68 protein-coding genes (2 of these 68 cut by a window edge) are annotated in these 57,128 nt (G+C 32.1%); 47 read left to right on the top strand and 21 right to left on the bottom strand.

The window, feature by feature from the left end; all coding sequences use genetic code 11:
* The 4 genes from MHH94_RS11990 to MHH94_RS11975 all read left to right on the top strand — a co-directional run.
* A protein-coding gene (locus MHH94_RS11990; protein ID WP_048541810.1) for a hypothetical protein crosses the window boundary here: on the top strand, window positions 1-112 show its 3' portion. The gene continues 98 nt to the left of window position 1, outside the view; 112 of the gene's 210 nt are visible here — the last part of the coding sequence; the start codon falls outside the window, past its left edge; the stop codon is at window positions 110-112.
* Between the two features lie 181 nt (window positions 113-293).
* Window positions 294-1,508, top strand: coding sequence for a NupC/NupG family nucleoside CNT transporter (locus MHH94_RS11985; protein ID WP_025905003.1), 1,215 nt, complete (start codon window positions 294-296; stop codon window positions 1,506-1,508).
* Between the two features lie 87 nt (window positions 1,509-1,595).
* On the top strand, window positions 1,596-2,081 hold the full coding sequence (locus tag MHH94_RS11980) for a DUF1648 domain-containing protein (protein ID WP_078355471.1): 486 nt from the start codon (window positions 1,596-1,598) through the stop codon (window positions 2,079-2,081).
* 10 nt (window positions 2,082-2,091) lie between these two features.
* Entirely contained in the window at window positions 2,092-2,661 is a 570-nt protein-coding gene (locus MHH94_RS11975) for a DNA-3-methyladenine glycosylase I (protein ID WP_049319661.1), read from the top strand.
* Window positions 2,662-2,706: 45 nt separating this feature from the next.
* Here MHH94_RS11975 and MHH94_RS11970 read toward each other — a convergent pair whose 3' ends face one another.
* Window positions 2,707-3,147 carry a MarR family winged helix-turn-helix transcriptional regulator gene (locus MHH94_RS11970; protein ID WP_049319662.1) on the bottom strand — a complete coding sequence of 147 codons (441 nt, stop codon included), beginning with the start codon at window positions 3,145-3,147 and terminating at the stop codon, window positions 2,707-2,709.
* 229 nt (window positions 3,148-3,376) lie between these two features.
* Here MHH94_RS11970 and MHH94_RS11965 point away from each other — a divergent pair, with 229 nt between their 5' ends.
* Entirely contained in the window at window positions 3,377-4,135 is a 759-nt protein-coding gene (locus MHH94_RS11965; protein WP_048541818.1) for a threonine/serine exporter family protein, read from the top strand.
* Window positions 4,136-4,145: 10 nt separating this feature from the next.
* Window positions 4,146-4,607 (top strand): threonine/serine exporter family protein, encoded by a 462-nt coding sequence (locus MHH94_RS11960; protein ID WP_078355474.1) that lies wholly within the window; start codon window positions 4,146-4,148, stop codon window positions 4,605-4,607.
* A gap of 52 nt (window positions 4,608-4,659) precedes the next feature.
* On the opposite strand, the gene MHH94_RS11955 is transcribed toward MHH94_RS11960, so the two are convergent.
* Complete coding sequence (locus MHH94_RS11955; protein ID WP_025905009.1) at window positions 4,660-5,103, bottom strand: YtoQ family protein; 444 nt, start codon at window positions 5,101-5,103, stop codon at window positions 4,660-4,662.
* 106 nt (window positions 5,104-5,209) lie between these two features.
* On the opposite strand from MHH94_RS11955, the gene MHH94_RS11950 reads away from it, so the two are divergent.
* Complete coding sequence (locus tag MHH94_RS11950; protein ID WP_048541823.1) at window positions 5,210-5,728, top strand: GNAT family N-acetyltransferase; 519 nt, start codon at window positions 5,210-5,212, stop codon at window positions 5,726-5,728.
* 177 nt (window positions 5,729-5,905) lie between these two features.
* Here MHH94_RS11950 and MHH94_RS11945 read toward each other — a convergent pair whose 3' ends face one another.
* On the bottom strand, window positions 5,906-6,394 hold the full coding sequence (locus tag MHH94_RS11945; RefSeq protein ID WP_232156638.1) for an ABC transporter permease: 489 nt from the start codon (window positions 6,392-6,394) through the stop codon (window positions 5,906-5,908).
* Window positions 6,395-6,726: 332 nt separating this feature from the next.
* On the opposite strand from MHH94_RS11945, the gene MHH94_RS11940 reads away from it, so the two are divergent.
* Complete coding sequence (locus MHH94_RS11940) at window positions 6,727-6,936, top strand: hypothetical protein (protein WP_078355477.1); 210 nt, start codon at window positions 6,727-6,729, stop codon at window positions 6,934-6,936.
* A 100-nt stretch (window positions 6,937-7,036) separates the two neighbouring features.
* Window positions 7,037-7,444 (top strand): GNAT family N-acetyltransferase, encoded by a 408-nt coding sequence (locus MHH94_RS11935; RefSeq protein ID WP_058591674.1) that lies wholly within the window; start codon window positions 7,037-7,039, stop codon window positions 7,442-7,444.
* Window positions 7,445-7,609: 165 nt separating this feature from the next.
* Here the strand turns inward: MHH94_RS11935 and MHH94_RS11930 are convergent, their stop codons facing one another.
* On the bottom strand, window positions 7,610-7,696 hold the full coding sequence (locus tag MHH94_RS11930; RefSeq protein WP_107603069.1) for a type I toxin-antitoxin system Fst family toxin: 87 nt from the start codon (window positions 7,694-7,696) through the stop codon (window positions 7,610-7,612).
* A 163-nt stretch (window positions 7,697-7,859) separates the two neighbouring features.
* Here MHH94_RS11930 and MHH94_RS11925 point away from each other — a divergent pair, with 163 nt between their 5' ends.
* A complete protein-coding gene (locus MHH94_RS11925) occupies window positions 7,860-8,231 on the top strand; it encodes a hypothetical protein (protein WP_058591673.1) in 372 nt (123 codons plus the stop codon).
* A 157-nt stretch (window positions 8,232-8,388) separates the two neighbouring features.
* On the opposite strand, the gene MHH94_RS11920 is transcribed toward MHH94_RS11925, so the two are convergent.
* The gene (locus tag MHH94_RS11920; RefSeq protein ID WP_107603061.1) at window positions 8,389-8,484 is read right to left on the bottom strand and encodes a type I toxin-antitoxin system Fst family toxin; all 96 of its coding nucleotides are present in this window, start codon (window positions 8,482-8,484) and stop codon (window positions 8,389-8,391) included.
* A gap of 295 nt (window positions 8,485-8,779) precedes the next feature.
* Between MHH94_RS11920 and MHH94_RS11915 the strand changes: the two genes are divergently transcribed.
* Window positions 8,780-9,364 (top strand): AAA family ATPase, encoded by a 585-nt coding sequence (locus MHH94_RS11915; protein ID WP_078355478.1) that lies wholly within the window; start codon window positions 8,780-8,782, stop codon window positions 9,362-9,364.
* Window positions 9,365-9,425: 61 nt separating this feature from the next.
* Here the strand turns inward: MHH94_RS11915 and MHH94_RS11910 are convergent, their stop codons facing one another.
* Window positions 9,426-10,649, bottom strand: a complete 1,224-nt coding sequence (locus MHH94_RS11910; RefSeq protein ID WP_058591671.1) for an Nramp family divalent metal transporter — start codon at window positions 10,647-10,649, stop codon at window positions 9,426-9,428.
* Window positions 10,650-10,677: 28 nt separating this feature from the next.
* On the bottom strand, window positions 10,678-11,619 hold the full coding sequence (locus MHH94_RS11905) for an agmatinase family protein (protein ID WP_058591670.1): 942 nt from the start codon (window positions 11,617-11,619) through the stop codon (window positions 10,678-10,680).
* A gap of 236 nt (window positions 11,620-11,855) precedes the next feature.
* Between MHH94_RS11905 and MHH94_RS11900 the strand changes: the two genes are divergently transcribed.
* A complete protein-coding gene (locus MHH94_RS11900; protein ID WP_106417421.1) occupies window positions 11,856-13,289 on the top strand; it encodes a sucrose-specific PTS transporter subunit IIBC in 1,434 nt (477 codons plus the stop codon).
* A gap of 63 nt (window positions 13,290-13,352) precedes the next feature.
* Window positions 13,353-13,682: a hypothetical protein gene (locus MHH94_RS11895; protein ID WP_048541837.1), complete on the top strand. Its 330-nt coding sequence runs from the start codon at window positions 13,353-13,355 to the stop codon at window positions 13,680-13,682.
* An 81-nt stretch (window positions 13,683-13,763) separates the two neighbouring features.
* Here MHH94_RS11895 and MHH94_RS11890 read toward each other — a convergent pair whose 3' ends face one another.
* Together MHH94_RS11890 and MHH94_RS11885 are read right to left on the bottom strand one after the other, a co-directional pair.
* The gene (locus MHH94_RS11890) at window positions 13,764-14,321 is read right to left on the bottom strand and encodes a TetR/AcrR family transcriptional regulator (protein WP_058591667.1); all 558 of its coding nucleotides are present in this window, start codon (window positions 14,319-14,321) and stop codon (window positions 13,764-13,766) included.
* Window positions 14,322-14,765: 444 nt separating this feature from the next.
* A complete protein-coding gene (locus tag MHH94_RS11885; RefSeq protein ID WP_078355480.1) occupies window positions 14,766-15,665 on the bottom strand; it encodes an ABC transporter substrate-binding protein in 900 nt (299 codons plus the stop codon).
* A 135-nt stretch (window positions 15,666-15,800) separates the two neighbouring features.
* Here MHH94_RS11885 and MHH94_RS11880 point away from each other — a divergent pair, with 135 nt between their 5' ends.
* Window positions 15,801-16,700, top strand: coding sequence for a DNA-3-methyladenine glycosylase family protein (locus MHH94_RS11880; protein ID WP_058591665.1), 900 nt, complete (start codon window positions 15,801-15,803; stop codon window positions 16,698-16,700).
* Window positions 16,701-16,755: 55 nt separating this feature from the next.
* Here MHH94_RS11880 and MHH94_RS11875 read toward each other — a convergent pair whose 3' ends face one another.
* Window positions 16,756-17,175: an OsmC family protein gene (locus MHH94_RS11875; protein ID WP_048541845.1), complete on the bottom strand. Its 420-nt coding sequence runs from the start codon at window positions 17,173-17,175 to the stop codon at window positions 16,756-16,758.
* A 181-nt stretch (window positions 17,176-17,356) separates the two neighbouring features.
* Here MHH94_RS11875 and MHH94_RS11870 point away from each other — a divergent pair, with 181 nt between their 5' ends.
* Window positions 17,357-18,409, top strand: coding sequence for an ABC transporter permease (locus MHH94_RS11870; RefSeq protein WP_340841224.1), 1,053 nt, complete (start codon window positions 17,357-17,359; stop codon window positions 18,407-18,409).
* Between the two features lie 2 nt (window positions 18,410-18,411).
* Entirely contained in the window at window positions 18,412-19,089 is a 678-nt protein-coding gene (locus MHH94_RS11865) for an ABC transporter ATP-binding protein (protein WP_048541848.1), read from the top strand.
* A gap of 53 nt (window positions 19,090-19,142) precedes the next feature.
* Here MHH94_RS11865 and nfsA read toward each other — a convergent pair whose 3' ends face one another.
* Together nfsA and MHH94_RS11855 are read right to left on the bottom strand one after the other, a co-directional pair.
* Window positions 19,143-19,898: an oxygen-insensitive NADPH nitroreductase gene (gene nfsA / locus MHH94_RS11860; RefSeq protein ID WP_106417419.1), complete on the bottom strand. Its 756-nt coding sequence runs from the start codon at window positions 19,896-19,898 to the stop codon at window positions 19,143-19,145.
* A gap of 142 nt (window positions 19,899-20,040) precedes the next feature.
* On the bottom strand, window positions 20,041-21,324 hold the full coding sequence (locus MHH94_RS11855; RefSeq protein WP_340841221.1) for a homocysteine synthase: 1,284 nt from the start codon (window positions 21,322-21,324) through the stop codon (window positions 20,041-20,043).
* A 189-nt stretch (window positions 21,325-21,513) separates the two neighbouring features.
* Between MHH94_RS11855 and MHH94_RS11850 the strand changes: the two genes are divergently transcribed.
* The 6 genes from MHH94_RS11850 (at window position 21,514) to MHH94_RS11825 (ending at window position 25,727) form a co-directional block, all read left to right on the top strand.
* Window positions 21,514-22,257, top strand: coding sequence for an amino acid ABC transporter ATP-binding protein (locus MHH94_RS11850; protein ID WP_119648933.1), 744 nt, complete (start codon window positions 21,514-21,516; stop codon window positions 22,255-22,257).
* Window positions 22,258-22,267: 10 nt separating this feature from the next.
* On the top strand, window positions 22,268-23,095 hold the full coding sequence (locus MHH94_RS11845) for a transporter substrate-binding domain-containing protein (protein ID WP_078355484.1): 828 nt from the start codon (window positions 22,268-22,270) through the stop codon (window positions 23,093-23,095).
* An 11-nt stretch (window positions 23,096-23,106) separates the two neighbouring features.
* On the top strand, window positions 23,107-23,802 hold the full coding sequence (locus MHH94_RS11840; RefSeq protein ID WP_058591661.1) for an amino acid ABC transporter permease: 696 nt from the start codon (window positions 23,107-23,109) through the stop codon (window positions 23,800-23,802).
* 5 nt (window positions 23,803-23,807) lie between these two features.
* On the top strand, window positions 23,808-24,512 hold the full coding sequence (locus MHH94_RS11835) for an amino acid ABC transporter permease (protein ID WP_232156628.1): 705 nt from the start codon (window positions 23,808-23,810) through the stop codon (window positions 24,510-24,512).
* Between the two features lie 114 nt (window positions 24,513-24,626).
* Entirely contained in the window at window positions 24,627-25,154 is a 528-nt protein-coding gene (locus tag MHH94_RS11830) for a GNAT family N-acetyltransferase (protein WP_078355485.1), read from the top strand.
* 30 nt (window positions 25,155-25,184) lie between these two features.
* Window positions 25,185-25,727, top strand: coding sequence for a hypothetical protein (locus MHH94_RS11825; RefSeq protein ID WP_119648935.1), 543 nt, complete (start codon window positions 25,185-25,187; stop codon window positions 25,725-25,727).
* A 202-nt stretch (window positions 25,728-25,929) separates the two neighbouring features.
* Here the strand turns inward: MHH94_RS11825 and MHH94_RS11820 are convergent, their stop codons facing one another.
* Window positions 25,930-26,613 carry a DUF1129 family protein gene (locus tag MHH94_RS11820; RefSeq protein WP_025904720.1) on the bottom strand — a complete coding sequence of 228 codons (684 nt, stop codon included), beginning with the start codon at window positions 26,611-26,613 and terminating at the stop codon, window positions 25,930-25,932.
* A 143-nt stretch (window positions 26,614-26,756) separates the two neighbouring features.
* Between MHH94_RS11820 and MHH94_RS11815 the strand changes: the two genes are divergently transcribed.
* The 10 genes from MHH94_RS11815 (at window position 26,757) to MHH94_RS11770 (ending at window position 36,224) form a co-directional block, all read left to right on the top strand.
* Entirely contained in the window at window positions 26,757-27,509 is a 753-nt protein-coding gene (locus MHH94_RS11815; RefSeq protein ID WP_065380982.1) for a sulfite exporter TauE/SafE family protein, read from the top strand.
* An 11-nt stretch (window positions 27,510-27,520) separates the two neighbouring features.
* Window positions 27,521-27,958, top strand: coding sequence for a GNAT family N-acetyltransferase (locus tag MHH94_RS11810; protein ID WP_078355488.1), 438 nt, complete (start codon window positions 27,521-27,523; stop codon window positions 27,956-27,958).
* An 18-nt stretch (window positions 27,959-27,976) separates the two neighbouring features.
* Window positions 27,977-30,019 carry a cation:proton antiporter gene (locus MHH94_RS11805; protein WP_058591656.1) on the top strand — a complete coding sequence of 681 codons (2,043 nt, stop codon included), beginning with the start codon at window positions 27,977-27,979 and terminating at the stop codon, window positions 30,017-30,019.
* A gap of 70 nt (window positions 30,020-30,089) precedes the next feature.
* Entirely contained in the window at window positions 30,090-30,941 is an 852-nt protein-coding gene (locus MHH94_RS11800) for an SA0632 family lipoprotein (protein WP_107603058.1), read from the top strand.
* 68 nt (window positions 30,942-31,009) lie between these two features.
* Entirely contained in the window at window positions 31,010-31,303 is a 294-nt protein-coding gene (locus tag MHH94_RS11795) for a hypothetical protein (RefSeq protein WP_049319685.1), read from the top strand.
* Between the two features lie 86 nt (window positions 31,304-31,389).
* On the top strand, window positions 31,390-32,961 hold the full coding sequence (locus MHH94_RS11790) for a Gldg family protein (RefSeq protein WP_106417416.1): 1,572 nt from the start codon (window positions 31,390-31,392) through the stop codon (window positions 32,959-32,961).
* Between the two features lie 318 nt (window positions 32,962-33,279).
* Window positions 33,280-34,800, top strand: a complete 1,521-nt coding sequence (gene exaC, locus MHH94_RS11785) for an acetaldehyde dehydrogenase ExaC (protein WP_232179404.1) — start codon at window positions 33,280-33,282, stop codon at window positions 34,798-34,800.
* A complete protein-coding gene (locus tag MHH94_RS11780) occupies window positions 34,801-35,133 on the top strand; it encodes a DUF779 domain-containing protein (RefSeq protein ID WP_025904728.1) in 333 nt (110 codons plus the stop codon).
* Window positions 35,134-35,201: 68 nt separating this feature from the next.
* On the top strand, window positions 35,202-35,741 hold the full coding sequence (locus tag MHH94_RS11775; protein WP_058591652.1) for a GNAT family N-acetyltransferase: 540 nt from the start codon (window positions 35,202-35,204) through the stop codon (window positions 35,739-35,741).
* Window positions 35,742-35,753: 12 nt separating this feature from the next.
* Entirely contained in the window at window positions 35,754-36,224 is a 471-nt protein-coding gene (locus MHH94_RS11770) for a DUF523 domain-containing protein (RefSeq protein ID WP_078355491.1), read from the top strand.
* Here the strand turns inward: MHH94_RS11770 and MHH94_RS11765 are convergent.
* Window positions 36,199-36,768 (bottom strand): LOG family protein, encoded by a 570-nt coding sequence (locus MHH94_RS11765; RefSeq protein ID WP_058591650.1) that lies wholly within the window; start codon window positions 36,766-36,768, stop codon window positions 36,199-36,201. The two genes, MHH94_RS11770 and MHH94_RS11765, sit on opposite strands and share 26 nt — an antisense overlap.
* A 75-nt stretch (window positions 36,769-36,843) precedes the next feature.
* Between MHH94_RS11765 and MHH94_RS11760 the strand changes: the two genes are divergently transcribed.
* A complete protein-coding gene (locus MHH94_RS11760; RefSeq protein ID WP_078355492.1) occupies window positions 36,844-37,095 on the top strand; it encodes a hypothetical protein in 252 nt (83 codons plus the stop codon).
* 18 nt (window positions 37,096-37,113) lie between these two features.
* On the opposite strand, the gene MHH94_RS11755 is transcribed toward MHH94_RS11760, so the two are convergent.
* From MHH94_RS11755 to MHH94_RS11745, 3 genes are all read right to left on the bottom strand, one after another.
* On the bottom strand, window positions 37,114-37,569 hold the full coding sequence (locus MHH94_RS11755; protein ID WP_058591766.1) for a YaiI/YqxD family protein: 456 nt from the start codon (window positions 37,567-37,569) through the stop codon (window positions 37,114-37,116).
* Window positions 37,569-38,405, bottom strand: a complete 837-nt coding sequence (locus MHH94_RS11750; protein ID WP_243893252.1) for a hypothetical protein — start codon at window positions 38,403-38,405, stop codon at window positions 37,569-37,571. Before MHH94_RS11750 ends, MHH94_RS11755 begins: the two co-directional genes overlap by 1 nt.
* A gap of 84 nt (window positions 38,406-38,489) precedes the next feature.
* Window positions 38,490-39,335: an undecaprenyl-diphosphate phosphatase gene (locus MHH94_RS11745; RefSeq protein WP_058591649.1), complete on the bottom strand. Its 846-nt coding sequence runs from the start codon at window positions 39,333-39,335 to the stop codon at window positions 38,490-38,492.
* A 160-nt stretch (window positions 39,336-39,495) separates the two neighbouring features.
* On the opposite strand from MHH94_RS11745, the gene MHH94_RS11740 reads away from it, so the two are divergent.
* Window positions 39,496-41,109, top strand: a complete 1,614-nt coding sequence (locus tag MHH94_RS11740) for an ABC transporter ATP-binding protein/permease (RefSeq protein ID WP_078355966.1) — start codon at window positions 39,496-39,498, stop codon at window positions 41,107-41,109.
* Entirely contained in the window at window positions 41,106-42,773 is a 1,668-nt protein-coding gene (gene cydC / locus MHH94_RS11735; RefSeq protein WP_119648946.1) for a thiol reductant ABC exporter subunit CydC, read from the top strand. Before MHH94_RS11740 ends, cydC begins: the two co-directional genes overlap by 4 nt.
* Window positions 42,774-42,868: 95 nt before the next feature.
* Here the strand turns inward: cydC and MHH94_RS11730 are convergent, their stop codons facing one another.
* Window positions 42,869-43,315: a MarR family winged helix-turn-helix transcriptional regulator gene (locus MHH94_RS11730; RefSeq protein ID WP_025904738.1), complete on the bottom strand. Its 447-nt coding sequence runs from the start codon at window positions 43,313-43,315 to the stop codon at window positions 42,869-42,871.
* Between the two features lie 203 nt (window positions 43,316-43,518).
* Between MHH94_RS11730 and MHH94_RS11725 the strand changes: the two genes are divergently transcribed.
* The gene (locus MHH94_RS11725; protein ID WP_078355495.1) at window positions 43,519-44,448 is read left to right on the top strand and encodes a CobW family GTP-binding protein; all 930 of its coding nucleotides are present in this window, start codon (window positions 43,519-43,521) and stop codon (window positions 44,446-44,448) included.
* An 11-nt stretch (window positions 44,449-44,459) separates the two neighbouring features.
* The gene (locus MHH94_RS11720) at window positions 44,460-45,368 is read left to right on the top strand and encodes an aldo/keto reductase (RefSeq protein WP_340841202.1); all 909 of its coding nucleotides are present in this window, start codon (window positions 44,460-44,462) and stop codon (window positions 45,366-45,368) included.
* Window positions 45,369-45,437: 69 nt separating this feature from the next.
* Here the strand turns inward: MHH94_RS11720 and MHH94_RS11715 are convergent, their stop codons facing one another.
* Window positions 45,438-46,631 (bottom strand): M20 metallopeptidase family protein, encoded by a 1,194-nt coding sequence (locus MHH94_RS11715; protein WP_058591646.1) that lies wholly within the window; start codon window positions 46,629-46,631, stop codon window positions 45,438-45,440.
* 173 nt (window positions 46,632-46,804) lie between these two features.
* Between MHH94_RS11715 and MHH94_RS11710 the strand changes: the two genes are divergently transcribed.
* The 9 genes from MHH94_RS11710 (at window position 46,805) to MHH94_RS11670 (ending at window position 55,930) form a co-directional block, all read left to right on the top strand.
* Window positions 46,805-47,566, top strand: coding sequence for a DeoR/GlpR family DNA-binding transcription regulator (locus MHH94_RS11710; RefSeq protein WP_048539968.1), 762 nt, complete (start codon window positions 46,805-46,807; stop codon window positions 47,564-47,566).
* Window positions 47,563-48,474 (top strand): 1-phosphofructokinase, encoded by a 912-nt coding sequence (gene pfkB, locus MHH94_RS11705; RefSeq protein WP_058591645.1) that lies wholly within the window; start codon window positions 47,563-47,565, stop codon window positions 48,472-48,474. Before MHH94_RS11710 ends, pfkB begins: the two co-directional genes overlap by 4 nt.
* Window positions 48,475-48,492: 18 nt before the next feature.
* A complete protein-coding gene (locus tag MHH94_RS11700) occupies window positions 48,493-50,424 on the top strand; it encodes a PTS fructose transporter subunit IIABC (RefSeq protein ID WP_058591644.1) in 1,932 nt (643 codons plus the stop codon).
* Between the two features lie 198 nt (window positions 50,425-50,622).
* Window positions 50,623-51,411 (top strand): alpha/beta fold hydrolase, encoded by a 789-nt coding sequence (locus MHH94_RS11695; RefSeq protein WP_340841199.1) that lies wholly within the window; start codon window positions 50,623-50,625, stop codon window positions 51,409-51,411.
* A gap of 234 nt (window positions 51,412-51,645) precedes the next feature.
* On the top strand, window positions 51,646-52,992 hold the full coding sequence (locus MHH94_RS11690) for a hemolysin family protein (RefSeq protein ID WP_048539964.1): 1,347 nt from the start codon (window positions 51,646-51,648) through the stop codon (window positions 52,990-52,992).
* Between the two features lie 3 nt (window positions 52,993-52,995).
* Window positions 52,996-53,310 (top strand): DUF3817 domain-containing protein, encoded by a 315-nt coding sequence (locus MHH94_RS11685; RefSeq protein ID WP_078355498.1) that lies wholly within the window; start codon window positions 52,996-52,998, stop codon window positions 53,308-53,310.
* Between the two features lie 248 nt (window positions 53,311-53,558).
* Window positions 53,559-54,281, top strand: a complete 723-nt coding sequence (locus MHH94_RS11680; RefSeq protein WP_058591642.1) for a pseudouridine synthase — start codon at window positions 53,559-53,561, stop codon at window positions 54,279-54,281.
* A 13-nt stretch (window positions 54,282-54,294) separates the two neighbouring features.
* A complete protein-coding gene (locus MHH94_RS11675; protein ID WP_078355499.1) occupies window positions 54,295-55,122 on the top strand; it encodes an aldo/keto reductase in 828 nt (275 codons plus the stop codon).
* Window positions 55,123-55,207: 85 nt separating this feature from the next.
* On the top strand, window positions 55,208-55,930 hold the full coding sequence (locus MHH94_RS11670; protein ID WP_058591640.1) for a YwiC-like family protein: 723 nt from the start codon (window positions 55,208-55,210) through the stop codon (window positions 55,928-55,930).
* A 55-nt stretch (window positions 55,931-55,985) separates the two neighbouring features.
* Here MHH94_RS11670 and MHH94_RS11665 read toward each other — a convergent pair whose 3' ends face one another.
* On the bottom strand, window positions 55,986-56,234 hold the full coding sequence (locus tag MHH94_RS11665; protein ID WP_025904751.1) for a GlsB/YeaQ/YmgE family stress response membrane protein: 249 nt from the start codon (window positions 56,232-56,234) through the stop codon (window positions 55,986-55,988).
* Window positions 56,235-56,285: 51 nt separating this feature from the next.
* Complete coding sequence (locus MHH94_RS11660; RefSeq protein ID WP_058591638.1) at window positions 56,286-56,927, bottom strand: hypothetical protein; 642 nt, start codon at window positions 56,925-56,927, stop codon at window positions 56,286-56,288.
* Between the two features lie 185 nt (window positions 56,928-57,112).
* Between MHH94_RS11660 and MHH94_RS11655 the strand changes: the two genes are divergently transcribed.
* Window positions 57,113-57,128, top strand: partial view of a PadR family transcriptional regulator gene (locus MHH94_RS11655; protein WP_025904753.1) — the start only. 323 nt of this gene lie beyond the right edge of the window; the window shows 16 of its 339 coding nt (coding positions 1-16); the start codon lies at window positions 57,113-57,115; its stop codon lies beyond the right edge, outside the window.

The raw sequence follows: 57,128 nt of genomic DNA, 5'->3' as shown, positions 1-57,128 counted from the left end.
ATTAACAGTTTATGCTTTAATCATGGTACTGGTTTCTGGTTATATCGTATATTTAGCTATCAGTATGAAATGCGATCAATCTATTAATCAATTTGATCAATATTCTAAATAATTAAATTTAACGAGTAAAAATGTATATGATTGAAACTTCAACGAATAAGCCTTGATGGTTTATTCGTTTTTTTATTTATATAAAAATCGTAAATAGTATGTAAAAATGTAGTAACATACTTTTAAGTTGCATGTTATAATAATGATGCTTTTAATTAAACGAAAAGGGTGGACAATAAACAATGTTTTTAATCATCAACATAATTGGTTTGTTGGTATTCATTGGTGTCGCTTTTCTTTTTTCTAGAGACAAAAAGAATGTTGATTGGAAATCAGTCTTAATACTAATTGTCATTAACTTAGTATTAGCATGGTTCTTCACACAATTTTCTTTCGGAGCGAGATTCGTTAAAGGTGCGGCTGATGGCGTATCATGGCTTTTAGAATCTGCTTTTTCGGGAATTGGATTTGCATTTGGTAGCTTTACAGCACCAGGGCCAGGGAAAATGGATATGGCAGTTTCAGCGTTACTACCAATTTTACTAGTTGTACCAGTATTCGATATTTTAATGTATTTAGGTATTTTACCAAAATTTATTTCAATGTTAGGTTGGGTTATTTCAAAAGTAACAAGACAACCTAAATTTGAGTCATTCTTCTCAATTGAAATGATGTTCTTAGGAAATACGGAAGCTTTAGCAGTTTCATCTAAACAATTAACATCTATGAATAAAGTCAGAGTACTTACGCTTGCAATGATGTCTATGAGTTCTGTATCAGGGGCAATTGTTGGTGCGTATGTCACGATGATACCAGGAGAATATGTATTAACGGCAATACCATTAAACATCATTAACGCGATTATTGTAACAACAATTTTAAATCCGTTTGATTTAGACCCAGAAGATGATGTTGTGGCTGAGATAGACGAAGGGGAAAAACAGCCATTCTTCTCATTTTTAGGTGATTCAGTCATCAATGCAGGTAAACTTGTATTAATCATTATCGCATTTGTTATCGCATTTGTTGCGATTGCGGACTTGATTAATAAATTACTAGGTATTATGGATCCAATTCCATATTTACCAAACATAAGATTAGAGTATATCCTCGGTATCTTTATGTTCCCATTCGCAATTTTACTTGGTATGCCAGTTGGGGAAGCATGGGTAGTTGCTCAACAAATGGCACTTAAGATAGTAACAAATGAGTTTGTTGTTATGAGCACGATTAGTAAAGAAATAAGTGAATATTCAACACATAGAGCAGCAGTAATTAGTACATTCTTAGTATCATTTGCTAATTTCTCTACTATTGGTATGATAATAGGTACTTTGAAAGGTATCGTTAAAGAAGATGTATCTAATTTCGTATCTAAATACGTACCAATGATGTTGTTATCAGGTATTTTAGTATCGCTGTTAACAGCAGCATTCGTTGGATTATTTGCTTGGTAAGTTCAATAAACACTTTTAAAGTTTAAACTTAAAAGCAACAAGCACATTTAATGTACTTGTTGCTTTTTTTATAAAGGGGGATATATCATGCTCAAAAAAGTATTAGATATATCGAGTATTGTTTTGTGGTTAATTTCTATTATATTAATTATGATTAACTTTGCCGATTTACCTGACAAAATACCGAGTCATTATAATTTTGCAGGAAATGCAGATGCATGGTCGACTAAGACTTTTATATTCTTTATGCCTGTATTAGGATTATTGATATGGCTTATACTTCATTATTTAGTCAGTAATCCAAAGATAGATAAATACATACATGTTCCATCACTTTATGATCAACCAAATAAAGCCCAAATAGAAAATGCTAAATTATTAATTTACTTTATCAAATTCGAAATGATGGCATTATTTACATTTCTCGTCATTAAAGACTTATATACAGCGCTTGGTATGCCTTTTAAGTTGGGTGTATGGGAAACAATCATTATATTAAGTGTGATAGGCATAACGATTATCATATTTATGGCTCGAAATTATATGTTAGATAAAAATGAAAATACGAAATGAGTGGAAATATATGTCAGAATGTACTTGGCCAAATAGTGATTTAATGAAAAAATATCACGAAAATGAATGGTGTAGAATTAATAAAAATGATGATTACATCTTTGAGATGCTATCATTAGAAGGTGCACAAGCTGGTCTTTCTTGGGAAACGGTCATTCAAAAGCGAGAAGCATATCAAGTAGCTTTTAAACAATTTAAAATTGATCAATGTGCAGTGTTAACAGATGAAGCATTAGAACACATTAAAATTGAATATAATGTTATTAAACATATAGGTAAGATAAAGTCCGTAAAAAGTAATGCATTATTAGTTCAAGAAATACAACAAACATATGGCAGTTTTGCAGATTTTCTTTGGTCATATGTAGATGGTGAGCCAATTATAAATGAATGGCATGACATGTCAGAAGTGCCGGCAGAAACAGATCTTTCTATTAAATTAAGCAAAGACTTAAAGAAATTAGGTTTTAAATTTGTTGGTCCTAAAATCATGTATTCTTTCTTACAAAGTATCGGTATAATAGATGACCATCTCATCACTTGTCCATATCATAGTTATAATAGAAATAAAAAGGGCTGAGACAATGTTTAAACCTTGTCCCAGCCTCTTTATGTTATTTCAAAATTATGCATCTTTGTCATTATTAAGATTTGTTTGAATAAATGTTTCAACTGAATCACGTAATTCGTTAAAATGATCAGTATCCATGTTTAAATCTTGGAATGTTTGATAGATATCTTCTAAGATTTGGCCTTGCGTTTCGATACCCAATTCAGTTAAAGAAACACGTAAATTTCTCTCATCATTAATCGCTCTTTCGCGATTAACGAATCCTTTTTCTTCAAGTTTCTTTAAAAGTGGTGTTAAAGTCCCAGAATCTAAGTATAGTCTGTCGCCTAAAGTTTTAATATTGATTACTTCGTTTTTATCTATAGCTACAAGAACGATATAACCTGTATAAGTTAGATTATATTTCTTCAATATTGGTGTATATTTTTTTATAAGCTCTTTTGACGCAACATATAACATGAATCCAAGTTGTTTGTTGATTGGTGGTATATCCATTTTATTATCCTCCTTACGTCAAAATTAAGCCTATTATGAAATGAAAACAAAGTCAAGTTATTTACGAAATGTTCATAAAATAGAAAAAATTATCGCACTCAATACAGTTTTATAAAATCTCAGTTTTCGCATTTATATAAAATTGAATTTTATAGAAATAAAAGTCCGATTGTAATGTTATTTTTGATACTCTATTATATATATAAAGATAAAGTGAGGTGTGTAGTATATGAATCAACAACGCTATCCTAAATCTATAGTTCAAGAAATTGTGATGAATGCTGGTTTAGTATTGTTAGAAGCGGGTTCGGAGGCTTTTCGAGTTGAAGATACAATGTATAGAATGGCTAAACGATTAGGGTATCCGAATAATCAATGTTATGTCAGTTCAACAATTATAAATTTCGCTTTAGATATTGACGACAATATTAGAGTATATAGAGTCAGTAAAAGAGATACGAATTTAGGTAATATTCATCGCGTGAATAACATTTCTAGAATGTTAGATAAAGGGCAAATATCAGCTGAAGAGGCATTGAAGCGTATTCGTACTATACATAAATCCCCATTACCATACTCGTTACCGTTTAAAATGATTGCTGCAGGTTTTATTTCAATTTTCTTCCTATATTTATTTAGTGGACATAAAGAAGATATCATCGCCACATTTATTGGAGGTGCAATAGGTTATTCTATAGTAGAAATTCTACATTCATGGACACGTGTTAAATTTATAGCAGAAATTATTGCCGCGAGTGTCATCGCATTAATCGCCATTTATAATCAAATGTTATTTGGAGGAGATGCGTTAAATATTGCGATTATATCTGCAGTTATGCCGATCGTTCCAGGTGTGCTCATAACAAATGCGATTCAAGATTTATTTTTAGGTCAATTATTAGTGGGTATATCTAAAGGATTAGAAGCAACCTTTACTTCTATTGCCATTGGTGTCGGTGTAGGTATCGTGTTGTTAATATTCTCATAAGAGGTGAATTATGATTATAACGATAATATTAAACATTGTATTTAGTTTTGGTACGGCTTTCTTATTTGCTTTATTATTTAATTCACCTAAATATTTATTAACCCCTGCTGGTATAGTTGGTGCCATCGGGTGGGTTGCTTTTCAAACGGGTATGATGGTTAATGGTTCTGACGTACAATCTTCATTTATAGGCGGTTTGTTTATAGGTGTGGCAGGGCATATGATGAGTAGAAAATTCTTCTCGCCAGTTATTCTCTTTATTATTCCTGGTATCATACCACTTGTACCAGGTGGCACAGCCTATGAAGCGATTAAAAATTTAGTATTAAATGATTATCATGAAGCATTAATTACGATGATAAAAGTTGCACTTATCTCAAGTTCAATAGCACTTGGGTTACTCATAGCAGATTTATTATCGAAAGTTTACTATAAATATAAGAAACATCGACAATTAAATAAAGTTAAATAAAAAGGTTATCACGCATGTATTTGTAAATAATAAGCGTCATAACCTTTTATTTTTATTCGTAAATATATTTAAGTACTTCTAATGCTTGATCCACTGTCTCAACAGTTACATTAGCTTTGTTAGATAACTCTTTAAGCGGGTGAATTAAGTCAGTTGGTCGTATAAGTATTAACGGCTTGTTTAAAGCAATCGCCGTTGAAGCATCCATTGCTGTATTCCATTGTTTATATTTTTCACCAAATAAAGCAATGACAACATCAGCTTTATTCATTAATACTTGTGTACGAAAATTATTAATATCAGAAGCGGCATTATCTTTATAATAATTATTAGGTTGTTCACCTAAAATAGATTCGCCAATATTATCAGAACGATCATGGTTGGTTTGTGGACCAACAAACGTTAGTGGTAAATTATGTTGTTCAGCCTTCTGAGTGATTTCTTCTCTCCAATTATCATGAATTTGTCCTGCTAAATAAATCGTTAAATTTGTCATACGAATATTCACTCCTTTTTTATTAGTTTAACATATTTAAAACAATCGTTTTCTTTGATATGATTAGAAAAATATTAATAAAATAGTATGGAAGAAGGCTCTCAATATGCATACAATCGAAATAACAGCTATTCAAGAAAATGAAATAGAAGCTTTATCAACAATATGTAGAACGACTTTTAAAGATACATTTGTAGACGACATGCCACAAGAAGATATGAATCAATATTTTGAAGAAGCATACAATCATGAAACACTTTTAAGTGAATTGCAAAATAAAGAATCATGGTACTTCTTTGCCAAAATCAATCAAGAAATCGCAGGATACATGAAACTCAACATTGGATCAGCACAAACAGAACCAATGGGAGATGACTATCTAGAAGTACAACGTTTATACATGTATAAACAATTTCAGTCAAAAGGAATCGGCAGTGAACTCATGAAAAAAGCCTTTGAAATTGCTAAAGAACAACAAAAATCAAAACTGTGGCTAGGCGTATGGGAACATAATCACCAAGCACTCAAATTCTATACTAAGCATGGCTATAAAATAGTAGGATCTCATCAATTCGTAGCCGGTAATGACATATCAACCGACTATATCGTTGAGACAGAAATATAGAGATAAATATAATATAGGGGGGTAGAATATGCTTATATTTTTATTTATTTTAGCTTGCGGACTTTATGGTTATTATTTGGTTAACCGTAAAAGAAAAAAATAGAAAATGATATAATAAAAAGAGACCTAATTTCAGGTCTCTTTTTATTATGAAAATCGCAATAGAGATAATAAATTCTACATAAAATCTGAAAAGTAATCTCTATATTTAAAGTTAACATATGCTCCAATTACAAACGTTATTATCAGAAAAACAAAGTTATATATCACTAAATCCCAATTATTAATAAAGAACCATTCTTTATTTAGAGTCGCTGAACGGTATCCTTCAGCAAGAAAATAAATGGGGTTATATTTGATGATATTTATGACAATTTTATTATCTGGTAGATAAAGAATAGACGATACAAAAAATAACATTCTCATTAAAGCTTGTATAATCATTTGAGTGTCTCTTATGATGACGTTTAAAGTCGATGTAAATATAGCTATCGATATCGAAAGTAAAAGTGCATATGGAATAAATATTAATAATTGTATTAAATATATAGATGGTGTAAATCCAGCAATAAAGCATATTAAAGTTATAATACCCAATAGCACTAAATGACTATAAAATTTACTCACTACGATATAACTAGGTAATATTGAAATTGGAAAGTTCATTTTTGCTACTTGATGTAAAATTAATTTAAACGTAGTGAGTCATAGGTAGAATAGGTGTATTTGGGAGTGATTGCATTACAATTTTTAATCATTTTTTTATTTATCATAGGATATACTGCATTTAGCACGTGGGTACAGGTATATGGATTAAAGAGGTATAATAGAAAAGTTTCCAAAAAGCTATTTAGAATGATATTAGTAACAAATTTCGTGTTAGCGATAATATTAATCATCATCTATATCTGTTTTCCTTAATAAAGATATAGGTGCGATTTCTTCATTATTTACTCATATTGAAATGAAAGAAGTGATTAATGTTAGGAGGGGTATTTATGATTAAAATACTCTTTATATTTTCAATTGTTTTTGTAATTTATTATTTATTTTGGAAATTATACATTATCTGCGCAAAGTTTTTGAAACAACAAAGAAGAACAAAGAATAATTATATAGTAAAACATATATTACTTTCAACTGGGGAAAAGCTTAGTCACGTAGATTTAATAGTCGTACTATTGTTAACTTACTTAAGTTCTAGATAGACCATATTAAGATACTAATGCTATATTTAATGATGAATAAACAATAATCAAAAGTGTGATATTAGAGTGAAATATAATTCTATAGAAGGTGCAGGTATTGATGAAATTCAACAAAATAGCCAGTGTCGAAAGTAACTCAATTATTAGGGATCTATTTCAAAATATATTGAATATAGAAAATATAAAAGATGTTGAAGAGTATTACAGTATAACTGAAAATGAACTGTATTCTGTTAGTAATAATGAACGTATAGTAGGACTAGTGGGGTTAATCAGTACTGAACAAGAAGTTGTGATTAAACATATCGCTATTCAAAGTCACATACAGAATAAAGGGCTAGGAACTGAGATTATAAATAAAATACATCAATTATTCCCTAAACAGAAGTTAGTAGCTGAAACGGATAATGACGCAGTAGGTTTTTATATTAAACTAGGATTTAAAATTATTTCTTTAGGGGAGAAATATCCAGGAATTATTAGATATAAGTGTATCAAAGAGTTCTGAAAGATATAAAAATAAGGTGATTAATGTATATTTTAAACATGACATGATATGTATTAGATGATATAATGTAATAAATAGAAAGAATTGTTATATTTTAACATTATATCTCATCTTTATATGGAGTAGTGCTTGAACTTATTATTGGTGTTGGCTAAAAGTCGCCTATTATTTTTTATAATTCTCTAACCAATGAGAAAAGTAAGCTATTGCACATTCATATATAATGGGTGCAACGATGTGGACAAAAGTAATTACTGTAAAACCCCCTCACTATTGCACTAGTGAGGGGGTTTTAAATGCAATGTTTCATTTACTGTTAGTTTGGACTTGATTTAGAGTTTTGGTTATCATTAATTTAGAAGATGATTGTGGTAATACACATACTAATTATTTTAAAATCAAGGAGTGTTTGAATATGCTTGAGAATAAAGAGAGTTTTAGATTACTTTATCAAGCTATAAGCGAACTATCAGTTAGAATTGGTGATAATCAAATAGAGACAAACTCTGTAAGTTTATTATTATTGGATTTTGATTTTGAACATGAGGTGTTTGATAAACTTATGTTAGCTATTATGAAGTATTTGGGTAATGTAAGTTTAGATGATATAAATCATAGAGAACTTTTGGAATTGATAGATCAGACTATTCCAGAGGATAGACAATTAAATGAATTTGTGAAGAACAAAATAATTATAGGTTTTGCTAATAATTATTTTCCTGAATTACAGACTGTAGCAAATGACATAAAGAATGAAATGGGTATGTCTATTGCTAAAAGTAAATAAATTTTTTGAACATCAATGTCAATTTTACACATGACATGAAATGCAATAGGTGGTATAATGTTACTAACAAAAGCAATTGTTGTGACTCAACACCAAACCCCCTCACTACTGCCATAGTGAGGGGGTTTTATTAATGGTGTCGGCTAAACGTCGCCTTTTATTTTTTCTTACGATTCTCTAACCAATGAGAAAAGTAAGCTATTGCACATCCACATATAATGGGTGCAATGATATTGACAAAAGCAGTTGTCATTCTCAACACCTCCTCTCTATGTAGAATTACGCCATAGAGGTGGGCGACGATATAATTATATCATTATATTAAAAAAATAAAAACTTTTATTATAAAATTGTGTTTGATTTAATGTTTGTACCTAATTTTTTTGTAAACTGCATTTTGTTTTTGAATTTTTACTTAAATACTACTTTTGACAATACCGATTTTCATTATTTGTAGTTAAGGATATAATGTTTCTAATATATGATTAAATAGAATTTTAATCTATATTATGAACTAATTGTTATCTTCTATAGAAAAGGGTGAATTTATGATTATCTGGTTAAATGGGGCATTTGGTTCTGGAAAAACAACTACGGCTTTCGAATTGAATAAGAGATTATCTAAATCTTTTGTTTATGATCCTGAAAATTTAGGTTCCTTTATACGTCATAATATACCAAAGAATTTACATAAAGATAATTTTCAAGACCATGATCAATGGAGATACTTTAACTATGATTTATTAAAGTATATAGCAGAGTCATATGACGGTATAATCATTGTACCTATGACTATTATTAATATTGAGTACTACCAAGAAATTATTGAACGCTTAAAAAAAGATGGGATTCGGTTAGATCATTATATACTGTATGCAAATAAGAAAACTTTAAATAGACGTTTGAATAAAAGATTGGAATTGGGAGAAACGTTTGCTCGTGTTCAAATGGACGACTGTATTGAGTTTTTTGATAATATTGTTACAGAATATAAAATATATACAGATCAATTAAATGTTGACCAAGTTGTTAATGAAGTCGCTCAAAAGAGTCAATTAAAGCTATTAAAAAATAGAAATTGGATAAAGAGAAAACTCGATAGAATTTTAACGACATTTAAGCATATTAGATGATTAAATGTTATATTTTAAGACGAAAACCCTTCACTAATGTGATAGTGAAGGGTTTTTTGATTTATCTAATAAAGCTTTGAATAGCATCTATTAAACTGTAGACGCCTAAAAATGATACGACGAGTACGACGAATATTCCGATGATGTTCAGGACGATGCCGTTTGCAAATTTACCCATCATATTCTTCTTATTTAAGATTACAAAGATTAATATTGCGATGAGTGGTAAAATGATGCCATTTAATGCTTGTGCGATTAGTAAGACTTCTAATGGTTCGAACCCGAGTGAAGAGGTAATGATACCAATGAAAATGACGATTGCGAACACGAGTCTATACTTTTTACTTTTTACGCCACCTTTCCAACGGAGACAACTACTGATTGTTGCTGCAGCACCCATTGGAGAAGCAATTGCTGAAGATAGACCTGCTGAAAATAATCCGACACTCATGAATATAGGTGCAAAGTCTCCCAATACCGGTTTAAGTGGTTCGGATAGTTCTACTAAGCTTGTGACTTCTTTACCATGGATGAGTGTTCCTGCTGTAATCAGTATGGCAGCAGATATAAGTCCTCCTAATCCTATCGCAACAATTGTATCAATTCTTACAATTCTTAAGTCTTTAATGCCATTAAATCGTTCGTGAATGGAGCTAGCATGTATGAAGAAATTATAAGGTACAACTGTTGTACCAATAAGTGCGATAATTGTTAATAATGATCCGTTAGGTATACTCGGTATAAATGCACCTTTTAATACTGCGCCGAAATCTGGTTGAATGACAATAACTGTTGTAATAAAGATGACACCCATAATGAGCACGAGTACAGTCATAACTTTTTCTATTAAACCATAGCTACCGCTTAACCCAATTAACAAAATAACGATACCAATGACAGGGGCAATATAATTTTCTGGAATGCCAAGTAAATAGGAAGCACCTAACGACGTCCCTAATAAATCCCCAGATATGTATGCTGCACAACCAACTGCTACAGCAATCATACTGAACCAAACTGTGATGAGTTTAAGTAATTTGTGATTAAAAATATCCCGTATAGCTTCTCCTAAACCTTCATTTGTAACAAGAGCCAATCGAGCAACCATTTCTTGAAGCGCTATCGTTGCGATAATTGAGAAGACTACTGCCCAGAGTAAGCTGTATCCAAATCCAGCACCACCTTGAGTCATGGTTGTAACGGTACCAGGACCAACAAATGATGCAGTAATAATCATTCCAGGACCAAAAATACTAAACCTACTTCTTTCTCTCTTTTCAGTCATATCTTGTCATCCCTTCGTTTGTAAGGCATTAAACTTTGTTTAAAAACTTAATATGGCCGGCTAATACGTAAAGTACAGCAGTTGATACAAAGTGAGCAGAGTTTTGGTTCGCATCTTGCATTGGATAAACTTCAACAAAGTCCATACCAATAAGACCTAACTTTCCAAATTCGTAAATCATTGTTAAAAGTTCATAACTTGTTAAACCATTACCATCAACAGGTCCGCCTGGATTAAAAGCAAAATCGAGTACATCACTACAGATCGTTAAGTAAACAACATCAACATCTTTACTTGCCTGTGCATAAATATCACGCGCAAACTGACGTAAATCAGTTGTTTCTTTAATTTCATTAATCGTGATGGTAACCGCACCATTTTCTTTGGCGAATTGTCCCGTTTCAGGCTGGTTACGAGGTCCATGAATACCAGTATGAATTAAGCTTTCGTTTCGAATGCCTTCTGTTTCATATAACCTCATGAATGGTGTATTACGTGCAAATTGTTCATTTTCATAGTGAGGCATATTATCATAGTGCGCATCTAAATGAATAATGCCTACTTTTTTCCCGGTGTTCGTTAATCCTTTTAAAATCGGATATGTGATACCGTGATCGCCTCCTAAACCGACTAAAAATTTATTGGATTTCCATAAATATTCAGCAAATACTTCGATGTTCTGAACCGTTTGATCAACATCATGTGGTACGGTTGAAACATCACCTACATCCCCGATGGATAAATGCTTATGTACATCTATGTGATCTAATTCAGGTAAATATCCGCTATATCTAGCAGAAGATAATCTAATTTGTTTCGGTCCTAATTCACACCCTGTATAATCTCCCCAAGTGCAAGGTCCTTCGAAAGGGACGCCATATACGAGAACGTCTGTGGAATAATCTTTTTCTTTTGTTAAGTTTTTACCACCTAAAAAGCAAGGTGTATTGCCATAAATTCGTTCTGTCATTGTAAAAGTTCTCCTTTCAATTATTTATTCACATTATATAAAAGTAATCATTTGTTTTCAAATTTTTCTGAATATTAATTTTATAAAATGAACATATTTATTAAAATTAGTATGATTAATTTTGTAGCGTTGACAATTTTAATGGAACCGATTACAATCATATCAGGTTAATATATTTTTTTAAACCTTTTTGGTACCGGTACCAAAAAGAATGGGATAAATAAGGAGTGAAATCAATGAATTATAAAAAGGAAGCTCAGAATATTACTGAAGCAATAGGTGGTAAAGATAATATTGAAGCTATTGCGCATTGTGCCACACGATTAAGACTTGTATTAAAAGACGAGTCTCAAGTAAATGAAGACCAATTAAATGATATGGATATTGTTAAGGGGACTTTTTCAACGGGTGGGCAATATCAAATTATTATAGGTTCTGGAACGGTTAATAAAGTCTTTGCGGAAATGGAATCTTTAACTGGATTAGAGGCATCTACGACATCAGAAGTAAAAGAAAAGTCGACTAAGAAATTAAATCCGATTCAGCAATTTGTAAAAATGTTATCAGATATATTTGTTCCGATTATTCCTGCAATTGTAGCAGGTGGTTTATTAATGGGGCTTAACAATATTTTAACTGCTAAAGATTTATTTTATGATAAAGCGTCATTTATTGATGTTCATGATCAGTTTGCAAGTTTAGCCAATATGATTAATGTTTTCGCGAATGCACCATTTGTGTTTCTACCAGTTCTAATAGGGTTTAGTGCAGCGAAGCGGTTTGGAGGAAACGCATTTCTCGGTGCAGCACTTGGTATGATACTTGTACATCCTAGTTTAATGAATGGTTATGATTATCCTAAAGCTTTAGTAAAAGGCGACGAAATCCCAACTTGGGAAATATTTGGACTTTCTATCAAAATGGTTGGTTATCAAGGACAAGTGTTACCTATATTAGTCGCATCTTACATACTTGCTAAGTTAGAAATTGGATTTAGAAAAGTCATTCCTTCTACTTTAGATAATTTATTAACACCATTACTGTCATTATTCTTTACAGCATTTGTTACATTTTTAGTAGTTGGACCAGTTACACGAACTGCAGGGACATTCTTATCTGACGGTTTAACTTGGTTATATGAAACGGGTGGCGCAATCGGTGGATTATTATTTGGATTACTATATGCACCGATTGTTATTACTGGTATGCATCATAGCTTTATCGCTATAGAAACAACATTGATTGCAGATAAAGCAAATACAGGCGGATCATTTATATTCCCAATTGCAGCAATGTCTAACGTAGCACAAGGGGCAGCAACACTCGCAGCATTCTTTATTGTGAAGAATCTTAAAATGAAAGGTACTGCTTCAGCAGCAGGTATTTCTGCATTATTAGGTATTACAGAGCCAGCTATGTTTGGTATAAACTTAAAATTACGTTATCCATTTATCGGTGCAATAATAGGATCAGGTGCCGGTTCTTGTTATGTAGCTGCAACAAAAGTAAAAGCCATTGCACTCGGCACGGCGGGATTACCAGGATTTATCTCTATAGCTCCAGGTAGTTGGTTTAACTATATTATCGGTATGGCGATCGCAATTGTTGTCGCATTTGTTGTCACAATTTTATTATCTAGAAGAAAAGCATATAGAGATGTGCAATCATAATATTTGTTACGACCTCTCATTATTTCGTACAATAGAAGTAGTTATTAAATGGAGGTATTGAACATGAAATTAAATGAAATTGATGAAAATGAATTATATCCTACAGAAAAAGTTGGTCCAAGTGTATTAGGAACAATCATTTATAAAGTAGGCGAACAAAGCCAATTTAAAGGGGCATATATTACAACAAACGAACGTGTCATTATGAGCGTTGATATGAACGGTGAACCTTATAAAAGAGTATTTAGTTATCAAGACATCAAAGCTGTTACAATAGAAGATAAAGGTGTATTATTTATTGAATTCCCACAAGGAAAAGTTGCAATGATTGATATTGAAGAAGGCGACAAAGAAGCATTCAAAGATTACGTTAACAATCTCGTTCAACAATAAATAACATCGTTAAAAACCTTTCAATGAAGACCATAACAGGTCTAAATTGAAAGGTTTTTTATATACAAATGATGAAATTGATTAACCGTTATTCATGCTAATTATATTGATTTCGTTAAATATTTTATCTAGCTTTTCAAAGTCTATATCACCATCTGCTAATTCAGACCAATGTATAATTGCCGCTAAATTAGATCCATAAATAAACGGAAGTAAAGATTGAGGTAGGTGGGTAGGAGTCGTAACTTTATCAATATTATTTTTGAAATCTTTACTAAATACTTCAATGAAGTGTTTAATAAGTTCATCCATAAATGCAGTATCACTATTATCTTTTTGCTTTTCAAATACGTCACTTAGCTCACTGATAAATGCCTTCTCCATCGATTGAAAAGGATGGTGCAGACGATCGTATAAATCTAATTCAAAGAAATCTTTCGTATATTCGCTTAATGCATATTGTAAAAGATCAAACTTATCCATAAAATGCTTGTAAAATGTTGTTCTATGTATAAGAGATGCATGACAAATTTCATTTACAGTAATATCTGAGAAATTCTTCTCTTTAAGTATTGAGACTAATGTTTCTGTGAGAGCTTTTTTAGTTTTAATCACACGTAAATCCGTTTGTTTAGTCAAAATAAATTCCACTCCTTTAATATACAGTGTATGCATAAAATTCATGAAATGCAAATACTGAGTGCGTTATTAGCAGTTTTGGCTAGAAGTGCAAATAAGGAGACCAGTAATTACAATTCTCAGTAGTTTTGTAACTAACAACTCCGTTACAAACAAGTTTGGCCAGAAGTGTTCACAAGGCCATCGTTATGAACAGGTTTGGCCAGAAGTGTTCACAAGGCCCTCGTTACAAACAAGTTTGGCCAGAAGTGTTCACAAGGCCATCGTTATGAACAAGTTTGGCCAGAAGTGTTCACAAGGCCATCGTTATGAACAAGTTTAGCCAGAAGTGTTCACAAGGCCCTCGTTACAAACAGGTTTGGCCAGAAGTGTTCACAACAGTTTCTATAACTTATACTTATATAATAGAAGAGACTAGGTCGTTATGACCTAGTCTCTGCTTTATTATTTCGTTAACATATCTTTAAAGTATTTAGATTGTTTTTCGACTGAAATTGGATCTGAATACATAAATTCATTTCTTGGATAGTAGTATACGTGATCGTCTTTAACTGCCGGTGTATTTTTCCAAATGCTACCTTTAGTTAATGAAGAGTTTGGTGCTTTTCCATTTTCAGTTGGGATTAATAAATAATCACCAGTGTATTTATTAAAGTTCTCGAATGAAGTTGATAACCAACCTTCTTTAGGAATGTCTTTTTGTGCTGCTTCTGGATGTTTAAATCCAAATCCTTGATAAATAACTTCAGAACCTCTACCAAAGTTCTTACCGATTAATGTAAGTTCTTTAGGTCCAACTTCCATTATAGAAACTGTGCTGTCTTTGCCGATTTTATCTTTGACTTCTTTCCCATCTTTAGCCATGATATCTTCTATTTCTTTAATTTGTTCTTTAGCTTTATCTTCTTTACCTAATAATTTCCCGATTTCGATGTGTACTTCTTTAAAAGTTCGTTTACTGTGGTCGAATGGTACAGTAGGTGCTATTTTTTCATATTTTTTTATTTGTGGGTTAGCATTATAAGTAATGATTAAATCAGGTTTAAGCTTTGTAACAGCTTCAACATCTTCAGAACCAACACGTTTCCCGTCTTTATCGTCAACATATTTTGATTTAGGGAAATCAGCATCTGTTCCGACTGGATCAACACCAAGTTTTTGGAAGTTACCTTGGTTAGTTGTTAATACGACTACACGTTTTGGATTGTTAGGAATTTCAACTGTTTTACCTTCATCTGTTTTATATTTGTGACTTTTGTTTTTAGATGAGTCATCATCTTTGTTGCCACAAGCTGCTAATACAAGTAACAATGTAGCGAGGAATACAAGTAATTTTTTGGTCATTTTTCTCTCTCCTAATTGATAATTACTTTCAATTATAACATGTTATTTCTTTAAATAGTATCAATTTTTATATTTTAAATTTGTGTATTAATTGTAAATAACGCATAATATCTTTAACGATGGAGGTGATGTATCATGCATGAAATTAGAATAGAATGTCCCAAAATATTCGACTATGAAAAATGCTTAGATTATTTAAAAAGAGATGAGAATGAAGTGTTATTTGAAGTTGAAGATCATAAAATTTATCGTGCAATTAATTTAGATGGCGAGAGACTGTTGATATGTATTTATTATCATAGTCATTACTTAATTGTTGAGGTTTTAAATGATGTTTCTGTAAATCCAGCACTTACCGAAAAAATAATTGCATATATAGAAGAATGGTTTGATTTCTCAGCAGATTTATCATCGTTTTACCAATATGGTAGGAAAAATGAAATATTAAAGCCATTAATCCGTAAATTATATGGTTTAAGATTGATTAGACTTCCAAATTTATTTGAAGCTATTTCCTGGGGCATAATTGGTCAACAAATTAATTTAACATTTGCATACCAACTTAAAAAGAGACTTGTTCAAACTTATGGCGAGAAAATCACGTATAATCATAAAGCGTATTATATCCATCCAACAGTTGAAGTGATTGCGAATGTTTCAGTACAAGAGTTGATGGATTTGAAATTCTCAAGAAGAAAAGCAGAATATTTAATAGATATTGCCAAAAGAATGCATTCTCAAATGTTATCTAAAGACATGTTGATGGATATTAAGGATACGAATGAAATTGAGCGTTCACTGATTAAAATTAGAGGGATTGGTCCATGGACTGCACATTATGTTATGATGCGTGCATTAGGTGTTCAGGATGCTTTTCCAATCGGAGATGTTGGTTTACAAAACGCATTGAAAGACATCTTGAATTTAGATAAGAAACCATCTAAAGAACAAATGTTAAGTTTAAATGAAGGTTGGCATGAGTGGAGTTCTTATGCAACATTTTATATATGGCGAGCACCATATATTCAAAATTAAAGAGTTGGATTGAAATCTCTACGATAAATAGGGTATTTCATCCAACTCTTATTTTTTAGTCTAAAGTTTGTTCTTCACCATTAAAGATAAGTTTTGGTTCAATTGTTGCTTTTAAAGAATGTGCAACCGTACAATATTTATCGACACTCAGTTTTATGGAACGCTTTAATTTTTTTAAATCCACTTCACCTTCAACATCGAATGTTAATGTGACATGTTTCACTGATCGAGATGTTGTATCTTCTCTTTCATCATCTACAGTGATTTCCAATTTCGTAACTTGAGCTAAACGTTCTTTCATTAAATTGGTAACATCAATTCCAGTACACCCAGCTAAACCACTTAACATAAGTTCAACAGGAGATGGTCCATTGTCATCTCCACCTGATTCTGTTGGTGCATCAGAAATGATGTCGTGGCCAAATTTGGATTGTGCTTTAAAAGTTTTCTTACCTTGCCAAGTAGACTTAATCATTAAGCTCTCCTCCTCTTTTTTTAAATTGTATCAACTTCAAATAATATAGACTAGTAAATCGTCTTTCCCATAATTATTCATTAAAATAAAAAAATTTGTTTTTATGTCTTTTTGTTCATATTCAGTTCATATTGCCTCGTTATGATATATATATACATTAAAGAGAGAGGAACGGATAGACATGAAACTAGCACTTAAAGAACTTACTTATTACAAATTTAAATATTTACTCGTAACATTAATTTTATTCTTATTAGCATTTTTAGTGTTATTTATATCAGCGTTAGCACAAGGATTGGCTAAAGAGAATGTATCGGGAATTGAACAATGGAATAAAAGTACGTACGTAATAGCCAGTGATGCTGACAATAACTTAAGTCAGTCTAATATTACGACGAAAACTGATGAAGCTGTTAATACAATAGCTAAAGGCGACACAGTCAAAACAGCAATGCAAAAAATTGATACTAAAAGTGGAAAAACGAATTTAATGTTTACACAAATGACAAATAACATTAAACCGAAACCAACAGAAGGACATTTACCTCAAAATAAAAACGAAGTGTTATTGAATGAGAAATTAAAATCAGAAGGCTTTAAAGTAGGGGACGAAATTAAATTATCAGAAGGCGATCAATCATTTGAAATCTCAGGATTTGCTGATAATATCATGTTCTCACATACATCTATGGCTTATGTAAATAAAAATGGCATGGATAAATTGAAAGGTCATCATATTTCAGTCATTGCATATGACAACTTGAATGATCATCAAAAAAATGAAATCAACGATGTAGACAATGTTAAAGTCATTTCACAAGATGACATGTTAAATGCCATTCCAAGTTATAATGCTGAACAACAACCATTGAACTTGATGATTGTATTCTTATTCGTTATTTCAGCTATTGTTATCACGGCATTCTTCTATGTTATGACAATTCAAAAAACAAGCCAATTTGGTATTTTAAAAGCAATCGGTACAAAAAACAAATCACTTATCGCATCATTAATGTTGCAAATTCTGATGATCACATTAGTGGGCGTGGTCTTATCCATTGCCGTTATATTCATTATCAACAGTGTGATGCCAGTTTCAATGCCATTCTATATTGACGCAAACTTAATGATGTTAATGGTAGCCGTATTCATCTTTGTTTCATTAATCGGCGCCGTACTATCACTGATTAAAGTGACAAAAATCGAACCACTTGAAGCTATAGGAGGAGAATAATAATGGGATTAGTTGTTGAACATGTTACAAAATCATTCGGAGAAAAAGAAGCAAAAACACAAGTATTAAACGATATTACGTTTACAGCAGAAAAAGGACAGCTTGTTATTTTGAATGGCGCTTCTGGTTCAGGGAAATCTACATTACTTTCTATTATTGGTGGATTACTTGGCAAAAGCTCAGGAGAAATAACATTAGACGATTTAGATTATGTAGACTTATCAGATAAAAAATTAACAGATATGAGATTGAATCAAATAGGGTTTATCTTTCAATCATCACACTTAATACCATATTTAAATGTTACAGATCAACTTGTTTATGTTGGAGAAATGGCTGGCATGCGTAAGAAAGATGCTAAAGAAAGAGCTGAAAAATTATTAAAACAAATTGGTTTATCTCATAGACTCAAATCATATCCAAATGAATTGTCAGGCGGGGAAAAACAACGTGTTGCAATTATGAGAGCTTGGATGAATCATCCAAAAATGATTTTGGCAGATGAACCTACTGCAAGTTTAGATTCAAAACGTGCAATAGAAGTAGCAAAAATGATTAAAAATAGTGTGAAAGAAAATAATTCGATTGGTATTATGATTACACATGATGAAAGAATATTTGAATTTGCAGATAAAGTGATTAAATTAAGTGACGGAAGAATTGAGGAACAAGTATCATAATTAGGAAAAGCGGCTGGAGAATGTTAATCATCTCACAGCCGCTTTTTGTGTGCTTATTTTTTAATGAAACCTTTGAGATTTAATTTTTCTAGAATATCTGGTCTTGTTTTTTTGCTCATCATATTTTTAATTTGTTCTGACCAAGATTCTGAGCGTTTACCTTGTGTGCGTTTTTCATAATATTCTTGGATATCTTTGTCATATTGTTTAATTTGAGTAAGTTGTTGCTCTTTGTCGGCATTATATTGATTTTCGTGGAAGACATGTTCAAATGGTAAACGTTGCTTAGGTGAACCTTGATCGTCATCACTCGGTACACCGACAGCCATACCAAATAGTGGGAAGACATGCTCAGGTAAGTTTAATATCTCACTCACTCGACCAACATCGTTACGTAATGATCCTAAATAAACAATACCTAGTCCCATATCTTCAGCAGTTAAAGCAACATTCTGTGCAGCAAGTGCAACATCTATCGTACCAACGAGCAAGCCTTCAGCTGACTCAAAACTAGATTGCATATTGCCTTGTGTTTCTTGGTTAATTAAACTATGACGGTAATAATCTATCACATACACAAATAAATAACCGTTATCGACAACATGTTGTTGCCCTGATACTTCTTTTAATGCTTGTTTAATTTCTGGGTCTGTAATACCAATAATAGAATAAGCTTGAACGTAACTTGAAGTTGAAGCCATTTGTCCTGCTTTTACTAATTTTTCTACAGTCTCTTTAGAAAGAGGTTCATCTTTAAACTGTCTAACAGATCGATGCTGTTGAGTTAAGTCAAATACGCTTTGATTCATTGTGTTCAGTGCTCCTTTATAATACTTATGATATATAAATGTTATCAAAAATATTAAAAATATTCATATAAGGTGCTTTAAAGAGTAGAAAAATAAGCGTTTAGGATATCATATGACATCCCAAACGCTTATTAAGTGAAGCTTATTTAATTTTATTTAACGCTTGTTCTAAATCTTTAATAATGTCTTCACTAGATTCTGTACCAACTGATAAGCGTACTAAGTCTTTCGTAACACCTGATGCAAGTTGTTCTTCGTCTGTTAATTGTTGGTGTGTCGTACTTGCTGGGTGTATGATAAGTGATTTAGAATCAGCAACGTTTGCTAATAAAGAGAATAAATTCAGTGCTTCAACAAATTCGGGAATAGCTTCTGAATCACCTTTAACACCAAATGTTAAGATAGCGCCTTGGCCATTAGGTAAGTATTTAGTTGCGAGTTCGTGATATTGATTAGATTTAAGTCCAGGATAATTAACCCAGCTTACTTTTTCGTGATTTTCTAGAAACTCTGCAACTTTTTGAGCATTTTCAGAATGACGTTCTGTTCTTAAATGTAAAGTTTCAAGTCCGATTAGGAATTGTTGTGCATTAAATGGTGATAGTGCTGGTCCAATGTCACGCAGCAATTGTACACGTGCTTTCGTAATGTATGCAGCTGCACCAACGTCATTGACATAAGATACACCATGATAACTTGGATCAGGTTCAACTAATCCAGGGAATTTGCCATTATCCCAGTTGAATTGACCACTATCTATAATCACACCACCAATTGATGTACCATGCCCACCAATAAATTTAGTCGCAGAATGAACAACGATGTCAGCGCCAAATTTAATTGGTTGTAGTAGGTGAGGCGTAGCAAATGTATTATCAACGATTAATGGAATGCCATTATCGTGAGCCACTTTAGCAACAGCTTCAATATCTAATACATCGATACGTGGGTTACCAATTGTTTCAGCGAAAATAAGTTTCGTGTTTTCATTGATTGCTGCTTCAAAATTTGCTGGGTCATCTGGATCTACAAAGTGTACTTTAATGCCGAATTTCTTTAAAGTTACAGCAAATAAATTATATGTACCACCATATAGGTTAGTAGATGCGACTACTTCAGAGCCACTTTCTGCAATATTTAATATACTCAAAGTAATGGCTGCTTGACCGCTACCAACACTTAATGCTGCTAGTCCGCCTTCTAATAAAGCGATACGTTTCTCGAATACATCATTCGTTGGGTTCATAATTCGAGAATATATGTTCCCTTCTTCAGCTAATGCGAATAAGTTCTTCGCATGTTCAGTAGATTTAAACGTATATGAAGTTGTTTGATGAATAGGTACAGCTGTAGAACCTGTTACAGGATCAGGTACTTGACCACCGTGAATTGCTAATGTCTCTTTATTCCAATTTTCTTGTGTCATTCATAATTACCTCCTTAAGTTATATATGCCATTATAGTCAGACAATTTAAAAAATTCAATTAAATCCGAGTTAAAAGCTAAGAAAAATTCATTAAGGCTGTTAAAATGCGTATTTGAATTAAAACCGACTTTACTTATAAGAATAGTTGTGATAAATTCAACATATTATTATGTTCGGGAGTGGATGACTTGCTTAAAGTTGAAGGATTGTATCATAAATTTGGTACACAAGAAATTTTGAAGAATATAAATTTTGAACAAGAAAAAGGTACCGTCACAACAATTATTGGACCAAGTGGATCGGGGAAGACGACACTACTAAGAAGTTTAAATATGCTTGAAACACCATATAAAGGATTAATCGAACTCGGGAATTGTAAGTTCAATGTAGAAAATTATCAAAAGCAGGATGTTACACGCTTAAGAAGTCAATCTGCAATGGTTTTTCAACACTATAATTTGTTTAAAAACCGTACAATTTTAGAAAATATTACAGAAGGTTTGATATACGGACAAGGAATGAAGAAGAAAGAAGCTAAAGAGAAAGCTATGAAATATCTTAAAAAAGTATCTTTAGATGATAAAGCGGATGTTTATCCTGTTCAACTGTCAGGTGGACAACAGCAACGAGTTGGTATTGTGAGAGCGCTCAGTATCGAGCCTGAAGTGTTGTTATTAGATGAACCAACTTCAGCACTTGATCCTGAATCTGTACAAGGTGTGTTAAATATCATTCAAGAAATTGCAAGCGAAGGTAGAACGATGGTTATCGTAACGCATGAAATCCAATTTGCGAAAGAAGTATCTGATCAAGTTGTGTTTATGGATAAAGGTGAAATTATTGAAAGTGGGACACCGGAAGTCGTTATTGATAATCCAGCGTCTGAGCGTACGAGAAGATTCTTAAGTCGTTTAACACCAGTCGGATTGTAGGAGGTAAAGAATGAAATATATTAAATTATTGATTTTGATGATGCTCATCATCTCTTTATCTGGTTGCGGCACAATCACGAAAGAAAATAACGGCAAAAAAGTTGTCAAAGTGGCTTTATCTGCAGAAGTCAATCCGCCTTATTTATATACAGATAGTGATAATAAACCAGTCGGATACGATATGGATTATATGAAAGAGCTTGAAAAGAAATTACCACAATATGATTTCCAATATGAATTTGGAGAAGAAGAATCTAACGTTGTTGGTATTGGTGTTGGTAAATTTGATATGGGCATTAATTGGTTCTTCAAAACCCCTGAGCGAGAACAGAAATTTTTGTATCAGAAGGAGCCTTATGTTTATTCTTTAACAACACTTATTGTACATAATGATACAAATGATATTGAAACTTTAGATGATTTACAACATAAAAGTCTAACGCCTATGTCACCGAGTGGCGGCTTATATTCAATCTTAACAGGTTACAACAAGACTCATAAAAATCAAATCGACATTGATGAAATCCATAAAGTTTCAAATGGTGAAAATTTCAAAATGATTGAATCTAAAAGAAGAGATGCCATGTTCTTAAACTTAACAACTTACCAAGCAATTCAAAAAGAACTCAATGCTGACGTGAAAGTTGGTGGCGTTGTTTCAAAAGAATCTGTTCATATTTTATATAACAAGAAAAATACGCAATTACAAAAAGATATAGACAAAGCAACTAAAGAATTAAAAGAAGATGGTACGCTAGAGAACTTATCTAAAAAATGGTTTGGATTTAATATATTTGATGATAAAGAGTCATTAAATGATATTAAAGACCGCTTATAAGGAGGAGACATATGGGAACTACCACTTGGCCAGATTTGTTTGCGCAAATACTGGATAAACTACCAATTACATTGTTTATTACTGTTCTTTCTCTTTTATTTGCGATGATATTGGGGCTAGTATTAGCAGTTATTAGAATCAAAAAAGTACCTGCACTATCCCAAATCGTAAAATTATATGTATCCTTTGTCAGAAGTACGCCACTTATATTACAACTATTTTTAGTATATTTTGCGTTACCGATCATATTGCAGTGGGTTTACATTGATATTAATCATTTTAGTAGACTTTTCTTTGTTATTTTGACATTCACGCTACATACTGGTTCATATTTATCAGAAGTGATGAGAGCTGGTTATAACTCTGTTGATAAAGGACAAATTGAAGCAGGGAAAACAGTTGGTCTTAATGATCGTACAATTTTATTAAGAATTATTATTCCACAAGGATTTAGAAATAGTTTACCAAACATCGGTAATCAAGTTATAGAACTGATTAAAGACACATCATTAGCATTTACAATCGGTTTAATCGATATGATGGGACAAGTGAATTTAATTATCGGTAATAACTACGGACTAGGTATGTTTCCCGTATATGTCGCGATTTGTATCATTTACTGGGTCATCTGTATCATAGTCGAGTTTATCGTGATGCTTTTAGAAAAGAAATACAATATTCCATATCAAACTGAACAAATGAGGTGAGCAATTTGACGATAGATTTTCCTTTTATGTATGAACATGTTGGAGATATTTTAAAAGGTGTGCCGACAACGTTATTAATAGCAGTTGTCAGTATGGTATTTGGATTAGTGATTGGTACTGCTTTTGCATTAATAAGACAAGCTAAGTATCCAGTTATTAATCAACTCATTGTCATATTTGTTTCATTCTTCAGATCAACACCACTCATCGTTCAGTTGTTTGCTTTTTATTATGGAACACCTGTAGTAATAGAGTGGTTAAACAAAATGTGGCACTGGAACATTGATCCTGATGGTATCAATCCTTTAGCAATCGTATTATTTGTATTTACATTACATTCAGCTGCGTATTTGACAGAAGTGATGCGTGGCGGTTTACGAAGTGTTGATGATAAACAAATAGAAGCGGCACTAACAGTTGGACTTAGAAAGCGACATATACTCATGAGAATTGTGATACCTCAAGCTTTAGGTTATGCAATTCCAAACTTAGGTAATCAATTTATTGCTTTAATTAAAGGGACAGCAATCGCGTTTGTGGTGCAAGTAACAGAAATACTCGCAATCAGCCAAATTATTGCTAACGACGGTTATCGTTTTGTTGAAGTATATATTATAGCAAGTGCAATATATTGGATTATGGCTATCATTTTCGAATGGATTTTTGGCAAGATGGAAAACAGAGTTGGAAAATATTTATATCAAACATAAAGCGCAAGGTCATAGATTATCATTTCCTAGGAAATTTAATCTATGACCTTATTTTTTATAACTTTACATCGTATAAGTGTATACTAATAGATAAATAAATAACGGGGGTGCATCATGATTGAAATCCGACCAGTTGAAATGAAAGACGCAAATGAATTGTTAGATATAGATATACGTAATAGAGCACTATTTGAATCGTATTCAGCAGCAGATCGCAAAGATTCAGACTATCAACTCTATAATTATAGAAAAATTATAGATAAACATTTACAAGATATGACAGAAGATAAAGGCTATCACTATGTCATTGTACATAAAGAAGATAATAAAGTAATCGGAACGATAGATTTATTTGCAATCGTCAGACACAATATTCAAAGCTGTATGATGGGTTATGCATTAGACGTAGCATACAACGGAAAAGGTATTACAACATTGGCAGCAAAAGAAGTCATTCGTATCGCATTTAATGAGTTAGGATTTCATAGAGTTGAAGCAGGCGTACAACCAACAAATATCGGTTCAGTTAGAGTATTAGAAAAAGCAGGTATGACTCGCGAAGGACTAAACAGATCTAACGTAAGAATAAATGGCGAATGGAAAGATCATTACCTATATGCCATCGTAAATGAAAACTATTAAAGATAGGTCAGTAATATGGTGGTAGTAGGGTTGGGCGTTTATATATGTTTGTTATTATTGGCTAATTACTTAATTAAAAATGAAAAATTCTATATTATTCATACGATGTTTACAATAATCTTTATCTGTTTTAGCCAAATTCCTTTAAATTATTATGCAAAACTTGATGGGGACTTAAATGGCATTGTATTGGTATTTGGATTGATGTTTACAATACTGATGAGTGTATCCATGTTTCTTCAAGTGATTTGTGATTTAATATCTTATACGAATTTGTTTAGAGCAGAAACTATAGATAAAATGTTCAAAATAGTGTCTGATCCATTAGAAGTAGTAGGTAATATACTGAAATCAGTTTGGCTATTACTATTTGGTATACATTTAATTCAAAATAATGAATATGGGATAGGCTTATTATTTCTAATATGGGGATTATTGATTGTCTATTATATTGGCATACTTATATATTATGTAACAAGATACAAAAAAGGTATTAGTCCAAATGTGTTTTTTATAAATATTGAAACACTATTGATATTTTTAATTCTATATATAGGTACTTTTATTATATGAAGTGACTTTCTGGACCGATAAATAAAATTACCGGTCCAGAAACGAGATTACCAGGCTGATAAAATAAATTATCGGCCCGAAAACGAGATTACCAGGCTGATAAAATAAATTATCGGCCTGGTAATTTCCTAATACCACATTAAATGAAACAAGCGGAACCATATCCAACGATGGTTCCGCTTGCTCTGCTCTATTGTCTTACCTACCTTGAATCGGGCTGGTCTATTTTTCTGTGGTGATCTATATATAATCCGAGTGGTGTTAGTATGAATGAAAGTATGATATATGCCCAATTTGATGTATATATTTTAGGTCCTAATTGTAAATAGACCCCTGGTAAATAAAAGGCTAGTATCGTCACAACTAATGTCCCGAATATCAATATATTAGTAATCATGGTTGTCCAATTGGATTCGCTATATATTCGTATTTGAACGACTTTAAATATCATCCATATAAATATAAAAATCATCGTAAATCCTGTTACAAAGGTTATGAGGAATGTGTAAAGATAAGTGAATTCAACTTGTGTGAAGAATCCTGTGAATCCTCTTATGAATGAGAAGACACCTAACAATATAAGGATGTGTAATCCGATGAATTTAAATATATTCTGGAATGTTCTATTTGGCATATTTCTAATCATCGTGTCGGCATGTTTTTTTGGATCGTGTTCAAAAAATTCCATGGCATGCATACCATCTTTTTCGGCACTTAATAAATGATTGAGTATATTGAGCAGCATTTTCTCTGAGTCATATTCATTGATGCTCAAATTTGCGCGTACATATGTTATATAATTTTCGTAAACTTCTCTATCGTGACTATTGAGTCTTAATCGTTTTACGTTGTTTTCTATTATAAGGTCGCGTGTTGATTTTTTCATCAGCGTTTTCCTTTCTGTTATCAATAATTTTATTCTAACAAGTATTTTCTAATAAAACATTACAAATTTGAGGTTTATACTTTTTACAGATGATTAATTTTTCGATATTATTAAATGTAACAGGTGGTGTAGTCTTGGAGATTATGACATTATTTATTATCTTTTTAGTAGGGATTTTTGCAGGAACGATTAATATTGTATCGGCTGGTGGCTCGTTAATTGTCTTGCCGTTACTTATATTTTTTGGATTACCAACTACTGTTGCGAATGCATCGAACAGGGTTGCGATTTTAGTTCAAAATTTATTAGGCTTATATGTGTTTTACATAAAAGGCATGAAAAATGTTAAGTTGAGTTTGATGTTAAGTGTGCCTGCTATAATTGGCTCTTTTATCGGCGTTCATTACGCTATAAATCTCCCGGATGCTGTCTTTAACCGCATGTTAGGTATTATTATGCTTCTCGTTTTAATCGTTATGATTATTCCTACCAGATGGAAAGATACACAAAAACAATCTGAAAAATTATCTACCTTTAGAATTTTCCTTCTTATTATTGTTTTTCTAGCACTTGGTATTTATGGTGGCATTGTTCAAGCTGCTGTAGGATTTTTATTTATTATCGCTTTAAATTTAATTATGCCAAGACTGACTTATGCAGAAGTTCAATGTATGAAGACGTTAGTTATAACGATTTACTTATCATTATCTACCTTTGTTTTTATTTTTCAAGGTTATGTTAATTGGCCATTTGCCATAAGTTTAGCACTTGGTTCAGGTCTAGGTGGCTTTATTGGTGGTCGTTTAACGGTTTCTTTACCTGAAAAGAAACTGAAAATTGTGATGTTTATTATCATATTTATTTTAGCAATTAAGTTACTAATCGAGAATAATTAGGCAGGTTAAAAATGGTTGTCATAAAAAATATAGAAGATGACGCAATGATTTATAACATTAGTGAAATGGCTGCTTCATCATTTAAAGAGGAAAATCAAAGTTTGAAACTTGCTACATCATTGGAATATGAGGCGATAAAGCGGTCTCTTGAATATGAGAAGAGTGTTTTGAAAGGTGCTTTAATTCAAGATGAATGTATCGGTTTTATATGGGCGAAATATAATGTTCATGATCGAGAGGTTAAGATATACAACCTTCTCGTAGATAAAAGTCAAAGAAATAAAGGTATAGCAACCGCTTTGAAACGAGAAATAGAAAAGTGGGCGAAAGATATGGGTGCGTATACCATCGTTTCAACAGTCCATGCTCACAATAAAACAATGATTCATTTAAATGAATCAATGGACTACGAAGTTGAAAAAGTTATTATGCGTAAAAAGCTATTTTAAACAGAAGAGAGGAATTTTATGGCCATATTTGAAGGTTTTTTATGGTTCATCATGGGTATTATCCTAAGTTCAATCATACATCATTATATTTCTAAAATACCTTTAAGTTTTGTTCAAATTATAATTGGTTTTGTTATATTCTTATCTCCAATTCCAGTTGAATTAAATTTTGAGTCAGAAGTATTTATGGTAGGTATTATTGCACCGTTGCTATTTTTAGAAGGTATTTCGGTATCGCGTGTTCATTTAGCGAGGTATTTGAAACCCGTTATGTCAATGGCATTAGTGCTTGTATTCTCAACAGTTATTGGTCTTGGCTTCTTATTACATATTATCTGGCCAGAATTACCATTAGCTGCATGTTTCGCGATTGGTGCAATTGTTTCACCTACAGATGCGGTAGCAGTTCAAGCTATTGCGAAAGGTAAATTATTGCCTAAAGGAGCTATGACCATATTAGAAGGTGAATCTTTACTAAATGATGCTGCAGGTATCTTATCATTTAAGATTGCATTAGCCGCATTAGTAGGTGGTTCATTCTCCTTAACCGGTGCAGTTGGACAGTTCTTTATAACTGCAATCGGTGGCGCAATTGTCGGGCTAATCATTGGTTATGGTGTTGTACAGTTACGTGTTTATTTAACACGAAATGGTATTAATAACGGTAATATGCTTACGTTCATCCAGGTTATTACACCATTTTTAGTTTATATTATTGCTGAAACATTCCATTCATCAGGTATTATTGCTGCAGTTATTGCAGGTTTAATTCACGGTGTCGAAAAAGATAGAATTGCTCAAGCAACAACGAAAGAGCAAGTAACATATAATCATACTTGGGATTTACTGAGTTATTTATTAAACGGTTTTGTATTTATTTTATTAGGCTTCTTAATACCTGAAGTCATGATTAATATATTAGAAGAACCACAACATGAAATTATGCATGTGATAGGTATTACATTATTTGTAGCTGCATTAGTGTATCTATTTAGATATATTTGGGTGCTTATTTCATATCCATATTTCTATTTACCAGAAAGTCGATTTTCTAAAATGTTAAATACGGGTAAAGATATTGCCCCAGAATCTCAAGTAGATAAACCAAATCGCTTTAAATATGCGTTTATTATGACGGTTTGTGGTGTTCACGGTACCATTTCATTAGCAATTGCATTGATGTTGCCATTTAAATTGTCAGAACACACTGATTTTATTTATCGTGATCATCTATTGTTTATCGCAACAGGTGTTATTTTAATCAGTCTTGTACTCGCACAATTAATATTACCGCTCGTTACACCAAAAGCTAAACCGAAAGATCAAAGTTTACTAACATTTAACGAAGCTAAAATTTTATTAATTGAAAGTGCATTAGAAAATCTACAAGAATTTTACAGTAAAGAAACAAGCTATATTTACGGTAAAATCACACGCAGTTATCATATGCAATTATCATTCTTAAGAGAAAATGAAGAAAAAGATGAAGATATTAAAGAGTTAGAACGTATGCAACGCATTGCGATTGATACAGAATTCAATACGTTGGATAAACTCATTAAAGAAAATAAAATATCTCAAAGTACATTTGATAACTACAGACAAATTACAGAACGTTCATCAACATTTAAAAATGCTTCTTTATATACAAAAGCAAAATTAATGTTGAAATTGTTTATTAGACGTAGAAAAATTAAAACATTCATCAGTGCTACAAGTTCACTTTCAATTGAAAGTAACATTAAAGAGATGAGATTTATAAGTAAAGAAGTGCATTTCAATGTTGTTAAAAGATTAACAGAAGAAATGAATGACAACAACGAATTTGAAATTAGCATCGTATGTGATTCTTACTTGAACAAAGTTGAAAGATTAACGCCTGATTACTTCAAAGGCAATCACACTGCTGTATATACAGAAATGGAAATTTACGCATTAAGAATTCAAAGAGAAATGATTAATCAGTTAACAGAAGAAGGTAAAGTCAGTCGTTCAATGGCAATCAAACTAAGAGAATCTGTTAATTATGATGAAATGATCGTTCTCGGTAACAGCATATAGTTTGTTTTCAATAGATAGCTTACATGTTGTGTGGTAAAATGTTTAAGACTATATATAGGAGGCGACACCTATGAAGAAGGCACTTTTACTTATGGTGAGCTCATCAATTATTCTAGCAGCGTGTGGCAATGATGATGAACAGAAAAATCTAGAACAAGAAATTAAATCTTTAGAGAAATCGACTAAAGATTATCAAAAAGATAAAAAGTCTTTAGAAAAAGAAAATGAAAAGTTAAAAGAAAGTATTAAAGATAAAGAAGAACAATTAAAAAAGCTTGAAGATGAAGTGAAAAGCAACCAAACAGATACAGAAGAATCTAAAAGAAGCAAAGATGATTCTAAAGATAAAAAAGAAACTTCAAGTACTGAAAGTAAAGAGGACTCAGCAAAAAAGCCATTTCCTAATACAATTCGAACATCAACAAATGGAGATGTTGAACTCATTCATGATCTTAGAGATAAACATTTTCAATTTGAAGACAGTGGCATGAAAGTCAATATTGATCATTTGCAAATTTTCCAAGTGCATAACATGCCTGAAGGACAGGTCTTACTTTTTAATGGTGCGAAAAATGGTTATGTCGTGATGTATGAAGTATTAACTGAAAATACTTCTAATCATAAGTTATACTATGATAATACGGTGTCTATTCAAGATGGTAGTCATAAACAACGATCTGATTATGCATCATTTATACCAGACTCTCACAATGAAAAGTACATGAAAAAGTCTAAAGAAAATACAGATGAATATCAGCCAGGAGAAAAGACAAAAAGTTTAAAATCTATTCCAATTTCTCAAAAAGCCTATGAAGCGCTTAAAAATAACCGTGCTACTTTCAATATACACGGTGGCGTAAGTAAAACTGCTACATTTGATGATGCAACTGATAAAGTAAAATCATTTAAATTAGATTTATAGGTCGCGTTTAGATTGAATTGTATTAGGGAATAAACAACAAAGGATTATTTGAAAAGAGGGATGTCATCGTGCACGAAAAAGAATTTGTTCTGATTGAAGGCGGAAAAATGACATTATTAGAATTAGGTCATGAAATCGAAACAATCACAGGTCGAACATTACAATCAACAACAGGTGAGGTTAGAAGTTGGCCATCAGAAGCAGTAATTTTTAATCGCAAATCTAATATTAATCAAGTCACATATCGTTTTAACGAAGTTAATGATTTGATTGATGCAACGATTGAAGTTCCTAGAGGCTTTAAAAATTATGATACTGATCCTGTAACAATTAAACTGCTAACATATATTAGAAAAGCATAGTACACATAACGGAGCGGGATGATGAAATCTTTTAAGTATAAAAGATTTCTCACTCGCTCCATATTTTATACATAAGGAGAAATATAATGAGGTCTAAACTGTCGATCTGGAGTTTAATAACATTGCTTGTCTTTGTTATTGCGGGTTGTTCAAATGACGTAACTGAGAAAGAAGGCAAAGAAGGAAAAATTGTATTATCACCTAAAAGTGATGACATTAAAGGGAAAGTCTTGTTTGATAGTGCACATGGTCAAACAGCAGGCAGTGCAGATTGGGTCATTAATGGTGGCTTTTCTGATTTTGCTGATGCATTAACGAAAGAAAACTATGAAGTAACAGATTTAGGATATAACCAATTATTAAATTATGATAAGATGAAAGATTATGAAGTCGTTGTTATTCCAGAGGCTAATAATCCACTTAAAGCGAGTGAACAAGATGCTATAGAGCAATATGTGAAGTCTGGTGGAAGTATATTAATGATTAGTGATCATTATAATGCCGATAGAAACTTTAATCGATATGATTCTTCAGAAGTGATGAATGGTTATAGAAGAGGTGCTTTTGATAATCCTACAAAAGGCATGAACGCTGAAGAAAGCTCCTCAGATAAGATGAAAGATGTTCAAAGTAGAGATTTCTTAAACGAAGTGTTTGGCTTGAGATTTAGATACAATGCATTAGGTAACATTAAAGTTGATGATTTGGCAGATGAAAAAGATAGTTTTGGAATTACTAAAGGTGTTAAAGCAGTATCGATGCATGCCGGTTCAACAATCGCTATTACAGATCCTGATAAAGCAAAAGGTGTCGCTTTTGTTCCTAAATTATCCAAAGATGATGCATGGAATCATGCAGTAGACCAAGGCATATACAATGGTGGTGGCCGCAATGAAGGTCCATATATTGCTGTGAGTAAAGTTTCTAAAGGTAAAGGCGCATTTATAGGCGATTCTTCAATGGTAGAAGACAAGTCACCAAAGTATAAACGTGAAGACAACGGAGAAACTAAAAAGACTTATGATGGATTTAAAGAAGAAGATAACCAAAAAATGATTATGCAAATTGTAGATTGGTTAAATAAAAAAGATGATGACCAAGATTTATCATCCATGAATGTTCAACTTGATGAAAAGACTGATTTATTGAATTTTGAACAACCTGAGAATAGTAGAGAAAATGAAAAAGAACCTTGGGGAACACCTAAACAAGGCTATAAATGGTATGATTCCTCAACTTATGCATCTGGAAGCTATGGTGCAAAAGCAGAAAGTAAAAATAATAAAGCTGATCAATCAACGACGTCTAGTTCTAAGCAACAAAATAATAATCAAACATCCAATAGCGAACAAGGTACATTTGAAATGCCATCATCCGTTCAAAAACAAGAGAAATTTGAAATAACAGTCCATGTCGATGAATCGAAATTAGTAAATAATAAATTCCAAATGTCGATCAAAAATAAAGACGGGCGAGAAGTAGGTATGTTCGACGGACAAGCACCAGGAGTTTCAAGTTCAGTATCACCAAAAATTAAAAACGGTGTAACAGATTGGTATTTTAAATCCAAAATAGCAAACGAAGCAGACAACGAAGTAGAAGTTGAAGTCTTATCAGGCGGCAACGTGATAGCTAAAACCACATTAAATATACAATAACGGGTGTCGTTAGGGACATAATTCTGAGAAATGTCCCTTAATGAGTACTCTCTAACTACCACAATTCAGAATAATGGAAGTTACAGCATTCTAATTACCTCAATTTGGAATTTTGGCAGTTAGCAGTATCTCAATAAATTTCATATAACGACATTAAAGCGTCTGGGCATATGATTATGCTCCAGACGCTATTTATATATAGTTATTTGTAACTTTTTATTTAAATTTTTATTAATAATGTAAAATGCATTTTAGTTGATGTAAGCGTTTCCGTAGATTAAAATTAAACTGTAATCAATTTAAGGGAGGCGTTTTAATATGGCTTTTGAATATCCAACTGCAGCAAATGCAAAATACAAAGTTAAAGACAAGTATCAGAACTTTATCAGTGGTAAATGGGTGGATCCTAAAAATGGTGAATTCTTTGATAATGGATCGCCAGTAACTGGTGAAGTATATGCAAAAATTCCTCGTTCTACAAAAGAAGATATAGATGAAGCAGTTAAAGCAGCACATAAAGCACAAGTTGAGTGGGCGAAAAAGTCGCCAGCTGAACATTCGCAATTACTCTTAGATATAGCAGATCGTATTGAAGAAAATTTAGAAGAATTAGCAGTTGTTGAAACATTTGATAATGGTAAACCTATTAGAGAATGTCTAGCAGCTGATTTACCATTAGTTGTAGATCATTTTAGATATTTTGCTGGAGTTGTCAGAGCAGAAGAAGGGGCAATCTCTCAAATTGACGACAATACAGTAGCGTATCACTTTAAGGAACCTATTGGAGTAGTTGGTCAAATTATTCCATGGAACTTCCCATTATTAATGGCTACTTGGAAGTTAGCGCCAGCAATCGTTACAGGTAATGCTGTTGTACTTAAACCAGCAGAACAAACACCTGTTTCAATTTTACATTTTATTGAACTGATTCAAGACTTATTACCAGAAGGCTTGATTAATGTTGTAAATGGTTTTGGTGCGGAAGCAGGACAAGCTTTAGCGACACATGAAAATATTAATAAAGTTGCATTTACGGGTGAAACAACTACTGGTCGTATCATCATGCAAAATGCGAGTCAAAACTTAATTCCAGTAACACTTGAATTAGGTGGTAAATCACCAAATATCTTCTTCAAAGATATTATGGATGAAGATGATGACTTCTTAGATAAAGCTGTTGAAGGATTAGTGATGTTCGCACTTAACCAAGGTGAAGTATGTACATGTCCATCAAGAGCATTGGTACATGAAGATATTTATGATAAATTTATCGAAAAATGCATCGAGCGTGTAAAACAAATTAAGACAGGTAATCCTCTAGATCCAGAAACAATGCTGGGTGCACAAACGTCACAAGAACAAGCTGAAAAAATTAAGAGTTATTTAGATATTGGTAAACAAGAAGGTGCAGAAGTATTAGTTGGTGGTAATGTAAGAGAAGAAGCTGGAGAATTAGAAAATGGTTTCTATATTGAACCAACAATATTTAAAGGCACACAAAATATGAGAATATTCCAAGAAGAAATTTTTGGACCAGTATTATCATTAGCGACATTTAAAGATGATGAAGAAGCTTTAGAAATGGCGAATGATACTTTATATGGTTTAGGTGCGGGTATTTGGACTAGAAACCAAAATAAAGCTTATCGCTTTGGTAGAGGAATCCAAGCAGGTCGTGTATGGGTGAATAACTACCATACTTATCCAGCTCACGCTGCTTTCGGTGGTTACAAAATGAGTGGTATTGGCCGTGAGAACCATAAGATGATGTTAGAACATTATCAACAAACTAAAAACTTACTCGTGAGTTATGACGAGAAGCCTGCAGGACTGTTCTAAATGACTGAACAAGTCACTGCTACTGAAAAAGCCAAATCACTCATTAGAGAATTAAAGAAAACGCATGGTGAAAACCTTATATTTCATCAATCAGGTGGATGTTGTGATGGTAGCTCTCCAATGTTATTTGTTGAAGGAACATTAATAATTGGAGATGTAGACGTGAAATTAGGTGAAATTGAAGGTGTCCCATTCTATATGAATAATAAGCAATATGAATATTGGAAACATACGAATTTAGAAGTCGATGTTGTTGATGGAAGAGGCGGTATGTTTAGTATAGAAGGCCCAACTGGGAAGAGATTTCACATTAGGAGTTCAGTAAGATCATAATTTTTTGAAGGATGTGCTAAAATATTAGTACATCCTTTTTTGAATATGATAAAGGTTGGGTGAATGAAATGAAACATTACATTGAAACAAAACGTTTAATACTTAGAAATTGGAAAGATGAGGATGTTGCATTATTTCAAAGTATGAATGCAAGTCCTGAAGTGAGAAGGTACTTTCCAGATATATTGAGCTATCGTGCGACTGAAAATATGATTGACCAAATGAAATCGGTCATCGATCAACATGAAATTGGTTTATTTGCTGTGGAATTAAAAGAAACTAAAAGCTTTATTGGTATGGTAGGTTTGAATTATATTCCAGAAGGTAGCGAATTAAGTTTCCCAGAATTACCTTTTTATGAAATAGGTTGGCGCATGGATAAGGATGTATGGGGTAATGGGTTAGCAACAGAAGCGGCGGAAGCAGTATTAACATATGCTAAATCAAAAGGTATCGATGAAGTGTATAGTTTTACGTCGGAAATTAATAAACCTTCCAGAAGAGTCATGGAAAAATTAGAAATGAACCATATTAGGAATTTCTTACATCCAAAAGTCATATATGATGATGATTTAGCAGCACATGTTTTATATCATAAAGTATTGTAAGGAGTAGATGATATGATCGTTATTAGTGCATGTTTAGTTGGAGAAAAAGTAAGGTATGATGGCAACCATAAGTTAGATTTGTTCTATAAGAATCTAATAGATGAGAAGAAAGCAATTAGTATTTGTCCTGAAATATTAGGTGGCTTACAAGTTCCTAGAGAACCAGCAGAAATCATCGGAGGAGATGGTTATGATGTGTGGAATGATCAAGCAAAGGTCATGACTGTTGCAGGTCGTGATGTCACAATACAATTTAAAGAAGGCGCTAAACGTGCACTCTCTATTATTAAAGATTTAAATGCCGATACAGTTATTCTGAAAAGTGACAGTCCTTCATGTGGTAGTACTGTTATATACGATGGTACATTTACGGGAAATAAAAAAGAAGGTGTCGGTGTTACGACAGCCCTCTTTACATTAAATGGTATTAACGTCTATGATGAAAAAACATTTTTAACTATTTTTGATAATCACGAAGTTTAACGGGTTGTGCCATTTTCATAGCACTAAATAAATCATCGATATTTTCTTTAATAATCGCTAAATTTTTATAATCTGAACTGATAAATTCAGTTGATATTAAATGATCAATCATTAAACTTAATGGATTGAAAAATTGTTTAGTATTTAATGCACCAATTGGTTTATGATGTAGTCCTATTTGAGACCATGTATAAATTTCAAAGAATTCCTCTAAAGAACCAGCACCACCAGGTAACATAATGAATGCATCAGCCATATCAGACATCATTTGTTTTCTTTCATGCATTGTTTCGACAACATGATATTCTGTTAAATTCTCATGAGCGATTTCACGTTCTCCTAAAAATCTTGGCATTACGCCAATAGCAATACCATCATGGTCAATGACACCATTGGCAACTGCTCCCATCATACCAGTTGATCCGGCACCGTATACTAACTCATATTTATTTTCGGCTAAATATTTACCTAACACATAAGCTTGTTCTGTATAAATTGGGTCATTTCCCTTACTTGCGCCACAGAAAACAGCAATTTTCTTCATATATATTACTCCTCTCGCATATGTAGTATAATAACTTAAAAGATACTTCTATTTATTTAAGAAGGGGGTATAACTGTGAATATATTTTTAATGGTCGTGCTTATTGTGCTTATTTCATCAGTAGCAGGTCTTATAAAAAACCACCAAAGTAAAACGGTTAGAATAGAAAAAATTAAATCCCAACGTGTTAAAGATGAATTAGAGCTTGAAAAATTAAAGCATGAGAACTATCTATTAGAGACGGATAAGATGCGTTTAGAATTAGAACAAATGAAAGAAATAGATAAAGTTAATTTAGAAAAAGCTAAAAAACAAATGATAGAATAATAACATTCTGGACGATTATCATTGTCCAGAATGTTTTTTTATTAATTTTGATAGAAATTCTGAAAAAACTTTATGGTCATCTTGTGTGAGTTTTTTAGGTCCTTTCGTTCTACCACCTTGTTGACGTACTTGAGCAGAAATATGTCTTTGTGTTAACAGTTGTTCAATATTTTGAGGCGTATACTCGTAACCTTTATGGTGGATAACATGAAGGGCTTTATTTAATAAAAGACTCGCTAGTCCATAATCTTGCGTCACAACGATATCATCTGGTTGCGTCAATTTGACAATTCTAAAGTCTGCACTATCTGAACCATGATCAACATATATTGTTGAAACATAATCGGGATATTCCCTTAGTGAGAAATGGTTAACACTTCTAATAATAAGAACAGAGATGCTTGTATGTTGAGTTAAGCGAATGATATCATCCGTAACTGGACAAGCATCTCCATCTATAATAATTCTGTTAATCATTTATTGCGACGAAATCTTTTCTTAGATTTTTGGTGTTCAGTCGTATGTTCATCATATGGAAATTGACTGATATGTTGAGACATTGACGATTTATGTTGATTAAATAGAAGATGACTAGATTTTTCTTTTTTCTCATTTCTAACTCTTTCATTGACTAATTCTTGAATGTTTGGTTTTGCTTGTTTAGAGCTTACGTCGTTGATTGATTTTGCATTACTGCTTTGTGTAGTTGCTGTGTTCATTTGATGTCCCTCATATTTCTTTATTTCTTTAATACGTTTTTCTTTGTTTTGTTGCTCTAATTTTTGTTCTTCTTGTTCACGCGCTTCGATATTACTTTGTAACTTTTTATCTAACTTCGTCACATCTTTTTCGTTTTCTTTTTGAAGTTTTTCACCTTTTTTAGCTTGTTGTTCTTCAACTTTTTGGTAATGAGTCAATTCTTTAATACGCGCTTTTTTATTTTCTTTTTGTGCTTTTTCTTCTTCTTTATTACGAGCATCGATATTTTTTTGAAGTTTTTTATCTAAATGATCAATTTCTTTTTGTTGTTGTTTTGCTTCTTTTTGTTCTTCTTTAAAAGGTTGTTTCATTTGTTTGTTATATTCATATAAACGTTTCTTTTGAACAACATATGATTTTACAGGTTGTGTTTTTTCTACAACTTTATCTTTCGTTTCGATTGTTTTATCTTTTACTTTATGTGAAAAATCAACAGTCGTTTCAGTTACATGTTTAACATCTGGATGTTCTTTTATTTTTTTGCGTTCTCTAATTAGTGGAACTAATACAAGTGGTAATGTGTTAACAATTAATTTAACTTTATCATTCATGAGTCATTCCTCCGTAGTCATTTCTTATAATATATCTTATTCCAATACCCTAAATCATAATCTTCAAACGATTGGTACGATACGTTAGCCGATATTCTGACCAATTCCAAAACCGAAATATGCAATGGCAATAATAATAACTAAAATAATACGATAAATCGCAAAAGGTATTAATTTAACTCTATTAATCAGTTTTAAGAATAATTTAATAGAAATAAGTCCAAATATAAATGATGCGATAAACCCTACAATATAGAAAGGTATTTGATCCAATGTTATAAATTGTAGATTTCCAAGTAATGCTTTTGCACTCGCTGCAAACATAATGGGTACTGCCATTATGAACGTAAAGTCAGAAGCAGCTTTATGATCTAACTTTAAGAAGACACCTGTCGAAATGGTTGAACCTGAACGACTAAATCCTGGCCATAATGCAATTGCTTGAGATAGACCAATTACAAATGCTTTTGGATAGTTCATATCATCTACTTTGTGTGGATTTGTGACGCGTTTAGAATACATATCCGCACCAATCATATATATAGCCCCAAGTAATAAACCGATTAATACAGTTGGAACACTAAATAAATGTTCTTCAATAAAGTCATCAAATAATAGTCCAAGAATACCAGCTGGTACAAGCCCGACAATAATATGTGACAATTTTAATTTTCTTTTTTTCTGTTCGTTTTGTTTAATATGTAACATTTCAAAATATCGATTTCTAAATATCCATGCTGCTGCAAGGATCGAACCTAATTGGATCACAACTTTAAATGTGAATGCTGATTCGCTTCCAAGAAAGGCTTTAGACTTTAACCACATATCATCTACTAAAATTTGATGTCCTGTAGATGAAACAGGTGCGAATTCTGTTAAACCTTCAACAATACCTAATATAATGGCTTTTATTAATTCTAATATAAACATAGCTTTGCTCCTCTATTTTTATGAAAGTCTGTGGTTATCTAGAGACAATCACCGTATCATTATTGTACCAAATATTACAATGTAATATGCTAATATTTAATAATACATTTTAGTTTATTTTTTTCATAAAGGCGTTATAATGGAACAAGGTGGTGAGATTGTGAAAGATTTAACAAAGTATAGTATGCATTATAAAACGTTGCAAATATTTATGTTTCTCGCTTCGTTTTTATTAAGTATAACAGTCGTATTTCAAAATATATATTTAGGGAAAATTATTAACCAAATGCTCGTCGTAAAATCAAATGGTCAACAACTTTATTTATGGCTAGCAATCTTGCTCATTGTATTGCTTTTAAGAGCATGCTTTAACTACCTTAATCAATTATCAGGACAAAAACTTTCTTATAAAGTTAAAAGAGATGTTAGACATCAATTGATAAATAATGAAACAGATAGAACTAAAATAACAATGATTACTGAAGTGGTTGAGGGTATACATCCTTTTTATGAATCTTATTTGCCTCAAGTCTTCAAATCAACCATTATCCCAGTAACGATTATCATTACATTACTCTTTATTCATTGGCCAGCTGCTTTAATTATGATGATTACAGCGCCATTTATTCCACTGTTCTATATTGTCTTTGGACTAAGAACTCGTGATAAAGCGAAAGACCAAATGCAATCTTTAGATCAATTTGCAGCAGAATTTATAGATTTAACAAAAGGTCTCGTATCGTTAAAACTATTCAATCGAACACATCAAACGACTGAAAAAATCTATAAATCAAGTACGTCATTTAGAGATTTAACAATGGAAATTTTGAAAAGTGCCTTCTTATCAGGCTTAATGTTGGAATTTATCTCAATGCTTGGAATAGGTATTGTGGCACTTGAAGTTGGCCTAAGATTAATCGTATTTCACGATGTATCTTTTGTAGTTGCCATCATTACTTTATTATTAGCACCAGAATTTTATAATGCGATTAAAGACCTAGGACAAGCTTTCCATACGGGTAAACAAAGTGAAGGTTATATTGAATTGATTGAAGAAATGAGTAATGAAGAATCTATACAAGCTTCAAACATTCATATTGACTCAAATATTAATGATGAAGATCTCATTCAATTTGATCATGTATCATTCACTTACCCAGAGCGTAAAGATTTTTCATTTGATCAAATCAATTTAAGTATAAAAGAAAATCATCATACAGCAATTATTGGACCGAGTGGTGCTGGTAAATCGACATTAATCAAACTTATGTTAAATGAATTAAATCTCAATGAAGGTAAGATTATTTATAAAAAACCACTAAAAATGGGTTATTTATCTCAAAGACCTTATATTTTTAGCGCAACTTTGTATGAAAATGTCACGATGTTCCAAAATTATGATGAAAAACGTGTTAATGAAGTGTTAACTGAAGTGGGCTTACTTGAAAAAGTAAAACAATTATCTAAAGGTATGCATACTATGATTGGTGATGGTTATGAAATGTTGTCTGGTGGAGAAATGAGAAGAATAGAACTAGCCAGATTACTATTACTTGATCCAGATGTGGTTATTTTTGATGAACCAACAACTGGATTAGATATTGAAACCGAACAACTTATCGTGCAAACTGTTAACCAATTTGCGCATCAAAAGACTATTCTCACAATCGCGCATCGAAAAGAAGTGTTGAGATATGCCACTGATTTTATAGAAATTCATAATGGAACAGTTCAATCATATGACGCATCTCAAAAAGGTGGTGGTATGTCATGAAAAAAATAAAAATTAAATTTGATAAAGACTTCTATCTTTCTATTGTAATAGGCGTCTTTGGCATGCTAACTGCACTTGGAATGTTTGCATTAAGTGGATATATGATATCTAAAAGTGCACTTGGAACACCTTTATATGCATTAATGATTTTAATTGTATCTATTAAGTTATTTGGTTTTGTTCGTGCAATTACTAGATATTTCGAAAGATTATATTCGCATCGTTCTACATTTACAATGTTGAGGGATATACGTGTTAACTTATTTAATCAACTCATCCCAATTGTTCCAAACGTATTTAGAAGATACCGTTCGAGTGATTTATTAACGCAAATGGTAAACCATGTTGAACGATTACAAAATATTTTACTAAGAGTATATTATCCACCAATTGTTATTATCATTACGACATTTATAACAATACTCGTGATGATTAATTTCAATATATATGTCGGTGTGATTATAGGACTTTCAATGTTAATGTCAGTCATAGTCATCCCTTATTTATCAGCTAAAAGAGCTGAAAGCTTAGCTGAAGCTGTTCAACAAAGTGAAGAAGCATATGTGGCTGAATACTTTGATTTTGAAAAAGGACGTTCAGAATTAAAAAGATTCCAACAATATCGTGCATTTAAAGAGAAAGTTTTAAATAAACAATACCAATATGAAGATAGAAAATATAAAGAACAGAAATTTTTAAGTTCTTATGACTTTATGCTGAATTTATCATCTATGGTGAGTATTTGGTGTATGACCATTTTATGTCTTTGGCAAATACAAGACGGTGTATTAAACGCTGTATTCTTTGCGAGTATATTAATGATTACAATTACGTTATTTGAACAAGCTATCCCGATGACTAATGTTGCATTTTACAAAGCGGATACAGAGCGAAGTCTTAAAAATATTGAAGAAGTCATCAATCAATCATTTGAGGTGCCTCAAGAACGTTCAGTTCAAAATCATGCATTGTATAAAGCAGAGAATGTAATGTTTAAATATGACTTCCAAGAAAGAGAAACGTTATCTCAAATTAACTTTGAAATAAATAAAGGGGATCATGTAGCTATTATAGGTCCTTCAGGTTCAGGTAAGACAACGATGCTCAATATATTAATGGGATTATATAGTGTGAATGATGGCAGTTTATCCTATAAAAGTGAACAGTTGTCTCATATGATTCAGGAAGATTATGTGAATGGAATCAATACAATGTTGCAACATAATCATTATTTCGAAGGCACAGTAAGAGAGAATTTATTAATTGATGTGGAAGATGAACTTATGACTAACGTTCTTGCTGCTGTGAATTTAAAGCATTTAAACTTAGATCAGCAGCTAACTAAAAATGCTGAGAATATTTCAGGTGGGGAACGCCAACGTTTATCTTTAGCAAGATTGTTGTTAAGAAAAGCACAAATATGGTTACTTGATGAACCAACAGCTTCATTAGATGAAGAAAATGAAGAAAATGTTATGAATCTCTTATTAAATAAAGACGATACGATTGTAATTGTGACGCACAACTTGAAATATTTACAATACTTCGATCATATAATCGTTATGAATGAAGGACATATCATAGAGCAAGGTAGTTATACACAACTCATTAAAGAACAAGGTTATTTATATAAAGTCATTCAATTTAATGAGCAATTAGATTAAATAATAGATAAAAAATAAGCATATCACTTTAAACTGAGAATTCAGTTGCGTGATATGCTTATTTATTTTGAGCAAGATGATAGAGGCTTGCTGTATTATTTTTCTTGATTGATTTTATCTACATTATTGATCAATTTTTGTAATAAGTTGTTTAATTGATTGGTTTCTTCATCATTTAACTCTGATACATCTTGAATTAAATGTGAAGCTTGGTGTAAATGTGGTTTCATTTGTTCACTTTTTTCAGTTAGATGAACAAACACTTCTCTTTGATCTAATTCAGAACGTACACGTTTAATTAAATCTAAATTTTCCATTCTTTTTAATAAAGGGGATACAGTACCTGTATCTAGGGCTAAGTCTGTTACAAGCTTTTTGACATTGACCGGTGCGGTTTCCCATAAAATCGTTAATACTAAATATTGTGGATATGTAATATTGTACGTCTTGAAAATTTTGTTTGAATAATAGCGGTTAACTTGTCGTTGCGCATTATACAAATTAAAACACAATTGGTTTTGGATATCTAATTTATCCGGCATAATCTTTCCCCCAAACTACAAATGCAATGGTTCATTATTTTTTTTTGAAATCTCCTAATTCATTATATAATGAATATTTTTATTTTGTAAATATTTTAGTGATGTGTAATTTATGAATATTTAAAGTATAAGTTATAGGATGAACTTTAAGTCTTTGTAGTTTCTGAACTTATATCATATAATTACAGAAAGGTGGTTTGAATATGAGTCAAAGTATGAAGAATAAAAATAAAATGGCAGTAACAATTTTGACAGGTTTTTTAGGAAGTGGTAAAACAACATTACTTCAAAGACTCATCATGAAAGCAAAAAACTCTGGCCAAAAGGTCGCAATCATTATGAATGAATTTGGTTCTTTTGATGTTGATAGTAATTTGTTAGGTGATGATGTCTCTACTCAAAGTTTATTAAATGGTTGTATATGTTGCTCATTGAAAGATGATATTGAAGTTGTATTACATAATTTATATCATAAAGACCAGCCTGATCTTGTATTAATTGAAGCTACTGGTATTGCGCATCCTGTAGAAGTAGTGGATGCATGTCAAAACCCTACATTAGTAGATAAAGTTGAAATGCCAACAATTATTGGTGTAATGGACGGGAAAAGATATTTAGAAAGATCGAGATATACCGTTCAGACGAAACAATTAATGGAAGAACAAATGTTATATTCTCATTTGATTATTATTAATAAGTCTGATGAATTATCTGCTGAAGAAAAAGCATCATTAGAAACGTCATTACAAACAATCAAACATCAACCAGTGCTACACTTTACGCAGTTTTCAAATATTGATGGTGTTGAAATACCTGTAAATGAAGTTTTGTCACTTCAAGCTAAACATAGTCATCATCACGGTATTCAATCCATAAATTATACATTTAGTGGTCCCATAGAAATGAAACTATTAATGAATTTCTTAAGACAATTACCTGATTCGATTCTTAGAATTAAAGGATTTCTCAAATTTAGGGAAGAACCAGAACAAACCTATTTATTTCAATATGCATTTGGGGTACCTCAATATGAACCAGAAATAATGAATATGCCTTTAACAATTGTCATAATAGGTGAATCTATAGATAAAGCAAGTATTCGCAACAAGTTAGATATGTTGAATTTTTCTTAGGAGATGATGGGATGGAAAGAATTCGTATAAATAAACATGTTAGTTATTCTAGAATTGTACATGGTTTTTGGAGATTGAATGAATGGGGTTATAACAATCAACAATTAAATGATTTTATACATGAAATTGTTGATAGAGGCATTACAACAATGGATCATGCTGATATATATGGTAATTATACATGTGAATCATTATTTGGTGATGCATTAGCATTAACACCTAATTTAAGAGAGAAAATTGAAATCGTCACAAAATGCGGTATTATTTTACCGAATGATCAAATCGCTAAAAATACTGGTCATCGATATGATCAAAGTTATAATCATATTATTGAATCAGTTGATAAATCGCTTTTAAATCTTAAGACAGATTACATCGATACACTACTGATTCATCGTCCATCTCCATTAATGGATCCAGATGAAATGACGCGTGCAGTGATGCATTTAGTTGAACAAGGAAAAATAAAAGCGTTCGGTGTTTCAAACTTTAAATGCAATCAATATGAATTATTAAATGAAAGTTTGAAGAAAGAAATGTCTCATATCTCAGTCAATCAAGTTGAAGTATCACCATATCAACTTGAAAATATTGAAGATTGTACATTAAATAGAATGTTGCAACATGATGTTAAAGTAATGGCATGGAGTCCATTAGCTGGCGGTAAATTATTTGATCAAACTGATGAAAAAGCAAGAGGCATTATGGCAGTTATACAACCATTAGCAGAAAAATATAACGTATCAGTAAGCACGGTCATTTACAGTTGGTTACTCAGATTGCCATCAAAAGTAATGCCAATTGTAGGCTCAAGTAAGATAGAAAGAGTCGACGAATCTGTAGATGCTACGAAATTACAATTAACAGATCAAGAGTGGTTCGATATTTATGTCGCATCACGTGGTGAAGATATACTATAGTATGATAATGATATAAAGATGAGGCTGGAACCAATATACAGGTTCCAGCCTCATTTTTTATATTAATATTTATTTTTCTAATCTATTTAATGTAATTTCTGCTAAAGATTTTGCTGCTACTTGCAAGCAATCTTCATTCACATCAAATTTAGGGTGGTGATTCATATATGGTTCTGTTACGCCTTCTGGTTTACTGCCTACAATGTAGAATGAACCAGGAATTTTTTGTAGATAGTAGGCGAAGTCTTCTGATCCTGTAACTTGAGGTATTTCAACTAACTGTTGGAAATAGTCGCCGTTACTATTTGATAATATTTCTGCTACTTTATCAGTTTGTTCTGGATGGTTGTAAAGTACAGGATAACCAAATTGATAATCTAAGTCATATTCAATATCGAATCCAACTGCAACACTATCTGCAATTTTTTTGATTTCTTGATACATTGTTTCTTCTAATTCAGGGTTTAAATATCTAGCAGTACCTTTGATTGTAACGCTATCTTGAATAACGTTGTATCCACCTGGTGCTTCGAATGCGCCAATCGTAACGACACCCATATCTAATGGATCGATACGTCTTGATACAATCGTTTGAATAGCATTTACAAAGTTTGTCCCAGCAACTAATGCATCATGTGTTTTGTGTGGACTTGCTGCATGTCCGCCTAAACCATTAATCGTCAATTTGAATGTTGAACTTCCTGAGAATGATGGTCCTTTATTGTAACCAATAAATTCAGGTCCAGCTACTGGAACGATATGGATACCATAAACTTCATCTAAATCATCAAGTGCGCCAGATTCTACAAGTGCTTTAGCACCACCAGGAGGTTTCTCCTCAGCATGCTGATGAATGATTTTAACTGTGCCAGGTAATTCTTCTTTAATTTCAATAAGTGCATCTGCAAGTCCCATTAAATAAGCAGTGTGAGCATCATGGCCACAAGCATGCATAACACCTTCATTTTGTGATTTGAAAGGAACATCTGTTTCTTCAGTTATAGGTAAAGCATCAAAGTCAGCTCTTAAACCAATCGTTCTACCTTCTTGACCACCTTTAATTTCTACAATAATAGCATGTTCTTTTTCTAAAGGTTGTGTTACTTTAACATCTTTGCCTTCGTAAAATGATTTAATATATTCAGCAGTTTGCGCTTCTTCAAATGAGAGTTCTGGGTGTTGGTGCAAATGCCTTCTAATATCAATCATGTCACTTTCTTTCTTTTCAATTAGGTTAAAAAGCTTTTCTTTTAAATTGTTCATGATTTACCTCCTAAAATTATACTAGAAAAGTATAACAGTAATCTTTTACTGTATAAAATGATTGCACTTATAAAACAACTAAAAATTTTTGGTTGATTTTGGTTGAAAGTGAACGAAAGTGATTGACATTGAAATGAAAACGTTTTATTATGTAGAGGAATAGGGGAGATTGTATGTTAACGACTGAAAGACACCAATTAATATTAGAAGAGATTAATTTACGGGAAACAGTATCTCTACAAGAACTTATTAATTTGACGAATTCAAGTACATCAACAATTAGGAGAGATTTATCTCAACTTGAAGAAAGGGGTTTGCTCAAAAGAGTTCATGGTGGTGCAACTCAAATTGCAAAGCGCCATGAAGAGCGTAATATGACAGATAAAGAATCGCGACATCAAGATGAAAAACAAGAGATTGCACGATTAGCTGTCAGTCAAATTTCAGACGGAGATACGATATATTTAGATGCTGGGACAACTACTTTAGAAATGATTCCATTTATTACACAACAAGATATTATCGTTGTAACAAATGGTTTAACACATGTAAGACCGTTATTAGAAAAAGGCATTTCGGTTTATATGACAGGTGGAGAAGTAAAAGCAACGACATTTGCGAATATAGGCGTCAATGCAGTTAAATCCCTTGAAAGATATCGTTTTGACAAAGCTTTTATTGGTATGAATGGCATTGATTTGAACTATGGGTTAACGACACCAGACCCGTACGAATCTGAAATGAAAGAAAAGGCTATTCATTTAGCATCTCAAGTATATGTCTTGTTAGATCATTCTAAATTTAATGAAGTATCGTTTGCGGAAGTGACATATAAGAAATCAATAGAAATATTAACTTCTCACAAAGCGATTCAAACATTAACTAATTTAAATCAATTTAAAGAAAAATATAAAATTAACGGAGGACTAAAATGATATATACAGTTACGTTTAATCCATCAATTGATTATGTAATGTTTACAAATCAATTTGAAGTAGGTGAATTAAACAGAGCACATGAAACAAACAAGTTTGCTGGTGGAAAAGGTATTAATGTTTCTCGAGTACTTCAAACATTAGATATCAAAAGCACAGCGACAGGTTTTATAGGTGGATTTCCTGGAGATTTTATTAAAGATGCACTTAATCAAGCAAACATCTTAACTGACTTTGTAGAAGTTAAAGATGATACAAGAATAAATGTGAAATTGAAATCTGGTTTAGAAACTGAAATCAATGGACCGGGGCCAAATATTGAACCTCATGACTACAAAGAATTTTTAACGAAAATGAAAAATACGCAATCAGAAGATACGGTTATAATTGCGGGCAGTGTACCAAGTTCACTACAAAATCCAGTATATCAAGAAGTAGCAGAAATACTTAAACAGACTGGTGCGAATTTAATCGTGGATGCTGAGAAAGATTTGATGAAATCAGTACTAGCATATAATCCGAAATTTGTTAAACCAAATAAACATGAATTAGAAGAAATATTTGATACACAAATTGAAACGGATCAAGAAGTCATTGAATGTGCTGAGCAATTATTAAATGAAGGTGCTCAAGCAGTCATCGTTTCACTCGGTGGAGAAGGTGCTATTTATGTGGATCAACAAACACGATTAAAAGCTATCGTACCAAGTGGTCAAGTTGTGAATACAGTTGGTTCAGGTGACAGTACTGTTGCTGGTATGGTAGCAGGATTAGAAGCAGACAAAGACATAGAATCAGCATTTAAATTAGCGGTAAGCTGTGGTACAGCAACAGCATTTAATGCGGACTTAGCTAATATAGAAGATATAGAAAAAATAATTTCTAAAGTAATCATTAAACATGTTTAAAATAGGGAGGTTATTAAAATGAGAATTACAGAACTATTAACGAAGGAAACTATTGCAATGGATCTTTCTGCAACAAGTAAAGATCAAGTCATTGATGAGTTAGTTGCGCAATTAAACAGCGCTGGGAAATTAAGCGATGAAGCAACTTTTAAACAGGCGATTCATGCAAGAGAGTCACAAAGTACAACAGGAATTGGTGAAGGTATTGCGATTCCTCATGCTAAAACAGATGCTGTACAATCCGCTGCGATTGCTTTTGGTAAATCTGTTGAAGGTGTAGATTATCAATCATTAGACATGCAACCAGCTCATTTATTCTTTATGATTGCAGCGCCAGCTGGTGGTGCACAAACACATTTAGATGCCCTTGCTAAACTTTCAGGCATTTTGATGGATGAAGATGTAAGAGCAGAGTTATTACAAGCAAAAAGTAAAGAAGAAGTGTTAAATATCATTAATAAGCATGATGATGAAGCTTCAGATGAATCTTCAGAAGAAGCAGCTGTAACGAATGCAGAAGCGGATTCAGAAAAAGGACTTGTATTAGCTGTAACAGCATGTCCTACAGGTATTGCACATACTTATATGGCTGCAGATGCATTGAAAAATCAAGCTAAAAAAATGGGTGTACCTATTAAAGTTGAAACAAATGGTTCAGGTGGTATTAAAAATCATTTAACTGATGAAGAAATTGAAAAAGCATCAGGTATCATTGTAGCAGCAGATGTACATGTTGAAACAGATCGTTTCGATGGTAAGAATGTGATTCAAGTTCCGGTTGCTGATGGTATTAAACGCCCAGAAGAATTAATCAATATGGCACAAGACACATCACGCAAACCATTCGTAGCTAAAGGTGTGAAACAAAGTAGTGCTTCTAGCAATGAAAAACAAAGTGTGTCTAAGACGATATATAAACACTTAATGAATGGTGTCTCTAATATGTTACCACTTGTTATATCTGGTGGTATCTTGATGGCAATCGTATTCTTATTTGGTGAAAACTCATTCGATCCAAAGAGCGGACAATATAACGAATTTGCAGCTAATTTATGGTCGATTGGTAGTGAAAGTGCATTTAAATTAATCGTGCCTATTTTAGCAGGTTTCATCGCTAGAAGTATTGCAGATAAACCTGGTTTTGCATCTGGTTTAGTCGGTGGTATGCTAGCAGTAGCAGGTGGTTCAGGATTCTTAGGTGGTATTATCGCTGGTTTCCTTGCAGGTTACTTAACAGAAGGTATCAAATATGTATTTAAGAACTTACCTCAAATGTTTGAAGGTTTAAAACCTACATTAATTTATCCAATTTTATCAGTATCACTTACTGGGTTACTTATGGTGTATGTGGTAAATCCACCAACAGCATGGTTAAACAATTTATTATTAGACGGATTAAATAACTTATCTGGTTCTAATATTATGTTATTAGGTTTAGTACTTGGTGCAATGATGGCAATTGATATGGGTGGTCCATTTAATAAAGCGGCATATGTATTTGCGACAGCAGCGTTAACTGAAGGAAACGCAGCAGCAATTACTGCAGCTATGGTCGGTGGTATGATTCCGCCAATAGCAATAGCAACAGCGATGTTAATATTTAGAAAGAAATTTACTAAAGCACAAAAAGGTTCTATTATTCCAAACTATGTGATGGGGTTATCATTCATTACAGAAGGTGCTATTCCATTTGCAGCAGCAGATCCATTACGTGTCATTCCATCAATGATGGTTGGTTCAGGTATTGGTGGAGCGTTAGCTTTAGGATTAGGTTCAAGAATTCAAGCACCACATGGCGGTATCTTTGTTATATTTGCAACTGACTTCGGTCATGTGTTACAAACATTACTAGCAGTAGTTGTCGGTGCATTAGTTGCAGCAATTATTTATGGTGTTATTAAACCTAAATTAACGAAAGAGCAAATTGAAATCGCAGAAGAAGTAGAATAATCAATATATCGTGTTAAATTAAAAGCTGTCTACAGAGTTGTGACTTTGTAGACAGCTTTTTTAGTCAGTGCTTTAAATCCTCGGCCAAAAGTATGATGCTGATTTAACATGTTTAAAATTGAAAAGTTGGGGAAATTTTTATATGATTAAATTATTATAATATGTAGAAAATGGTAAACATAGGGAAAGATGTGAACAATGTTATATTACAAGACAATTATCAAATCAAATGACGCAGAATGGGTTACGTTGATACACGGAGCTGGTGGTAGTTCTTCGATTTGGTTTAAACAAATGAGATATTATAGGAAACATTTTAATATATTACTCGTAGATTTGAGGGGGCACGGGAAATCTGCGAATAAAGAATGGAAGAAAAATGATTCGTTTGAACATTTAGCAAAAGAAGTTGTAGATGTATTGGACCATTTGAAAATAGATAAGACTCATATTATTGGCATGAGCCTTGGCACAATAGTTGGCCAAACAATGGCGCAATCATATCCAGAGAGAATTACGACATTGGTGTTAGGTGGCGCCATCATTAATGTAAATTTAAGGACTAAATTCTTGTTAGCTATCGGCCGTACAATTATGAATTTTGTGCCGTATATGTTGCTTTATAAATTATTTGCTTACATTATTATGCCTAGGAAAGCTCATGAAGAATCTCGCTTAAGATTTGTGAATGAAGCTAAGAAAGTGTCTCAAAAACAATTTATCAAATGGGTTAAATTAACGAAGCTTGTAAATCCTTATTTAGCACATTTACAAGTTGCAACAAGAGATATTCCGACACTCTTTATCATGGGGGAAGAAGATTATTTGTTTATGCCTCCAGTTGAAAGACTCGTTAAAGAGAATGAAATTTTTTCAATAGAAATAATAGAGCAAGCTGGTCATGTATGTAATATTGATCAACCTGATGCTTTTAATAAAATTAGTTCTAAATTTATCATGCAACATGTTGGAACTACGGCTATATAAAGAATGTATGTGTAGACTTCTACATTTACATTCTTTCTTATATCATTTAAATTGTGATAAAAATATGCTACACTAAAAATAATATGCTAATATCGGGGGAGGTGACGCTAAATGGGAAGGATTTAGTTTTGAAAACGTATACTGTAAATAAACTTATTGAAAAAAATCATACAAAGGTGGCCATAGCGTCACCGCAAAATATTTGGAGGTGAATCCCTAGAAATAGGGAACTAATTGGAAATTTCGACCATAATAAACTTTATTGTATTCTTTATATTAATTGCATTTACAATGGTATTTGTAGGATCTGAATTCGCACTTGTAAAGGTGCGTATAACTAGAATTGAACAATTAATTTCTGAAGGAAGTAAATCAGCTAAAATTGTACATAAAATGATCAAAGAACTAGATTATTATTTATCTGCATGTCAGCTTGGTATTACTGTAACATCACTTGGATTAGGTTGGATTGGTGAACCAACATTTGAAGTATTAATACATCCTGTATTAGACTTCTTTAACTTACCAGACGCATTAACAACAACTTTCTCCATAGCGATCAGTTTCTTAATTGTAACGTTTATCCATGTAGTAGTTGGTGAATTAGCACCAAAAACGGTAGCAATTCAACAGGCAGAAAGACTTACACTTGTCTTCGGCCGACCATTATATTATTTCGGTATTGTTATGAAACCGTTAATTTGGTCAATGAATGGTGCAGCACGTATTCTAGTTAGAACAATAGGTATTCAACCTACTAACGAAGAACAAGCAATGTCAGAAGAAGAATTAAAGCTTATCATGACTCAAAGCTATCAAAGTGGTGAAATCAATCACACTGAATTAGCTTATATGCAAAATATTTTCTCATTCGATGAAAGATTAGCAAAAGATATCATGGTACCTAGAACACAAATGGTTACATTAACAGAACCATTTAATATTGAAGAATTATTAGAAATTATAAATGAGCATCATTATACACGTTACCCAATTACTGAAGATGGTGATAAAGACCATATTAAAGGATTTATAAATGTTAAAGAATTTTTAACAGAATATGCTTCAGGTGAACAAATTAAAATTAATAACTACGTACATGACTTGCCGCTTATTCACGAAGTTACAAGAATTAGTGATGCATTAGTAAAAATGCAGAAAGATCATGTGCATATGGCGTTAGTTATTGATGAATATGGTGGTACAGCTGGTGTCATCACGATGGAAGATATATTAGAAGAAATCGTTGGTGAAATTCGTGATGAATTTGATGATGATGAAGTAAATGATATCATTCAAACTGGTGAAGATACTTACCAAATTAATGGACGTGTAACTTTATCAGAACTAGAAGAAAAATTTGGAATTGATTTCGTAGATTCAGACGATATTGATACAATCGGTGGTTGGTTACAAGCGCATAACCCAGAAATTGAAAAAGACGACTATGTCGATACAGAATTTGATAAATGGGTTGTCATTGATGTTGAAAATCATCAAATTAAGACAGTTGCTTTACACAAAGATTTTATAAAAGAAAGAAAAAGTATATTTGACGAAGACGAAGAAGACGAGGATTAAAAAGTGAGCAAAACTACATTAACATCATTATTTAGGTTTACAGGATATTTAGAAGGTGGATCATTACTGTTATTAGTATTTATAGCAATGCCTATCAAGTATATGTTGAGTAATCCAAATGTAGTTTCAGTATTAGGCATGATACATGGCGGATTATTTTCAATTTATGTCATCATGATATTGGTAATGGCACTTATTGTTAGAATTCATATAAAGTGGCCAGTCATTGCTTTTATAGTAGCATTTATTCCTTTTGGAACATTTATATTTGATTATTTCTTTGTAAATGGCAAATCTTATGAAAAGATAACGCAATAATAAATTGATATTAAGAGCATGGGACAGATATTTAGTTCCTGTGCTCTTTTTTTATTGCATGAATTACAAAAGTCGGTGGAAGTGTAACTAAGACGGCTATTAGTAACAAAACTCAGCAGAAGTGTAACTAACGCCGCCCATACAAATGTCGTCAGAAGTCCAAAATAGACGCATACTGTTTTGTTTTAATGAAGATCATCATGTAAAATAGGGAATATAGTAGATAGATTGAGAGAGGAACCATTTTTATGAGAATAAATAAATTTCTAAGTGAAGCTGGTGTATGTTCGAGGAGAGGTGCTGATAAATGGATAAGTGCTAATCGCGTTCAAATTAATGACGAATATGCGACACTAGGGTCTCAAGTTGAAAGTACGGATGTTGTGAAGGTTGATGGTGAAGTTATTACAATTGATAAAGGTTATGTATATATAGCACTTAATAAACCACGTGGTATCACATCTACTACTGAAAGACATGTTAAAGGTAACGTTGTAGACTACGTTGATCATCATGAAAGAATTTTTCATATTGGTAGATTAGATAAAGATTCAGAAGGATTATTACTCCTGACAAGTGATGGTGATATAGTGAATGAAATATTACGTGCTGAAAATCATCATGAAAAAGAATATGTCGTTTCAGTAGATAAGCCATTAACGAAAGACTTCTTAAAGCAAATGTCTGAAGGTGTTGAAATTTTAAATCAAAAGACGCTCCCAGCGAAAGTATCACAAATTAATGATAGAACATTTAAGATTGTTTTAACACAAGGTTTGAATCGTCAAATTAGACGTATGTGTGAAACGTTAGGATATAATGTTAAAAAATTAAAAAGAATTCGTATCATGAACATTAAGCTAGATGGTATTAAATATGGTGAATGGCGTGATTTAACGAAAGAAGAATTTGAAGAACTGACACGTTCGCTCGCTTATACACCTAAAAGAGACCGTATGACATCTAAATAAAGGGGATAATAAAATGGTTAAATTAAATAACAATGTAGAGATACCAGAATTAGGTTTAGGCGTATACAAAATCGAAGATGCTGATGTAGAAAGAGTTGTCCATACAGCAATTGATGCAGGATATCGAGCGATAGACACAGCTTGGTTTTATAAAAATGAAAAAGCATTAGGCACAGCTTTAAAAACATTAAATATCAATCGAGAAGATTTATTTATTACAACTAAATTATGGAATGACTTCCAAGGTTATGATGCGACTATTAAAGCGTTTAATGACTCATTAGAATCATTGCAACTTACGTATATCGATATGTATTTAATTCATTGGCCATGTCCTGAAGACGGATTATTTATTGAGACGTATAAAGCATTAGAAACGTTATATAAAGAAGGTAAAATTAAAGCGATTGGTGTATGTAATTTTAAAGAACATCATTTAGATAAATTATTAGCTGAAACTGAAATTGTACCTGCAGTTAACCAAGTTGAATTTCATCCATTATTTAATCAAAAAGTATTACAAGCATATTGTGAAAGTAAAGGTATTAAATTAATGGCATGGAGTCCTCTAATGAGAGGTGGCGAATGGTTAAAAAACGCAGATTTACAAAGTATAGCAGATCAGTATAATAAGACTGTTGCACAAGTTATTATTAAATGGCATCTACAACAAGGTAGACTCGTTATTCCAAAATCTCAAAACGATAATAGAATCAGAGAGAATTTTGATGTATTTGATTTTGAATTGAGTGATGAAGATTTAGACAAAATCGACCAATTAAATACAGATGAACGACAATTTAGAGATCCAGATGAAGTTAAAATTGGAGATATGAAGTAAAATATAGAACCTTCACAGATTTGTTTGAATTAAGATGTATTTCATATGCATCTTTTAGTAAAATGAAACTGTGGAGGTGCTTTATTTGTTTAAATTTAAAAAACCAAATCAACATGGTGTATGGTCAATGATTGTACTACCAATCGCATTCGGAATTGCAGCAACTGGTTTTACATACTTTCATTTATTATTGTATTTAGGTGTACTAGCATCTTATTTCATGAGTGATCAAATCTTCTTCTACTTAAAGAAAAGGAAGAAAACAATAGGTTATATTTATACGGCAGGCATATTTGCTTTGATTGTCGTCATATCTTTTATACCAATCGTATTACATAAACCTATTACGATATGGATTTTTCTACTGATGGTACCTTTATCATTATTTAATGCCTATTTTGCCAAAAAGAAAAATGAAAGAGCATTTACTAATGATTTAATAGCTGTTTTGATATTTTGTTTATTTGGTGTGATCAGTGCGTTATTAAATGTATCTATAACAGATGTACAATCTTGGTTACGAGTCTTTATATTAAGTTTCTTATATTTCTTCGGTACAATTTTATACGTTAAGACGATGATTAGAGAGAAAAAATCCGTAAAATATAAATGGTCATCTTGGATTTATCACTTATGTATAGTTGTTGTAGGGTTCTTTATACATCCACTAGTTATGTTGATGTATATACCGAGTTTAATACGATCAGTCGTTTTATATGGTAAGAAAATAAAAATTATGCATGTAGGCTTAATTGAAATAGCTAATTCAGTATTTGTATTAGTAGTAGGATCTATATTTTTATATTAAAAAAGCAACCATCCGCATATGGTTGCTTTAACTTTATCTATTAATTGAAGATTGATTATTTTTTGATCAATTTCAAAATAAATGATAATACAAGAATTAAAATAATTGAACCGATTAGTGCTGGTATGATTGCGACGCCACCCCATACTGGACCTAAATCTCCAAGTAAAGAACCACCAATCGCTGAACCAATTAAACCGGCAATAATATTACCTACTATGCCGCCAGGTATATCTTTACCTAATATAACACCTGCTAGCCAACCTATTAGTCCACCTACGATTAACATTAATATAAAGCCCATTTGAGTGTACCTCCTTAATTATATTTCTTATTACTATATTTAAGTACCCTGTTATTCGCTATGTGAAACATAATAAGAAGTTTTGAATAACTTTTGCCATAAAATAAACATAATATAAAAAAGGAACACTGGTATTAATAGAAACCAATGAGGCGTAAGGACAATCATACATATTAACGCTACAATCGATAATATCTCACCAACTAAACGTGGGTGAATAAAGTATCGATATATACCATTTTGGTAGATTTTTGCGAGCCTTTTACCGTCTGATTCAATAGGTTCTGTGAATAACGATAAATAAGCAATGATTTGTCCAAATATAAATAAACTGACACCTAAATAAGGTACTGATTGATAAATTGAAAGTGTACTATCTAAGTAAACAATGTTTAAAGACATACTAAATACAATTGTAATAATATAAAGTACGAAATATTGATTTTTAATGTAGTTTGGAACGTATTTAATTTGAATCCATGTATGTAAAAATGCCCATATAAGTAACATAGTCGTTACTGCAATCGTGATGAAGTTGATTTCTTTGATGATTATAAAGGATATTAAACCATTCAAAGCAATTGTGATTGAAATTGCGTAATGATTTATACGCGATTTCTTATTCATTACTACAAAGTTATATGACATCAAGACGATACACAGAATGATATTAATTGAAACGAGGAATGCCATATCTGTCTCCTGCCTTAAAATAGTCTCATCTAAGAATTATAACAATTTCTAAACATATAATCACTAAATATATGTTTAGAAGAAAAATTTAAAGACCCTTTGACAAATGGAATAAACTTTAATAGTATAAAAGCAAGCTATCTTGTAATACAATATAGCTGTGAAAATTGGAAGAGGTTATTAAGATGTCGACAATTAAGA

Origin of the sequence: Mammaliicoccus sp. FSL K6-3158, assembly GCF_038005105.1 — a bacterium.
Classification (GTDB): domain Bacteria; phylum Bacillota; class Bacilli; order Staphylococcales; family Staphylococcaceae; genus Mammaliicoccus; species Mammaliicoccus sciuri.
Note: the sequence above shows the minus strand (reverse complement) of the source record. Positions and strands in the feature narration are given on the sequence as shown.

Bases quoted from the DNA above. Each gene is read 5' to 3' on its own strand.
- MHH94_RS11675 (WP_078355499.1), top strand. From the start codon at position 54,295: ATGGTTAAATTAAATAACAATGTAGAGATACCAGAATTAGGTTTAGGC.
- MHH94_RS11845 (WP_078355484.1), top strand. From the start codon at position 22,268: ATGAAATATATTAAATTATTGATTTTGATGATGCTCATCATCTCTTTA.
- MHH94_RS11900 (WP_106417421.1), top strand. From the start codon at position 11,856: ATGAATTATAAAAAGGAAGCTCAGAATATTACTGAAGCAATAGGTGGT.
- MHH94_RS11950 (WP_048541823.1), top strand. From the start codon at position 5,210: ATGCATACAATCGAAATAACAGCTATTCAAGAAAATGAAATAGAAGCT.
- MHH94_RS11960 (WP_078355474.1), top strand. From the start codon at position 4,146: ATGATTATAACGATAATATTAAACATTGTATTTAGTTTTGGTACGGCT.
- MHH94_RS11820 (WP_025904720.1), bottom strand. From the start codon at position 26,613: ATGAAAAAATCAACACGCGACCTTATAATAGAAAACAACGTAAAACGA.
- cydC (WP_119648946.1), top strand. From the start codon at position 41,106: ATGAAAAAAATAAAAATTAAATTTGATAAAGACTTCTATCTTTCTATT.
- MHH94_RS11745 (WP_058591649.1), bottom strand. From the start codon at position 39,335: ATGTTTATATTAGAATTAATAAAAGCCATTATATTAGGTATTGTTGAA.
- MHH94_RS11780 (WP_025904728.1), top strand. From the start codon at position 34,801: ATGACTGAACAAGTCACTGCTACTGAAAAAGCCAAATCACTCATTAGA.
- MHH94_RS11895 (WP_048541837.1), top strand. From the start codon at position 13,353: ATGAAATTAAATGAAATTGATGAAAATGAATTATATCCTACAGAAAAA.
- MHH94_RS11815 (WP_065380982.1), top strand. From the start codon at position 26,757: ATGACATTATTTATTATCTTTTTAGTAGGGATTTTTGCAGGAACGATT.
- MHH94_RS11725 (WP_078355495.1), top strand. From the start codon at position 43,519: ATGAGTCAAAGTATGAAGAATAAAAATAAAATGGCAGTAACAATTTTG.
- pfkB (WP_058591645.1), top strand. From the start codon at position 47,563: ATGATATATACAGTTACGTTTAATCCATCAATTGATTATGTAATGTTT.
- MHH94_RS11805 (WP_058591656.1), top strand. From the start codon at position 27,977: ATGGCCATATTTGAAGGTTTTTTATGGTTCATCATGGGTATTATCCTA.
- MHH94_RS11770 (WP_078355491.1), top strand. From the start codon at position 35,754: ATGATCGTTATTAGTGCATGTTTAGTTGGAGAAAAAGTAAGGTATGAT.
- MHH94_RS11765 (WP_058591650.1), bottom strand. From the start codon at position 36,768: ATGAAGAAAATTGCTGTTTTCTGTGGCGCAAGTAAGGGAAATGACCCA.
- MHH94_RS11925 (WP_058591673.1), top strand. From the start codon at position 7,860: ATGCTTGAGAATAAAGAGAGTTTTAGATTACTTTATCAAGCTATAAGC.
- MHH94_RS11945 (WP_232156638.1), bottom strand. From the start codon at position 6,394: ATGAACTTTCCAATTTCAATATTACCTAGTTATATCGTAGTGAGTAAA.
- nfsA (WP_106417419.1), bottom strand. From the start codon at position 19,898: ATGAATCAAAGCGTATTTGACTTAACTCAACAGCATCGATCTGTTAGA.
- MHH94_RS11935 (WP_058591674.1), top strand. From the start codon at position 7,037: ATGAAATTCAACAAAATAGCCAGTGTCGAAAGTAACTCAATTATTAGG.
- MHH94_RS11975 (WP_049319661.1), top strand. From the start codon at position 2,092: ATGTCAGAATGTACTTGGCCAAATAGTGATTTAATGAAAAAATATCAC.
- MHH94_RS11965 (WP_048541818.1), top strand. From the start codon at position 3,377: ATGAATCAACAACGCTATCCTAAATCTATAGTTCAAGAAATTGTGATG.
- MHH94_RS11700 (WP_058591644.1), top strand. From the start codon at position 48,493: ATGAGAATTACAGAACTATTAACGAAGGAAACTATTGCAATGGATCTT.
- MHH94_RS11695 (WP_340841199.1), top strand. From the start codon at position 50,623: ATGTTATATTACAAGACAATTATCAAATCAAATGACGCAGAATGGGTT.
- MHH94_RS11885 (WP_078355480.1), bottom strand. From the start codon at position 15,665: ATGACCAAAAAATTACTTGTATTCCTCGCTACATTGTTACTTGTATTA.
- MHH94_RS11680 (WP_058591642.1), top strand. From the start codon at position 53,559: ATGAGAATAAATAAATTTCTAAGTGAAGCTGGTGTATGTTCGAGGAGA.
- MHH94_RS11905 (WP_058591670.1), bottom strand. From the start codon at position 11,619: ATGACAGAACGAATTTATGGCAATACACCTTGCTTTTTAGGTGGTAAA.
- MHH94_RS11810 (WP_078355488.1), top strand. From the start codon at position 27,521: ATGGTTGTCATAAAAAATATAGAAGATGACGCAATGATTTATAACATT.
- MHH94_RS11830 (WP_078355485.1), top strand. From the start codon at position 24,627: ATGATTGAAATCCGACCAGTTGAAATGAAAGACGCAAATGAATTGTTA.
- MHH94_RS11775 (WP_058591652.1), top strand. From the start codon at position 35,202: ATGAAACATTACATTGAAACAAAACGTTTAATACTTAGAAATTGGAAA.
- MHH94_RS11750 (WP_243893252.1), bottom strand. From the start codon at position 38,405: ATGAATGATAAAGTTAAATTAATTGTTAACACATTACCACTTGTATTA.
- MHH94_RS11855 (WP_340841221.1), bottom strand. From the start codon at position 21,324: ATGACACAAGAAAATTGGAATAAAGAGACATTAGCAATTCACGGTGGT.
- MHH94_RS11985 (WP_025905003.1), top strand. From the start codon at position 294: ATGTTTTTAATCATCAACATAATTGGTTTGTTGGTATTCATTGGTGTC.
- MHH94_RS11710 (WP_048539968.1), top strand. From the start codon at position 46,805: ATGTTAACGACTGAAAGACACCAATTAATATTAGAAGAGATTAATTTA.
- MHH94_RS11790 (WP_106417416.1), top strand. From the start codon at position 31,390: ATGAGGTCTAAACTGTCGATCTGGAGTTTAATAACATTGCTTGTCTTT.
- MHH94_RS11970 (WP_049319662.1), bottom strand. From the start codon at position 3,147: ATGGATATACCACCAATCAACAAACAACTTGGATTCATGTTATATGTT.
- MHH94_RS11870 (WP_340841224.1), top strand. From the start codon at position 17,357: ATGAAACTAGCACTTAAAGAACTTACTTATTACAAATTTAAATATTTA.
- exaC (WP_232179404.1), top strand. From the start codon at position 33,280: ATGGCTTTTGAATATCCAACTGCAGCAAATGCAAAATACAAAGTTAAA.
- MHH94_RS11915 (WP_078355478.1), top strand. From the start codon at position 8,780: ATGATTATCTGGTTAAATGGGGCATTTGGTTCTGGAAAAACAACTACG.
- MHH94_RS11980 (WP_078355471.1), top strand. From the start codon at position 1,596: ATGCTCAAAAAAGTATTAGATATATCGAGTATTGTTTTGTGGTTAATT.
- MHH94_RS11910 (WP_058591671.1), bottom strand. From the start codon at position 10,649: ATGACTGAAAAGAGAGAAAGAAGTAGGTTTAGTATTTTTGGTCCTGGA.
- MHH94_RS11865 (WP_048541848.1), top strand. From the start codon at position 18,412: ATGGGATTAGTTGTTGAACATGTTACAAAATCATTCGGAGAAAAAGAA.
- MHH94_RS11955 (WP_025905009.1), bottom strand. From the start codon at position 5,103: ATGACAAATTTAACGATTTATTTAGCAGGACAAATTCATGATAATTGG.
- MHH94_RS11940 (WP_078355477.1), top strand. From the start codon at position 6,727: ATGATTAAAATACTCTTTATATTTTCAATTGTTTTTGTAATTTATTAT.
- MHH94_RS11665 (WP_025904751.1), bottom strand. From the start codon at position 56,234: ATGGGCTTTATATTAATGTTAATCGTAGGTGGACTAATAGGTTGGCTA.
- MHH94_RS11715 (WP_058591646.1), bottom strand. From the start codon at position 46,631: ATGAACAATTTAAAAGAAAAGCTTTTTAACCTAATTGAAAAGAAAGAA.
- MHH94_RS11720 (WP_340841202.1), top strand. From the start codon at position 44,460: ATGGAAAGAATTCGTATAAATAAACATGTTAGTTATTCTAGAATTGTA.
- MHH94_RS11800 (WP_107603058.1), top strand. From the start codon at position 30,090: ATGAAGAAGGCACTTTTACTTATGGTGAGCTCATCAATTATTCTAGCA.
- MHH94_RS11840 (WP_058591661.1), top strand. From the start codon at position 23,107: ATGGGAACTACCACTTGGCCAGATTTGTTTGCGCAAATACTGGATAAA.
- MHH94_RS11920 (WP_107603061.1), bottom strand. From the start codon at position 8,484: ATGACAACTGCTTTTGTCAATATCATTGCACCCATTATATGTGGATGT.
- MHH94_RS11730 (WP_025904738.1), bottom strand. From the start codon at position 43,315: ATGCCGGATAAATTAGATATCCAAAACCAATTGTGTTTTAATTTGTAT.
- MHH94_RS11660 (WP_058591638.1), bottom strand. From the start codon at position 56,927: ATGGCATTCCTCGTTTCAATTAATATCATTCTGTGTATCGTCTTGATG.
- MHH94_RS11875 (WP_048541845.1), bottom strand. From the start codon at position 17,175: ATGATTAAGTCTACTTGGCAAGGTAAGAAAACTTTTAAAGCACAATCC.
- MHH94_RS11880 (WP_058591665.1), top strand. From the start codon at position 15,801: ATGCATGAAATTAGAATAGAATGTCCCAAAATATTCGACTATGAAAAA.